This window comes from Neptunomonas sp. (assembly GCF_041601355.1).
Classification (GTDB): Bacteria; Pseudomonadota; Gammaproteobacteria; order Pseudomonadales; family Balneatricaceae; genus Neptunomonas.
In genome coordinates this window covers 1-57,671 of sequence record NZ_JBFIIH010000006.1, presented here as the reverse complement: position 1 = coordinate 57,671, position 57,671 = coordinate 1, and the positions used below count along the sequence as shown (strand labels likewise).

Annotated in this window: 57 protein-coding genes (1 of these 57 running past the window's edge); 34 read left to right on the top strand and 23 right to left on the bottom strand. The window is 47.1% G+C overall.

Translation table 11 applies throughout. The features are described 5' to 3' along the window. A protein-coding gene (locus tag ABY436_RS02060; protein ID WP_372737367.1) for an MFS transporter crosses the window boundary here: on the bottom strand, window positions 1–149 show its 5' end (the start). The gene continues 1,054 nt to the left of window position 1, outside the view; the window shows 149 of its 1,203 coding nt (coding positions 1–149); it begins with the start codon at window positions 147–149; its stop codon lies off the left edge, out of view. 173 nt (window positions 150–322) lie between these two features. Between ABY436_RS02060 and ABY436_RS02055 the strand changes: the two genes are divergently transcribed. From ABY436_RS02055 to serA, 3 genes are all read left to right on the top strand, one after another. Then, window positions 323–1,219, top strand: a complete 897-nt coding sequence (locus tag ABY436_RS02055) for a LysR family transcriptional regulator (RefSeq protein WP_372737366.1) — start codon at window positions 323–325, stop codon at window positions 1,217–1,219. Window positions 1,220–1,259: 40 nt separating this feature from the next. Further along, window positions 1,260–1,541 carry a pyrimidine/purine nucleoside phosphorylase gene (locus ABY436_RS02050; protein WP_372737365.1) on the top strand — a complete coding sequence of 94 codons (282 nt, stop codon included), beginning with the start codon at window positions 1,260–1,262 and terminating at the stop codon, window positions 1,539–1,541. 201 nt (window positions 1,542–1,742) lie between these two features. After that, a complete protein-coding gene (serA, locus tag ABY436_RS02045; RefSeq protein WP_372737364.1) occupies window positions 1,743–2,975 on the top strand; it encodes a phosphoglycerate dehydrogenase in 1,233 nt (410 codons plus the stop codon). A 47-nt stretch (window positions 2,976–3,022) separates the two neighbouring features. Here serA and ABY436_RS02040 read toward each other — a convergent pair whose 3' ends face one another. After that, window positions 3,023–3,973: an alpha/beta hydrolase gene (locus tag ABY436_RS02040; protein WP_372737363.1), complete on the bottom strand. Its 951-nt coding sequence runs from the start codon at window positions 3,971–3,973 to the stop codon at window positions 3,023–3,025. Between the two features lie 99 nt (window positions 3,974–4,072). On the opposite strand from ABY436_RS02040, the gene ABY436_RS02035 reads away from it, so the two are divergent. From ABY436_RS02035 to ABY436_RS02025, 3 genes are all read left to right on the top strand, one after another. After that, on the top strand, window positions 4,073–7,267 hold the full coding sequence (locus ABY436_RS02035; protein ID WP_372737362.1) for a mechanosensitive ion channel domain-containing protein: 3,195 nt from the start codon (window positions 4,073–4,075) through the stop codon (window positions 7,265–7,267). A gap of 86 nt (window positions 7,268–7,353) precedes the next feature. Further along, on the top strand, window positions 7,354–7,770 hold the full coding sequence (locus tag ABY436_RS02030; RefSeq protein ID WP_372737361.1) for an acyl-CoA thioesterase: 417 nt from the start codon (window positions 7,354–7,356) through the stop codon (window positions 7,768–7,770). Between the two features lie 172 nt (window positions 7,771–7,942). Continuing rightward, window positions 7,943–10,123, top strand: a complete 2,181-nt coding sequence (locus tag ABY436_RS02025; RefSeq protein ID WP_372737360.1) for a malate synthase G — start codon at window positions 7,943–7,945, stop codon at window positions 10,121–10,123. A gap of 207 nt (window positions 10,124–10,330) precedes the next feature. On the opposite strand, the gene ABY436_RS02020 is transcribed toward ABY436_RS02025, so the two are convergent. The 3 genes from ABY436_RS02020 to ABY436_RS02010 form a co-directional block, all read right to left on the bottom strand. Further along, complete coding sequence (locus ABY436_RS02020) at window positions 10,331–11,296, bottom strand: magnesium transporter CorA family protein (protein ID WP_372737359.1); 966 nt, start codon at window positions 11,294–11,296, stop codon at window positions 10,331–10,333. A 31-nt stretch (window positions 11,297–11,327) separates the two neighbouring features. Next, window positions 11,328–12,359: a succinylglutamate desuccinylase/aspartoacylase family protein gene (locus ABY436_RS02015; RefSeq protein WP_372737358.1), complete on the bottom strand. Its 1,032-nt coding sequence runs from the start codon at window positions 12,357–12,359 to the stop codon at window positions 11,328–11,330. A 203-nt stretch (window positions 12,360–12,562) separates the two neighbouring features. Next, window positions 12,563–13,138 carry an RNA polymerase sigma factor gene (locus ABY436_RS02010; RefSeq protein ID WP_372737357.1) on the bottom strand — a complete coding sequence of 192 codons (576 nt, stop codon included), beginning with the start codon at window positions 13,136–13,138 and terminating at the stop codon, window positions 12,563–12,565. A 117-nt stretch (window positions 13,139–13,255) separates the two neighbouring features. Here ABY436_RS02010 and ABY436_RS02005 point away from each other — a divergent pair, with 117 nt between their 5' ends. Continuing rightward, window positions 13,256–14,110 carry a LysR family transcriptional regulator gene (locus tag ABY436_RS02005; RefSeq protein ID WP_372737356.1) on the top strand — a complete coding sequence of 285 codons (855 nt, stop codon included), beginning with the start codon at window positions 13,256–13,258 and terminating at the stop codon, window positions 14,108–14,110. 87 nt (window positions 14,111–14,197) lie between these two features. Here the strand turns inward: ABY436_RS02005 and ABY436_RS02000 are convergent, their stop codons facing one another. Together ABY436_RS02000 and ABY436_RS01995 are read right to left on the bottom strand one after the other, a co-directional pair. Then, entirely contained in the window at window positions 14,198–15,346 is a 1,149-nt protein-coding gene (locus tag ABY436_RS02000; RefSeq protein ID WP_372737355.1) for a DUF481 domain-containing protein, read from the bottom strand. A 184-nt stretch (window positions 15,347–15,530) separates the two neighbouring features. Further along, window positions 15,531–16,145: a hypothetical protein gene (locus tag ABY436_RS01995; protein WP_372737354.1), complete on the bottom strand. Its 615-nt coding sequence runs from the start codon at window positions 16,143–16,145 to the stop codon at window positions 15,531–15,533. 52 nt (window positions 16,146–16,197) lie between these two features. On the opposite strand from ABY436_RS01995, the gene ABY436_RS01990 reads away from it, so the two are divergent. The 6 genes from ABY436_RS01990 (at window position 16,198) to ABY436_RS01965 (ending at window position 21,992) form a co-directional block, all read left to right on the top strand. Then, the gene (locus ABY436_RS01990) at window positions 16,198–17,085 is read left to right on the top strand and encodes a DMT family transporter (protein ID WP_372737353.1); all 888 of its coding nucleotides are present in this window, start codon (window positions 16,198–16,200) and stop codon (window positions 17,083–17,085) included. Window positions 17,086–17,201: 116 nt separating this feature from the next. Beyond that, window positions 17,202–17,465, top strand: a complete 264-nt coding sequence (locus tag ABY436_RS01985) for a DUF2970 domain-containing protein (RefSeq protein ID WP_372737352.1) — start codon at window positions 17,202–17,204, stop codon at window positions 17,463–17,465. A gap of 318 nt (window positions 17,466–17,783) precedes the next feature. Beyond that, window positions 17,784–18,908, top strand: coding sequence for a cytochrome c oxidase subunit II (coxB, locus tag ABY436_RS01980; protein ID WP_372737351.1), 1,125 nt, complete (start codon window positions 17,784–17,786; stop codon window positions 18,906–18,908). A gap of 7 nt (window positions 18,909–18,915) precedes the next feature. Then, window positions 18,916–20,499: a cytochrome c oxidase subunit I gene (gene ctaD / locus ABY436_RS01975; RefSeq protein ID WP_372737350.1), complete on the top strand. Its 1,584-nt coding sequence runs from the start codon at window positions 18,916–18,918 to the stop codon at window positions 20,497–20,499. A 12-nt stretch (window positions 20,500–20,511) separates the two neighbouring features. Then, window positions 20,512–21,114, top strand: coding sequence for a cytochrome c oxidase assembly protein (locus ABY436_RS01970; RefSeq protein ID WP_372737349.1), 603 nt, complete (start codon window positions 20,512–20,514; stop codon window positions 21,112–21,114). Further along, window positions 21,111–21,992, top strand: a complete 882-nt coding sequence (locus ABY436_RS01965) for a cytochrome c oxidase subunit 3 (protein ID WP_372737348.1) — start codon at window positions 21,111–21,113, stop codon at window positions 21,990–21,992. The genes ABY436_RS01970 and ABY436_RS01965 overlap by 4 nt, the downstream gene beginning before the upstream one ends. 30 nt (window positions 21,993–22,022) lie before the next feature. Here ABY436_RS01965 and ABY436_RS01960 read toward each other — a convergent pair whose 3' ends face one another. Further along, complete coding sequence (locus ABY436_RS01960; protein ID WP_372737347.1) at window positions 22,023–22,229, bottom strand: DUF2909 domain-containing protein; 207 nt, start codon at window positions 22,227–22,229, stop codon at window positions 22,023–22,025. On the opposite strand from ABY436_RS01960, the gene ABY436_RS01955 reads away from it, so the two are divergent. From ABY436_RS01955 to ABY436_RS01935, 5 genes are all read left to right on the top strand, one after another. Further along, the gene (locus tag ABY436_RS01955; RefSeq protein ID WP_372737346.1) at window positions 22,230–22,970 is read left to right on the top strand and encodes an SURF1 family protein; all 741 of its coding nucleotides are present in this window, start codon (window positions 22,230–22,232) and stop codon (window positions 22,968–22,970) included. Beyond that, window positions 22,967–23,455 carry a hypothetical protein gene (locus ABY436_RS01950; protein WP_372737345.1) on the top strand — a complete coding sequence of 163 codons (489 nt, stop codon included), beginning with the start codon at window positions 22,967–22,969 and terminating at the stop codon, window positions 23,453–23,455. The genes ABY436_RS01955 and ABY436_RS01950 overlap by 4 nt, the downstream gene beginning before the upstream one ends. A gap of 21 nt (window positions 23,456–23,476) precedes the next feature. After that, the gene (locus ABY436_RS01945) at window positions 23,477–24,595 is read left to right on the top strand and encodes a heme A synthase (protein WP_372737344.1); all 1,119 of its coding nucleotides are present in this window, start codon (window positions 23,477–23,479) and stop codon (window positions 24,593–24,595) included. Next, a complete protein-coding gene (gene cyoE, locus ABY436_RS01940; RefSeq protein ID WP_372737343.1) occupies window positions 24,582–25,526 on the top strand; it encodes a heme o synthase in 945 nt (314 codons plus the stop codon). The genes ABY436_RS01945 and cyoE overlap by 14 nt, the downstream gene beginning before the upstream one ends. A gap of 177 nt (window positions 25,527–25,703) precedes the next feature. Then, the gene (locus tag ABY436_RS01935) at window positions 25,704–26,309 is read left to right on the top strand and encodes a Yip1 family protein (protein WP_372737342.1); all 606 of its coding nucleotides are present in this window, start codon (window positions 25,704–25,706) and stop codon (window positions 26,307–26,309) included. Between the two features lie 113 nt (window positions 26,310–26,422). On the opposite strand, the gene ABY436_RS01930 is transcribed toward ABY436_RS01935, so the two are convergent. After that, window positions 26,423–27,289, bottom strand: a complete 867-nt coding sequence (locus tag ABY436_RS01930) for an aminotransferase class IV (RefSeq protein ID WP_372737341.1) — start codon at window positions 27,287–27,289, stop codon at window positions 26,423–26,425. Between the two features lie 460 nt (window positions 27,290–27,749). Between ABY436_RS01930 and ABY436_RS01925 the strand changes: the two genes are divergently transcribed. Then, window positions 27,750–28,643 carry a LysR family transcriptional regulator gene (locus tag ABY436_RS01925; RefSeq protein WP_372737340.1) on the top strand — a complete coding sequence of 298 codons (894 nt, stop codon included), beginning with the start codon at window positions 27,750–27,752 and terminating at the stop codon, window positions 28,641–28,643. A gap of 16 nt (window positions 28,644–28,659) precedes the next feature. Here the strand turns inward: ABY436_RS01925 and ABY436_RS01920 are convergent, their stop codons facing one another. Genes ABY436_RS01920 through ABY436_RS01900 form a run of 5 tightly spaced genes read right to left on the bottom strand, consistent with a single transcriptional unit; the run spans window position 28,660 to window position 32,739 of the window. Further along, a complete protein-coding gene (locus ABY436_RS01920; protein WP_372737339.1) occupies window positions 28,660–29,514 on the bottom strand; it encodes a DUF4392 domain-containing protein in 855 nt (284 codons plus the stop codon). Between the two features lie 30 nt (window positions 29,515–29,544). Then, window positions 29,545–30,483, bottom strand: coding sequence for a biotin-dependent carboxyltransferase family protein (locus ABY436_RS01915; RefSeq protein WP_372737338.1), 939 nt, complete (start codon window positions 30,481–30,483; stop codon window positions 29,545–29,547). Continuing rightward, window positions 30,480–31,157, bottom strand: a complete 678-nt coding sequence (gene pxpB / locus ABY436_RS01910; RefSeq protein ID WP_372737337.1) for a 5-oxoprolinase subunit PxpB — start codon at window positions 31,155–31,157, stop codon at window positions 30,480–30,482. The genes ABY436_RS01915 and pxpB overlap by 4 nt, the downstream gene beginning before the upstream one ends. Then, a complete protein-coding gene (locus tag ABY436_RS01905) occupies window positions 31,154–31,930 on the bottom strand; it encodes a 5-oxoprolinase subunit PxpA (protein ID WP_372737336.1) in 777 nt (258 codons plus the stop codon). The genes pxpB and ABY436_RS01905 overlap by 4 nt, the downstream gene beginning before the upstream one ends. Window positions 31,931–31,950: 20 nt before the next feature. After that, entirely contained in the window at window positions 31,951–32,739 is a 789-nt protein-coding gene (locus ABY436_RS01900) for a putative hydro-lyase (RefSeq protein WP_372737335.1), read from the bottom strand. A 253-nt stretch (window positions 32,740–32,992) separates the two neighbouring features. Here ABY436_RS01900 and ABY436_RS01895 point away from each other — a divergent pair, with 253 nt between their 5' ends. The 3 genes from ABY436_RS01895 to ABY436_RS01885 all read left to right on the top strand — a co-directional run bounded on the left by ABY436_RS01895 (window position 32,993) and on the right by ABY436_RS01885 (window position 36,155). Then, window positions 32,993–34,849, top strand: coding sequence for a cation:proton antiporter (locus ABY436_RS01895; RefSeq protein WP_372737334.1), 1,857 nt, complete (start codon window positions 32,993–32,995; stop codon window positions 34,847–34,849). Further along, on the top strand, window positions 34,846–35,691 hold the full coding sequence (locus tag ABY436_RS01890) for an NAD-dependent protein deacetylase (RefSeq protein ID WP_372737333.1): 846 nt from the start codon (window positions 34,846–34,848) through the stop codon (window positions 35,689–35,691). The genes ABY436_RS01895 and ABY436_RS01890 overlap by 4 nt, the downstream gene beginning before the upstream one ends. Before the next feature lie 254 nt (window positions 35,692–35,945). Next, complete coding sequence (locus ABY436_RS01885; protein WP_372737332.1) at window positions 35,946–36,155, top strand: cold-shock protein; 210 nt, start codon at window positions 35,946–35,948, stop codon at window positions 36,153–36,155. A 64-nt stretch (window positions 36,156–36,219) separates the two neighbouring features. Here the strand turns inward: ABY436_RS01885 and ABY436_RS01880 are convergent, their stop codons facing one another. The 7 genes from ABY436_RS01880 to tkt form a co-directional block, all read right to left on the bottom strand. Next, window positions 36,220–36,825: a YitT family protein gene (locus tag ABY436_RS01880; protein ID WP_372737331.1), complete on the bottom strand. Its 606-nt coding sequence runs from the start codon at window positions 36,823–36,825 to the stop codon at window positions 36,220–36,222. A gap of 262 nt (window positions 36,826–37,087) precedes the next feature. After that, window positions 37,088–37,510: a YidB family protein gene (locus ABY436_RS01875; protein ID WP_090723606.1), complete on the bottom strand. Its 423-nt coding sequence runs from the start codon at window positions 37,508–37,510 to the stop codon at window positions 37,088–37,090. Window positions 37,511–37,614: 104 nt separating this feature from the next. Continuing rightward, entirely contained in the window at window positions 37,615–38,232 is a 618-nt protein-coding gene (locus ABY436_RS01870) for a MarC family protein (RefSeq protein ID WP_372737330.1), read from the bottom strand. 79 nt (window positions 38,233–38,311) lie between these two features. Next, a complete protein-coding gene (gene fba, locus ABY436_RS01865; protein ID WP_372737329.1) occupies window positions 38,312–39,376 on the bottom strand; it encodes a class II fructose-bisphosphate aldolase in 1,065 nt (354 codons plus the stop codon). A gap of 70 nt (window positions 39,377–39,446) precedes the next feature. Beyond that, window positions 39,447–40,613, bottom strand: a complete 1,167-nt coding sequence (locus ABY436_RS01860; protein ID WP_372737328.1) for a phosphoglycerate kinase — start codon at window positions 40,611–40,613, stop codon at window positions 39,447–39,449. A gap of 107 nt (window positions 40,614–40,720) precedes the next feature. Then, on the bottom strand, window positions 40,721–41,749 hold the full coding sequence (locus ABY436_RS01855) for a type I glyceraldehyde-3-phosphate dehydrogenase (protein ID WP_372737327.1): 1,029 nt from the start codon (window positions 41,747–41,749) through the stop codon (window positions 40,721–40,723). Between the two features lie 61 nt (window positions 41,750–41,810). Continuing rightward, window positions 41,811–43,805 (bottom strand): transketolase, encoded by a 1,995-nt coding sequence (gene tkt / locus ABY436_RS01850; RefSeq protein ID WP_372737326.1) that lies wholly within the window; start codon window positions 43,803–43,805, stop codon window positions 41,811–41,813. Window positions 43,806–44,160: 355 nt separating this feature from the next. Here tkt and metK point away from each other — a divergent pair, with 355 nt between their 5' ends. From metK to ABY436_RS01800, 10 genes are all read left to right on the top strand, one after another. Then, window positions 44,161–45,351, top strand: coding sequence for a methionine adenosyltransferase (metK, locus tag ABY436_RS01845; RefSeq protein WP_372737325.1), 1,191 nt, complete (start codon window positions 44,161–44,163; stop codon window positions 45,349–45,351). Between the two features lie 199 nt (window positions 45,352–45,550). Next, complete coding sequence (locus tag ABY436_RS01840) at window positions 45,551–47,671, top strand: EAL domain-containing protein (RefSeq protein WP_372737324.1); 2,121 nt, start codon at window positions 45,551–45,553, stop codon at window positions 47,669–47,671. A gap of 58 nt (window positions 47,672–47,729) precedes the next feature. Continuing rightward, entirely contained in the window at window positions 47,730–48,458 is a 729-nt protein-coding gene (locus tag ABY436_RS01835; protein WP_372737323.1) for a 16S rRNA (uracil(1498)-N(3))-methyltransferase, read from the top strand. A gap of 61 nt (window positions 48,459–48,519) precedes the next feature. Beyond that, window positions 48,520–49,473: a glutathione synthase gene (gene gshB, locus ABY436_RS01830; protein WP_372737322.1), complete on the top strand. Its 954-nt coding sequence runs from the start codon at window positions 48,520–48,522 to the stop codon at window positions 49,471–49,473. Continuing rightward, window positions 49,473–50,432, top strand: a complete 960-nt coding sequence (locus ABY436_RS01825; RefSeq protein ID WP_372737321.1) for a TonB family protein — start codon at window positions 49,473–49,475, stop codon at window positions 50,430–50,432. The genes gshB and ABY436_RS01825 overlap by 1 nt, the downstream gene beginning before the upstream one ends. A gap of 39 nt (window positions 50,433–50,471) precedes the next feature. Then, complete coding sequence (locus ABY436_RS01820) at window positions 50,472–51,038, top strand: YqgE/AlgH family protein (protein WP_372737320.1); 567 nt, start codon at window positions 50,472–50,474, stop codon at window positions 51,036–51,038. A gap of 12 nt (window positions 51,039–51,050) precedes the next feature. Then, window positions 51,051–51,533, top strand: coding sequence for a Holliday junction resolvase RuvX (gene ruvX, locus ABY436_RS01815; RefSeq protein ID WP_372737319.1), 483 nt, complete (start codon window positions 51,051–51,053; stop codon window positions 51,531–51,533). Next, complete coding sequence (gene pyrR / locus ABY436_RS01810; RefSeq protein ID WP_372737318.1) at window positions 51,508–52,017, top strand: bifunctional pyr operon transcriptional regulator/uracil phosphoribosyltransferase PyrR; 510 nt, start codon at window positions 51,508–51,510, stop codon at window positions 52,015–52,017. The genes ruvX and pyrR overlap by 26 nt, the downstream gene beginning before the upstream one ends. Window positions 52,018–52,035: 18 nt before the next feature. Beyond that, window positions 52,036–53,037 (top strand): aspartate carbamoyltransferase catalytic subunit, encoded by a 1,002-nt coding sequence (locus ABY436_RS01805; protein WP_372737317.1) that lies wholly within the window; start codon window positions 52,036–52,038, stop codon window positions 53,035–53,037. Between the two features lies 1 nt (window position 53,038). Further along, entirely contained in the window at window positions 53,039–54,310 is a 1,272-nt protein-coding gene (locus tag ABY436_RS01800; protein WP_372737316.1) for a dihydroorotase, read from the top strand. Window positions 54,311–54,393: 83 nt separating this feature from the next. Here ABY436_RS01800 and ABY436_RS01795 read toward each other — a convergent pair whose 3' ends face one another. Both ABY436_RS01795 and ABY436_RS01790 read right to left on the bottom strand, forming a co-directional pair. After that, entirely contained in the window at window positions 54,394–55,560 is a 1,167-nt protein-coding gene (locus ABY436_RS01795; protein ID WP_372737315.1) for a PilT/PilU family type 4a pilus ATPase, read from the bottom strand. Between the two features lie 58 nt (window positions 55,561–55,618). Beyond that, the gene (locus tag ABY436_RS01790) at window positions 55,619–56,653 is read right to left on the bottom strand and encodes a type IV pilus twitching motility protein PilT (protein WP_372737314.1); all 1,035 of its coding nucleotides are present in this window, start codon (window positions 56,651–56,653) and stop codon (window positions 55,619–55,621) included. A gap of 97 nt (window positions 56,654–56,750) precedes the next feature. On the opposite strand from ABY436_RS01790, the gene ABY436_RS01785 reads away from it, so the two are divergent. Both ABY436_RS01785 and ABY436_RS01780 read left to right on the top strand, forming a co-directional pair. Beyond that, window positions 56,751–57,452, top strand: coding sequence for a YggS family pyridoxal phosphate-dependent enzyme (locus ABY436_RS01785; protein WP_372737313.1), 702 nt, complete (start codon window positions 56,751–56,753; stop codon window positions 57,450–57,452). A gap of 57 nt (window positions 57,453–57,509) precedes the next feature. After that, window positions 57,510–57,671 (top strand): pyrroline-5-carboxylate reductase family protein (locus ABY436_RS01780; RefSeq protein ID WP_372737372.1); only part of this gene is annotated, 162 nt, incomplete at its 3' end.

Below are 57,671 nucleotides of genomic sequence, written 5' to 3'. Positions count from 1 at the left end.
CAACCGGCTTGTAACTCAGTAATCTGAAACGTCTGTACGAACGTAGGCAGCAGTGGCTGCGTCAAATACACATTGGCAAATATCATAAAGGAGCCCAGACAAAGTGCTAATGTGGCTCTCCAGAAAGGCGCTGTTCCATCATCTATCATTATGTTTTCCTACGCAGAACATTTATTTAAAAAGTAGATGTTTATGCCACCATCACACGCCAGCCAACACACTAGCAATCCGCCAATAATCAGTAAAATATATAATAATTATCGTTGCCATCAATAATATTGATATATAGAGTTGGGATTACCATTTGTTATGAAGCATCGATATGAATAGCAAACAACTGCGCTATTTCCATGAAGTCGCCCGCCTGCAAAGTTTCTCCAAGGCGGCAGAAACACTGCATATCGCCCAACCAGCGATCAGCATGTCTATTCAGAAGTTAGAGCGGCAACTGGATATCCGGTTATTCCACCGAAATGACCGAAAAATCCGTCTGACTGATGAAGGACAGCGGTTGTTCCGGCACGCCGGAATAATCCTGAAAAATATGGACGACGCAGAATTAGAGATGCGTGAACTGAAAGGCCTGACGCAAGGCTCAGTACGTATTGGCATTCCCAGTATGCTCGGTTCCTATTATTTTCCACCGATCCTGATGGCCTTTAAGCATCTCCATCCGGAATTAAACCTGGAGGTTATTGAAGGCGGTACCTGGCAACTCCAGCAGATGGTCGAACGCGGCGAGCTGGATCTGGGGGTCATTGTTTCTGAATTTGTACCTGAAACATTACACACGGAACTGTTTCTACAAGAGCAAATGCTGGTCACGGTGAGTAAAGATCATCGTTTTGCGACGCAGCAATCTGTCACTTACCAGGACTTCTTCTCTGAAGAGCTGGTCATGTTTCAAGAAGGTTACTTTCATCGTAAGATTGTTGACCGTATTGCCGTACACACTGGCGCAAAGCCAAATATTGGTTTTGAAACCAACCTGATCCCCCTCATCAAATCTATTGTAAAGCAGGGGTTTGGCATCTCTACGCTATTAGGCATGGTGATCGAAGATGATGATGACCTGATCGCCCTTCCTTTTAGCCAGCCCGTCTGGCTGGATCTGTCCATCGCCTGGAATAAAGATCGCTACCTGTCGCAGGCAAACCAGGCATTTGTGCGTTTTATGTTAGATCATCGCAGTAGCCAAAAAGCCAAACAAACTTTATGATGCTGCGCTCAGTCAATTGGAGAGCACCGGAGAGAGCCTTATGCTGAACGTAAATGAATATTTCGATGGGAAAGTAAAATCGATCGGCTTTGAAAACAGTGAAGGTCAGGTAACGACCGGAGTTATGGCTCCGGGTGAATATGAATTCGGCACTAGCCAGAAAGAGTTGATGAAAGTGATCAGCGGTGAACTGATGGTGAAATTGCCTGGTTCTGTTGATTTTAACAGCTACCCTGCCGGCACTGAATTTAATGTTGATGCCAATCAGAAGTTTCAGCTAAAAGTGGAGCAGGCCAGCGCATATCTTTGCTTCTATAGCTAAACGAGCACTACTCTGCTGCACAGGTGTTCTTCATCAGACCATTACCTGTGCAGCAAACTGACTCATCTTATCCTGAATATTTTTCCGTAAATTCACTCTTATGGCACAATCCCTTTCATCTATCTCTGTGATAATATAGCCGCCTTTCACGCAGTCGAGATAATCGACATTTTTTCTGACCACTACAAAGAGTTGCAGAAGATGAGCAAAGTTACGTCCCTGGATAAGAGCAAAATCAAAATTCTGTTGTTGGAAGGCGTTCACCAGTCCGCTATCGACACGCTTAATTCTCAAGGCTACACCAACATTGAATTTCACACCGGCTCCTTACCGGAAGAGGAATTACTGGAGCGTGTGACTGACGCTCATTTCATTGGCCTGCGCTCTCGCACACAGCTCACTGAAAAAGTGTTTGCAGCGGCACAAAAACTCGTTGCCGTAGGATGCTTTTGTATCGGTACTAACCAGGTCGATCTGGCAGCGGCAACCCGCCAGGGCGTGGCTGTATTTAACGCACCTTATTCAAATACCCGCTCGGTAGCAGAATTAGTACTGGCTGAAGCGATTATCCTGCTTCGCGGTGTTGCAGAAAAAAGCGCTAAAGCGCACCGTGGCATTTGGCAGAAATCAGCGAATAACTCTTACGAGATTCGTGGCAAAAAACTAGGCATCGTCGGTTACGGCAGTATTGGTTCACAGTTAAGTGTGCTGGCCGAAGGCTTGGGTATGGACGTTTATTTTCATGATGTGATTAATAAACTCACCTTGGGAAATGCTAAACAGACTGCCGATCTGAACGAACTACTGCGCACTTGCGATATCATCTCACTGCATGTACCGGAAACCGCGTCGACCAAAGATATGATGGGCGCAGCACAGTTTGAACAGATGAAAGATGGTGCCATCTTCATCAATGCAGCACGCGGCACTGTTGTCGTGATCGACGACTTGTGTGATGCATTAAGAGCAGGCAAATTACACGGGGCGGCTATTGATGTATTCCCTGTTGAGCCACGTTCTAATAATGATGAGTTCATCTCTCCATTACGCGAATTTGATAATGTTATCCTGACACCACACGTGGGTGGTTCAACCATGGAAGCACAGGAAAACATCGGCTATGAAGTCGCCGAAAAACTGGTTAAGTACAGTGATAATGGTTCTTCTATTACGTCGGTTAACTTCCCGGAAGTAGCATTACCAGAACACCCGGATGTTCATCGCTTACTGCATGTCCACGAAAATATTCCCGGCGTGTTATCCAACATCAACAACATTCTGTCAGAGAACAATATCAACATCTCCGGGCAATACCTGCAAACCAATGACAAAGTGGGTTATGTGGTAATTGATGTGGATGCAGACTGCTCTGTAATCGCTTTGCAGAAAATGCTAGAAGTCAAAGGCACAATTCGCTGCCGCCGCTTGTTCTGATAACCGGCTGATAACATGGAAAAGGCAGCCTCACAACGCTGCCTTTTTTATTTCACATTGGCTAACACTTCACTGATTTTATCAAACACCTGTTGTCGCCAGGGTAGACCTTCATTCGCCAAATGATGACGTCCGGCCTCGATCAACTCTATTCTTAACGGCGGAAAAAGCCGGCCTAATACTGATAGATTATGCTGCCAGTCGACAGTATCATCCGCCGTTCCCTGAATTACCGTCATATCTATCTGCTGTGGTTGTCCCGCCTCTATCAATTCAACCCACTCCAACATAGCCCCAATCCAGTTGACAGTTACCCACTGCTTTTGCAGCGGATCTTGTGAGCGAATAAAACGCACGAAGGCGTCATCATGTGAATTAGTACCGTGAAACCGTCTCACCCTGCTCAGGAAAAAACGCAACAATGAATACTTAAACCGGATAAGTGAGTATTGCGCAGGACGAATCAGAGGAGCAAGCAATATGCGCTGAGTGATCGGATCTGCCGATAGCCGTTGACTCACTAATTTCTGGTGCGCCAGAATAATAGCCCCGCCGGTACTTTGTCCGAGCGCTACGCACGGACCTTTCAGCTGCGTGGATTTTAGAATAATATCCAATTGCGCTGCGTATGTTGAGAAGCTATCAATCGAGTAACTCGAGCCTGACGACAACCCATGACCCGGCAAGTCATAACAAAGGACATCCCAGCCCTGCTCCAGTAAACATCCCATCAGTCGACTATACAAACCCACATGATCCATATAACCATGGACCAAAACCACAGTGCCCAGGCTCGTCGTTTGCTGCGTATAATATTGCACTGCCAAATCATACTTTTCACACTTAACCAACCCAACCCTCAATTGATATTGGCTTTGCAAGGGCGCAAGATTGTAAAGCATAAGATAAGCATGCCATGCAGTATCGGGATGAAGCAGACCTGACTTTTGGAAAGTTGTCAGTGATTGACGAAGCAACACAGGATTAAAGCCTTGCATGAGCTACCTTTGCATATGACACCATGTTAAAAATGGTTAAATACATGTAACTCTTGTTTATAATCGATCATCAATCAGTAATCAATTATCTGGGGCTGTATGACAACTATTATTAGTCGCTGCTTATTCCTCTTGACTCTTTGCCTTAGCTCAATCGTATTCGCCTCTAATCAGGAGTCCGTCAGTCTTTATCAACAACGCCTGGATCAACTACCTGCCGATGAAAACAATCCGGCTATCCAGCAGCAAAAAGACACCTTTCTGCAGATTCTTTCCGCCTACAAAGAAGCCGTCTCATTTGAGGAAAAAGCATCACAATTAAAGACTAAACTGGAACAGCAACCTGACGCTATTCAACGCCTCAGCGACGATCTCAAGCAACAGGCTGACGCTATCGATCTGATAGACCTGCAGCAAAAAACAGTGTCTGAACTGGAACAATTACTGACGCTTAAAAAAGCGGCCTTCCTGGAATCAGAGCAAGCCAGAAGATTACTCCAGCAACAGATTAACCAGAGTGATCAAAAACTTATCTCATTACGTGAGCAGCTCGTTCAACTCAAACAATCATCAGCAGCAAGAGATAAGCAAAATAACAGCCCCTTGAGTGATGCCCAGTTTTCTCTGAGAACGGCCAAGAACCAGGCTCTCGAACTCGAAGTGCTGAGTCTGCCAGGGCAGAACGATCTTAACCGCCTTCGCCTCGACAAAATTAACCGCGATCTCAAGAACAACCAAACGTATATCGATACGCTGCAAGATATATTACAAAAGAAACGTCGCGCTGAAACTGAAAAAACAATAGATACCTTAGGTATTGATAATATCAATACAACACAACATCCGCTTATTAGCGCACAGGTGATTGAAAATCAATCGCTCAGCGACACATTAAGAAGCACGCTAGCCACCAATGAGACCGCTCTGGGACAAAGACGCATACTAGACTCTCAATTGACGATTGTGACGCAAAGTTATACTGCGGCTCAACAACAGCTGGAATTAAGCACTCAGTCGTTAGGCGTTGAACTTCGCAAATATACGCGCCGTTTAACTCAACCGACATCAACCGAAACCACTCGTGAAAACATCAACAAGCTGCGCCTGCTTAATCTTGAAGTATCACGTTCATTATATAACCTTGAGAATGATAGCGAGCCACCAGCAGCGTCGTTAACTGACGAAGAAAACACCCTGTTGCAACAACTATTGGCCGACAAACAAAAACTACTATACAGCATCAGAGAAGCCAGCAACCTGGGTATTAATGAACTGTCACAACTGCTTTCTACTCAGGAGCAAATTAACGAACAGACTCGCCTGGGACGTGAACTCATCGCTCAGCACTTGCTATGGATTCCCAGTATCCTGCCTATTTCTACTGACTGGTTCTTAGAAATTGCACAAGGCCTTAACCCTCTTATCGAGCTGATCACCCCCTCCCGAACGATTTCTCTCTGGCAGCCCATTAACCATTGGATACCCAAAGCAGCCTTGTTGTTACTGCTGTATTTTTTAGCTTTCGTCGTAGACCGGCATTACAAGAAGAATGCTGATGTATGGGTTCAGCACGTCGGTAATGTTATTCATGATCGTTTCAGTCACACTTTCAATCTATTCTGGATGCCGTTACTGATCACGCTTCCCATCCCAGCCGCTATTGTCATTTTCACTCGCTATATCCTCAACAGCGAGGCATGGAATATCGAGTCTTTGCATCTTATTGGCTACTCTGTTGCCGCGTTAACCTGGGCTTATCTGACCTTAGAAAAATGGGGTAGAAAACCCAATGGACTCTTACAGGGACACTTTTCCGTCCCGGTAAAATTATGTCGTAAACTTCATAAGCTTATACACCCGCTTTACTGGCTGGGACTGCCCTTAGTTGTTTTGTTAATGCTGATTGATAATTCAGCCTCAAATGAACTGCGCTCAGGCATTGGACGGCTCGTTTTCCTTTCACTAACAGCTTTGGTGACGCTTTTCTGGATGGCCTTATGGAAAGTTTCTCCACACATTGATCAGACCATTAACAGTAAACATTGGTGGCAACACTCACAGTTATGGTTAGTCAGTTTGGTCGGTACTCATATCATCATTATGTTTGCTGCTTTGCTGGGGTATGTTTACACCGGCTCCATGATTATGCTGACCCTGCTGATACTGACCAGTATATTTTACGTAACCTTCCTCTTTTTCAAGTTAGGTAATCGATGGTTGCTTATTGAAGAAAGACGTTTAGCCTTTGATCGGGCCAAAATCCGCCGTAATGAGGTTATCGAAGCACGAGAAAAAAATGAAGATATCCCTCCGTTGGAAGAAAACTACATCAATCTTCAAACGATCTCTGATCAGGCGCGAATTTTACTAAAAACAACGACCATTATTGTTTTTGTTTCTCTGCTTTGGATATTTCTGAAAAATGCGCTTCCAACGCTCGACATTCTCGATAACGTGATACTCTGGAATCACAATATCACCACAGACACGGGTATTGTTTCAGAATCGATAACACTGAAAAACATTCTCTTCAGTGGTACCCTGATTACGCTATGTATATTAGCCGCCTACAATCTACCCGGGCTATTAGAGCTACTGGTATTGCGTCACCTGGTACTCACTCCCGGTACGACCTATGCGGTTACCACCATCACAAAATATATACTGATTGTCGTCAGCATATTAGCAGGAACCTCGCAGCTAGGGCTGGAATGGTCAAAACTACAATGGCTGATTGCGGCCATGGGTGTCGGTCTTGGTTTTGGTTTACAGGAAATTGTTGCCAACTTTGTTTCCGGTCTGATAATTCTGTTCGAAAAACCTATTCGCATTGGCGACACCATCACTATTGGTGGTTTTTCCGGTTCTGTAACACGTATCCAGATCCGGGCAACGACGATTACTGACTGGGACCGCAAAGAGATCATCATTCCTAACAAGAGCTTTGTCACCGACCAGTTAATCAACTGGTCGCTGACCGACCCCATCACCCGCCTGGTTATCAAAATCGGCGTTGCCTACGGATCGGACACCCGTCTCGCGCATGAGCTGTTGCTGAAAATCGCATCTGAGCATCCACAGGTGTTGAAAGATCCTGCGCCTAGCGCCTACTTCATGGCCTTTGGTGCCAGCTCGCTGGATTTAGAACTAAGGCTATTCGTCAGTACCATGGCAGACCGTTTACCTGTCGCCCATGAAATTAATCAAACGATTGATGATTGCTTCAAAGCACATAATATCGAAATCGCCTTCCCGCAACTGGATGTTCATTTACACCGCAGCCAAAAACCCTGATTGCTGAGTGCTTCACAAGATAAGTGAATTCACTTATCTTGTGACGCTAAAAAAGCATGACACCTAAATCAAATGAGCGGAGGGTAATGATGAGTACAGTTGCTGAGAAACTAATTTATAGCTGCGAAATACCGGTTCGTTGGGGAGATATGGACGCCTATGGCCACGTCAACAATGCCATGTATATGCGCTACCTTGAAGAAGCCCGGGTTCAGCTACTGGCTAAAATGGGTGCAAAAATGGATGGCGATGGTATTGATCCCGTTGTCATTAACGTTGGCTGCACCTTTATGCGCCCGATTGTTTATCCGGATACAGTACGTATTGATTGCTTTGTCAGCGAACCCGGCCGCTCAAGCTTCATGACCCTGTATAAAATATACAGCGAATCAGATCCGTCTCAAGCGGTAAGTGAAGGCTATGCAAAAGTTGTCTGGATGGATCATCACAGCGGAAAATCCGTACCACTGCCTGCTGATATCCGTCAGCACATAGAGAGCTGACCCTTCGGCCAAATAGCCTCATACTTTAGGCGTGCCAGGGGCGACAAAGCAGCCATGTTTGATGTATTTTTGCATTGCACCATTCTTGTCTGAATTATGTGCATATTTTTATAACGACCGGTCATGGTTGCCTCGCACCGAGCCGGGCCATATACAATGAGGCATTACTACTATGAGTCAAAGGGTACAGACTGGCGGCCTGCAGGTTGCTAAAGATCTTTATAATTTTATTACTAACGAAGCGCTTCCCGGCACGAACATCAGCACTGAACAGTTCTGGTCAGCCATGGATGCGGTCATTCACGACCTCGCCCCACGCAACCGTGAATTGCTGGCAAAACGCGATGCTTTCCAGACACAGATTGATCAGTGGCACATCAGCCATAAAGGTCAGCTTTTTAACTTTTCGGAGTATAAAGATTTTCTCAAATCGATCGGCTACCTGATCCCCGAAGGCGCTGACTTCTGTGCTGAGACGAGTAATGTCGATCCTGAAATGGCAACCATGGCAGGACCACAACTGGTGGTACCCGTGATGAATGCACGCTTCGCTCTTAATGCTGCGAATGCCCGCTGGGGCAGCCTCTACGACGGGCTCTACGGGACTGATGCCATCTCTGAAGAAGGGGGCGCTGAAGCAGGTAACAGTTACAATCCGGCACGCGGTGCTAAAACTATCGCTTTTGCCCGCAACTTTCTTGATGAAGCCGCTCCACTGGCCAACGGATCACACAAAGATTCTGCCGGGTATAGCATCCAGAATGGCCAACTTGTTGTGGTATTGCGCGACGGTTCAGAAACATCGCTGGCACAACCAGAAAAATTAATCGGTTATCTGGGTAATGCGGCGGCTCCTGACAGCGTACTGCTGAAAAATAACGGCCTTCACTTTGAAGTACAGATCGACCGAAGCAGCCTGATAGGTAAAGATGATGCTGCTGGCATCAAAGACATCATCATGGAATCTGCACTGACAGCCATTATGGACTGTGAAGACTCTGTTGCTGCTGTTGATGCTGAAGATAAAGTCGTTATCTACCGTAACTGGCTCGGCCTTATGAAGGGTGATCTAACGGAAGAAGTCACCAAGGGCGGCAAGACATTTACCCGCGTCATGAATGCTGATCGCGAGTATACGGCTGTTGCAGGCGGAACGGTGTCACTCAAAGGTCGCAGTCTGATGTTTGTGCGTAATGTTGGTCATCTGATGACTAACAGCGCCATTATCGACAAAGAAGGCCATGAGGTACCTGAAGGTATCATGGATGCCATGGTGACATCGCTGATCTCAGTTCACGATGTAAAAGGTCTTGGTAAATTCAGCAATACCACTACAGGTTCCATGTATATCGTAAAACCAAAAATGCATGGCCCTGAAGAAGTTGCCTTCTCCAATGAACTGTTTGGCCGGGTAGAAGATGCACTGGGGCTAACCCGCTATACGCTGAAAATGGGCATCATGGATGAAGAACGTCGCACCACGGTTAACTTGAAAGAGTGTATCCGTGCAGCTAAAGAGCGCGTTGTCTTTATCAACACAGGCTTTCTTGACCGCACCGGAGATGAGATCCATACATCAATGGAAGCGGGACCGATGGTACGCAAAGGCGATATGAAGTCGGCCAAATGGATCGGAGCATATGAAGATTGGAACGTTGATACCGGCCTTCTGTGCGGTTTAAGCGGCCGTGCCCAGATAGGCAAAGGAATGTGGGCAATTCCGGATCAGATGGCTAACATGCTGCAGGCTAAAATAGGTCACCCAATGTCTGGTGCCAACACCGCATGGGTTCCGTCTCCAACAGCCGCAACCCTGCACGCAATGCACTATCACAAAGTCGATGTATTCGCGCGCCAGGAAGAACTGAAAAGCCGTCCGCGTGCCAATCTGGATGACATACTGACCATTCCCGTTGAGGCAAACCCAAACTGGTCTGCAGAAGAGATTCAGCAAGAGCTGGATAACAACGCACAAGGTTTGCTTGGTTATGTCGTTCGCTGGGTTGACCAAGGCGTAGGGTGCTCAAAAGTGCCCGACATTAACAATGTTGGCCTGATGGAAGACCGTGCGACACTGCGTATTTCCAGCCAGCATATTGCTAACTGGTTGCATCACGGCATCTGCTCTCAAAAACAGGTGATGGAAACGCTGAAACGCATGGCTGCCATTGTTGATGGGCAAAATGCCAGCGATCCTACTTATCATGCGATGGCGACTGACTTTGATAATAGCATTGCCTTTGCTGCCGCTTGTGAGTTGGTGTTCGAAGGATGCGCGCAACCAAGCGGATATACTGAGCCGGTTTTACATCGCCGCCGCTTAGAGGTCAAAGCTAAATTGACAGCTAACTAGAAGATAATTAGCAATCGCCATTTCCGGACCCTGTATTCCAAAGGTGTCATACAAAGCGATTCTCATAGGAGAATCGCTTTTTTATAACCCATAACCCAATATTGTCAGCGCCGAAGCAACCACATTCCCGCCTGCCCATCGTCCCTTACACCAGCCTGTGAGCAAAGCTGATATGTTGCAGAATCAAACTAAAAAAAGATTTTCCCCTCAGAACCATTTCTTCTTTTTAAAGAAATACACCAGGGAAACGGCAGTGCATGCCATGATTCCAAGCAACAGATAATATCCGTACTTAAAGTGCAACTCCGGCATTACATCAAAATTCATACCATAGAGGCCCGCGAGGAAACTCAGCGGCACAAAAACCGCTGTGACTACGGTTAACACTCTCATGGTATTGTTCAGTTGATGAGAGGTAATCGACAAGTAACCATCAATCAAGTCACCACAGATATCATAGTGCATGCTGGATAAGCTAAAAAGCCGCTCAAAACGCTCATTCAGACCATTAATAATATGGAAGCTGTTAGCATCGATCTGCATCAGAGTGCCGTCATCCTTTTCCAGCACGCGTGTAATACGCTGATGATAATTAAAGGTACGTATTAACTTGAGAATACGGGACTTGTAAGCGGTTAACGCCACCAGCGTCTGATCACTACCCGCGCTCAACAATTCATCTTCCAGCTCACCAAGAACAGAGTCAAACTGCAGCACTTCATCCAGATAGATCCCTGAAGAAAAATGCATCGCGGTACAAGCCAGGTTCAGAGGTGATTGCAGCAATTGTGCGAATGACTTGCCCTGTTTAACCAGAGCCAGCCCTTGGGAATGCCCCCGACTAACGGTAATCAAACAACGCTCACTGATAAAAAATGATATCTGCTGGTGATCAAACAATAAATTGCCCTTCGCCTCTTTGACCCCCCGGTAGAGAATATAGATCTGCTTTTCGAAATATTCTATCTTGGGAGGATGGCGCAACCGCAAGGTATCAGAAATAGCTAGAGGATGGCACTGTAGTTGACGCAGTGCCTTCTCTAACAGCTGATCGTCATCGGACTGTATTTCAATCCAACTGATAACATCCGGATCGTTTGTTTCAGCCGGGATGACCTCTAAGCCACCTTCAATACAAGTCGCTGGATCAGAGGACAACCACACTTTAATCATGCGTACTCCTGTAGATAAATATTCCTCCACCTCACCCCTGAGAGGGGTCATCGGTATGATTTGTCTGAAACGACTCAACCTGTTCAGCGACATCCAGAGCACTATCATTGTTATTAAAACAGGCAATATGGAACACAGCATCGCCTTCGTACACCATCGGCAGCTCTAAACGCCCGATAATGACGCCTTCCAGTGTCGAATAAATCGGATGTTGAGCACCGCTGTACGGATCATATGTATAGCCCAACAATGTCCCTTTTTTCACATGTGCGCCCAGGGCCGTTTTCATATTTATCATGCCGCTTTCAGGAGCCCGTACCCAATAACTTTTGCGCGCAACAAAAGGCTCAGGTGCGGTAGAGCGACTTTTTGAAGGCGGTAACATCTTCAGGGCACGCATCACGTTTAAGACACCCGTAACACCCGCCCTGATAGCAATTTCATCGTACCTAAGCGCTTCACCCGCTTCATAAAGGAGAACAGGCATCCCCAGCGCACTGGTTTCAGCGCGTAATGACCCATCACGAACAGAAGAGTTAATTAACACAGGAACACCAAAACTACGTGCCAATTCGCGTGTTTCAGGATCGTCAAGATCTGCTCGAATCTGCGGTAAATTTGTACGATTCACCGCCCCGGTGTGCAGGTCGATACCATGGGTACACTTTGTGACTATCTCCTCCATAAAGAGGTTTGCCAGGCGCGCGGCCAACGAACCGCCCTCAGAGCCGGGAAATGAGCGATTAAGATCACGTCGATCAGGCAGGTAACGACTATGCTGTATCAGCCCATAAGCATTCACAACCGGAATAGCGACCAGCGTGCCTGATAGTTTCGCCAGAGACTTCAACGCCAGAACACGGCGGATAATCTCTATACCGTTCAGCTCGTCACCATGAATCGCCGCACTTAAAAACAATACCGGGCCTTGTTTGCGTCCATGAATAACATGTAACGGCATATCCATCGAAGTATGACTACTCAGCTTTGGCAATGGAACATTGATCACCGCCCGGCTGCCAGGCGCGACTTCCGTATTACTGATCGTAAAAGATTCTCTCATATCACACCTTTTTCCACTTCTAATGAGCCCTGACCCATATGATGTTCAACCATCTGTATGGCAGACAACACCCTTGAAGAATCAGTACTTCTGTGAATTTTTGCTGTATCAATTCTTTAGCCAGCAGCCGCTATTGTAAACATATTAAAATGGCGCAATACCAGCCAGCATAAGTGACTATTAATATCATGCCTATGCGTCGCTTACACTATAATCTCTGCGCTGGACGCAAACTGTTTTTCAAACAGCTCTATGGCTCTGTACAGCCTCATTTTTGCAGCACTCAAACTAATGCCGAGTGTCTGACTAATGCCTGCTAAGGATAACTCTAAATCAAACCTCAGCATTAAAATATCACGTGCATATTCGGGAAGTCCGTTCAGAATTTTACGAACGTCATCATTGTGCGCACTGTCCTCTGGCGGTGTATACAACACCTCTTCCTGATCAATCAACACCGTCATGTCATCTGTTAATTGGTAACGCTCTCGCTTTGCAAAAAAGCGATTACATTGATTATCCGCTATCGTAAATAGCCAGGTTTTAAAGCTTGACTCTCCTCTGAATGCACTTATATAACGATAACTACGGGAAAGTGCTTCTTGAACTACATCTTCAGCATCGGCGATATTATTCAATCGGCATAAACAACGATGAAACAATACAGCCCTATATCGATCTATCAATTCATCAAACAACCTTGGCGCATTTCTGTCCTGCTGCTGAATCAAGTCAATAAGCTCATTATCTGCCAGTGTTTGAATTTCAGATAAATTCATTTCCTAAATCCTTTTTATCTCTGCTATTGCAGCGAAGACAGAAATTTAGTTAACTTCACTCAACAAATCTAACTATGTTTTTTTGTTGATTTATAAAAAAATATTTATGAGAAGTTTATGGATCTTGAATTACTCAGAACATTTCTGGAAGTAGCTCGTACACGACACTTCGGGCACGCGGCACAATCTCTGCACTTAACTCAAGCGGCGGTCAGCGCACGAATCAAACTGTTGGAATCGAATCTTGGCGTACAACTTTTCGACCGTCTTAAACGAGATATAAAGCTAACCCCGGAAGGAAATCGTCTACTGCGCCATGCCGACCTTTTACTATCAGGCTGGCGTAAAGCACGCCAGGATGTTTCTGCTGGCGGAGCTAATCAGCAACTCTCTATTGGAGGAAGCCTCAGGCTCTGGGATGTGATGCTGCAACCCTGGTTACACACGTTACGTACTTCCTTGCCTGACATTGCCCTGATTGCAGAGTCTCATACACCCGAAGTACTCACTCGCCGCCTTTTGGATGGCGTTCTTGATATTGCTTTTATGCTTGAACCGGCACATCTGGATGTGCTGCAAATTCAGCAAGTCACTGTTCTTGAGCTAGACCTGATTTCCAGCAACCCGCACGCCTCACTTGAAGATGCCTTTGATAACAACTACCTGATGGTTGATTGGGGGCTTGCTCACGCACTCACGCACAAACGCCTGTTTCCTGATATTGCAGAACCCAATACACGCCTGGGTACGGCAACAATGGCGATTTCATATTTAAAATCCTTAGGAGGCAGTGCCTACCTGCCTAAGCAAGCTATTGAGCAGGAGTTGTTAAATGGCACATTGTGTTGCATCCCTGATGCTCCCACCATCAAGCACCCCGCCTATGCCGTTTTTCCTGTTCGCAGCGCTCGTTCAGACCTGCTTAAACAAGTCATCCAACTGTTTAACAACCAGACATACCTGAAGCCTTAACTTAAGCCTTACCTACCGACACAGACAATCAGACATAAAAAAGGCCCCTGCAATGCAGAGGCCTAATAAGGGGAAAATCAGAACTGCTTATTTCAAGCGGTAAGTCAGACCCATAGATAAGTTTTTATCCACCTCATCATTTGCTTCATAGTCTTCCAAGCTGACTGTAACGTCAAACTTCAGCGAGTTAGAGATATAGTAATAGAAAGATGATGACAACTCATTGTTAGTCACGTCTTCTGCATTTTCATAATCGATATGAGTCAGTACCCAAGAGTTTTCCCAGTCTACACGGTCACTGAGCTCATGCGTTAAAGTCATGTTGTTTGTGACAGTAAAACTATTATCATCATCATCCAAGACAGCAGTTAAGAGTGCTTCGTTGGAGAACTGAGTCGCATTGCTCAACGGACGATGATATTCAGCACCCAATTCAAGCAATGGATTACCATCAGAACCATCATAGTCTTTTAATACAGCACCGACACCGGCACGCACTAACCAGCCGTGCTTACGCGTAGAAAGACGCTCGTTTACCAGAACATCATATGACTTGATAGCACCTGCCGCGCCGATACCACCACCCAAGGCAGTTTCAATGTCCTGGATCCAGTTGATTTCATAATCTTCTGCGCCGTACTTAGAGCGATACTCATCTTCGCGAGCGATAATATTCGCAACAGCCTGATAGGCTGCTAAAGATGGTGTTTGTGTTAGAATGTTACGTTCGGTTAAGGCTTCAACCATACGGATAGCCCGTGCCATTGGCGTAACGTTAACGACACGCCCATAACCAAGACCCAGTGTTGCGGTAATCCGAGGATCATCCGCCCCTTTCTGCAGGCCTACATCACCCTTACCATACCAGAATGCGCCATTACTGTTTGGTTCGAAATAGTTATCCAATTCGACAGCACCGTATGCCTGATAATTAGAAACGCTTTTATCAGCAGCATTGCCGCCACGTGATTTGGTAGTATCACCCTCAAAGCTAAATGTAGTATTTCTGTCAGGTGTAGAAAGTACTTTTTCGAAATCTAAACTCAGATCCAGATCATAACTGGACTGATCCTGATTACCGCTTTTCGCGTCAAAGTTTGCGTTAATGTATGCATCTTCGTATGCAGAACTAGCTTCTTCATAGTCAAACAAAGTAACATTTTCTGCCATAGCCATTGAAGCACTGCTGCCTGCAACCACTGTAGCAATAACAAGGGCTAACTTATTGGATTTCATCTATCGACTCTCCTTTTCGGTCCTAAGACACTAATATTAGACACCTCACTTATATCCTATTAAGCAGGGCCTTTAAAAGCTTAGATACATCAATCTAGCCTAAAGTCACATATTTGTGGAGAAAATTTGAACTATTTTTAAAATAAAGTGTAAGACTCGATTATGTCGCACGTAAGCTCAGGATTTAAGCGTCAATCAATTTGTGTATCCTCTGCTGTACTATGCCTATCAAGGCATTTGGACATTGCCGATAATCAAAATAAGGTGTGCAAATGATATTACCGCTGATCCACACCCGCTGCTCGGCATCTAACGGTTGAAACTCTTTTTTAGGTTGAGACTCTTTTATAGGTTGAAGCTCTTTTATAGGTTGAGACTCTTTTATTAGTTGAGATTCTTTTAAAGGTTGAAACTCTTTTATTCGTTGAGACTCCTCCATATCAAGCCCCAGATGTGCCCAGCTGGCCTTACCTGCAACCAGATGTATAGTCGCACTCTCAACTAACTTACCTGAAAAACAGATAGCTTCCCTTTGGTGTAGTAAAGCGTGGTCACGATAGGCACGCCAATCGCCATCAGGCGATGCCAATTTAGCAAAAATAGTGAGTATTTTTCGCCAATGGTTACCATTGAGTGAAATCAATTCTGCCGCTGAGAACACGCCGCCGCGATGCATAGCAGAAGAAAGCACGGGGCGATTTGCAATATACAGCACTATCTGGGCTGTTGTGCTTCCCAGACAATCATTAAGATGATCGGCAGAACCTGCTGACTGGTTCTGACTGGTATCGGTACTCATACTCAGCTACTCTCCTTCGTTCTTTTGATACTACTGACGACAGGTTCATGTTGTGCAACAAACACTCCAGAAAAAAGGCATGATGCTTGCCTCCATCGGTGTCCTTATTCTTAGCTTTGACGCCATGCTTATTCGTTTGTCCGGCGTATCATCATGGGATGTTGTTTTCTGGAGAGGTTGGTTAATTTGTCTGGTGTTCACGACCCTGACTCTCTTGAAACGCCAACGAATCCAATGGCCAAATAATCGGGCACATTGGCTTTTAGCGGCACTTATTGCTGCATTATATGGCATCAATACGCTTTTATTTGTCTTTTCGATCAGCAATACCAGCACGGCCAATACCGTTGTAATTCTTGCCAGCTCGCCATTATTTGCAGCCATTTTTTCACGCTTATTCCTGCACGAACCCATTAAGCACAGGGTATTACTGGCTATCATCGCCAGCTTTATTGGTGTCATCACCATTTTTGCGGGCTCCTTTAACAGTGGTGGCTGGCTAGGGGACATAGCCGCTCTGTGTCTTGCCTTGTTTATGGGCATAGTCCTGACGCTGTTACGTCGTTATTCCGGGTTACCCTTACTACCCATCATAGCGCTGTCCGGTGCAGTTGCAGGCTTAATGGCAATACCTCTGGCCTCTCCCATGAGCTTGCCTGCTAACAGCTACCTGTGGTTAGCCATTATGGGATTAGTTCAGATGCCACTGGCTACCTGGCTACTGATGCTGGCTCCGCGGTTTATTCCCTCAGCTGAAGTCAGCTTATTTCTGTTAATCGAAACAATCCTCGGACCCGTCTGGGTTTGGCTGGCGGTAGGAGAAGAAACACCAGCGCGAACATTGCTGGGCGGTACAATTATTCTGAGTGCCATTTTTGCCAATACCATGGCAGCACTCTATGAACAAAAACAAAAACAAAAATGTAAAAGTGCCAACTAACCTAGTCTTCAAATAAATCTTCAGACAGGCCTTCAGGTAAGACTGGCAATCCTTGATATTTAGCGATAGCCTGATACCCATCAGTGTGATGATTAATCTGATCTCTGGAGCCTATTATGTTCGCATTTATCTCAAAGCGCTTTTCGCTACTGATTCAACATGACTCAAAGCACTTTTCACAAGAGAGCCCTTCTCTATGGAAAATGATTTTAAGTGTCCTGGCTGCAATTTTTGGTGTTCAATCTGAGCAGAATCGCCAACGCGATTTCAGCAAAGGTAGTGTATGGAGATTCGCTATCCTTGGCCTGATTGCACTGATAGTTTTTATCATAGCCGTGATTTTACTGACTCGCTGGGCACTCTCGCTCGCGGGTGCATAATGTTATTTAACAGCACAATGATCTCTTTTAGATGCATGGTTAGCACAAATATAACCAAATAAATTTTTTATCCATTTATTATATTGACTTACATCAACACCTGACTGCTATACTGAGCCACACAAACGGACGGATAATAACAAAAGCTAGGACGGAATTCGGGTCATATAAACCTGATCGATCCCCGTCACTACCGACGTTGCAGCAGTAACAATGTTAAAGGCTAAAACGATATAAATCTGACCGCCTGAATGTTGTTTAACAACGCCCCTAGTAGACAGTTTTCGAGCAGGGTAACACCCGGAAGGGGAACCTGTAATGAAAGTAAGTAGACTGATATTGTTACTTATATCCATAAGTAGCATCCCATCTGCACGTGCAGAATGGGCCCTCAATATGCCCCGCGGCGTGACTGAAATCAGCCATTCAGTCTTTGATCTGCACATGATCATTTTCTGGATATGTGTCGCGATCGGTATTGTTGTATTTGGTGTGATGTTTTGGTCTATATTCCACCATCGCCAATCGAAGGGAGCACAAGCCCACCACTTCCACGAAAACACTTTCGTTGAGATCATCTGGACACTGGTTCCATTTGCTATCCTCATCGCCATGGCCATTCCAGCTACCGCAACACTGGTAAAAATGTATGACCCATCTGATGCTGACATTGATATTCAGGTTACCGGTTATCAATGGAAATGGCGTTACCAGTACCTCGGCGAAGATATTGATTTTTTCTCCAACACCACTACACCAAAAGAACAGATCAACAACGAATCCGAAAAAGGCGAGAATTACCTACTAGAAGTTGATAATCCATTGGTTATCCCTGCCGGAAAAAAAGTTCGTTTCCTGATCACCTCAGTCGATGTTATTCATAGCTGGTGGGTTCCCGCTTTCGCCGTCAAAAAAGATGCTATCCCTGGCTTTATCAATGAATCCTGGACCAATGTACCTGAGCCTGGCATTTACCGCGGCCAGTGCACAGAACTCTGCGGCACATACCATGGATTTATGCCGATCGTCGTCGATGTCAGACCTCAGGCAGAATATGAACTGTGGCTTGCTGAAATGAAACAAGCCAAAGCTGACGAGATCGCTGCAGCTACGCAAAGCATCAGCATGGAAGAGCTAATGGTCAAAGGCGAAGCCGTTTACAAAACCGCATGCGCTGCCTGCCATCAGGAAAACGGAGAAGGTATCCCTAATGTATTCCCGGGACTTAAAAATAGCCCGGTTGCAACCGGCGATATTAATGAACATATCAATATCGTGCTGAACGGTAAGCCTGGCTCTGCCATGCAGGCATTCCGTGAGCAACTCAGCGCCGTCGACCTTGCAGCTGTCATCACGTATGAACGTAATGCCTGGGGTAACGATAGCGGCGACATGGTGGAACCTGCCGCCATCGACAAACTAAAAATGGCTGCAAAGCAATAGGAGGCTGATGATGAATACCATGGCAAAGGTTGAGCATACAGAACATCACGGCCCCGCAGCCGGTTTAACCCGCTGGCTTTACACGACCAATCACAAAGATATCGGCACCCTCTATTTGTGGTTCAGCTTTGCGATGTTCCTGACCGGGGGGTGTATGGCGCTGATGATAAGAGCAGAACTCTTCCAGCCCGGTTTACAGTTGATACAGCCTGAATTCTTCAACCAAATGACCACCATGCACGGGCTCATCATGGTATTTGGTGCCGTCATGCCCGCCTTTGTCGGCTTAGCGAACTGGATGTTACCGATGATGGTCGGCGCACCGGATATGGCGCTGCCTCGCATGAACAACTGGAGTTTCTGGATTCTGCCTTTCGCGTTTGCCATGATGCTAAGCACACTCTTTATGGAAGGCGGCGCACCTAACTTTGGCTGGACATTTTATGCCCCCTTGTCCACTACTTATGCTCCTCCGAGTGTTACCTACTTCATTTTTGCCGTACATATGATGGGGATCAGCTCGATAATGGGTGCCATCAACATTATCGCAACTATCCTTAATATGCGCGCCCCCGGCATGACGATGATGAAACTACCACTGTTCGTCTGGACCTGGTTAATCACCGCTTTCCTGCTGATCGCGGTGATGCCGGTGCTGGCAGGTGTCGTCACTATGATGCTAATGGATATCCACTTTGGCACCAGCTTCTTCAATGCTGCCGGCGGGGGTGACCCGGTATTATTCCAGCATGTTTTCTGGTTCTTTGGCCATCCGGAAGTGTACATAATGATCTTACCGGCCTTTGGCATTGTGAGTGAGATCATTCCTACCTTTGCGCGCAAACGGCTGTTTGGATACAGCTCCATGGTCTATGCCACCTCATCGATCGCGTTTCTCTCGTTTATCGTTTGGTCCCATCATATGTTTACGGTCGGCCTACCGTTAATGGGTGAGCTGTTCTTTATGTACGCCACCATGCTGATCGCGGTTCCTACCGGTGTAAAAGTGTTCAACTGGGTCGCTACTATGTTTCGTGGCTCCATGACCTTTGAAACACCCATGTTATTTGCTATCGCTTTTGTCGTGCTGTTCACTATAGGCGGATTTTCCGGCCTGATGCTGGCGATTGCTCCTGCGGACTTCCAATATCACGACACCTACTTTGTGGTCGCTCATTTTCATTACGTTTTAGTACCTGGTGCCGTATTTGCCATCATGGCAGGTGTCTATTACTGGCTGCCCAAATGGACGGGGCACTACTATCCGGAAGCGATGGGAAAGGCACATTTCTGGTGTAGCTTTATCGGTGTGAACCTGACATTTTTTCCAATGCACTTCATCGGTTTAGCCGGGATGCCACGCCGCATACCTGATTACGCATTGCAGTTTGCAGACTTCAACATGGTCGCCTCCATCGGTGCTTTTATCTTTGGCTTTTCGCAACTCATTTTTCTGGTACTGATTATTAAAACTATCCGTGGAGGCAGTCCCGCCACATCCGAAGTATGGGATGAGCCCGCGGGTCTAGAGTGGACGGTTGCATCGCCTGCTCCCTATCACACCTTCACGACACCCCCTGACGTTAAGTAGTAGGTAGCTGCCATGAAGCCGGTGAAATCAGCTCAGCAAAAAAACCGATCCATCGTACGCACGCTGATATTGAGTAGCGTGCTGATGTTTGGCTTCGGTTTTGCTTTAGTGCCGCTTTATGATGTCTTCTGTCGTATCACCGGGCTAAACGGCAAGGTAGTGAACACCGGACCGAATGCACCGACAGGCAGTGACAAGAGCAGAACCGTTCGCATCCAGATGATTGCCGTCAACAATGACTCGATGCCGTGGGAGTTCCGGGCTCTATCGCCTATGGTGACTGTCTATCCGGGAGAAAGTAAGCAGGCAGCTTATCTGGCACACAATCCTACTGCTGTAAAAATGGTCGCGCAGGCCATTCCATCAGTATCTCCGTCAGAGGCGGCCCAGTACCTGCATAAAGTCAATTGCTTTTGCTTTGATCGACAGCCACTGGAGAGTCTCGAAAGCAGAGAAATGCCCTTGGTATTTGTCATCGATCCGGATTTGCCCGACTACATCAGCACAATTACTTTGTCCTATACGCTCTTCGATATCACCTCGACACAAACCGCTGAAAGCGATCTCTTATCTAAATCAGCTCAACCCAATAGCACAGGGAGGAACACATTATGAGTCATGAGACTTACTATGTACCCGCGCAAAGCCGCTGGCCGATTTTGGCCTCTATTGCCCTATTCCTGTTAGCTTATGGTGCAGGCAATCTGATCAATGGGCTCAAAACCCAAACCGGGGGAACCGGGCTGGTGTTACTCTTGTCCGGTACCTTTATGATGAGCCTGATACTCATCGGCTGGTTCCGCCACGTGATTAATGAAAGCATGGACGGCAAATACAGCCCTCAGGCAGACCTGTCCTTTCGATGGGGAATGAGCTGGTTTATCTTTTCAGAAGTAATGTTCTTTATCGCGTTCTTCGGTGCACTTTTTTATGTACGTACACTGGCGGTTCCGTGGCTGGGTGGCGAAGGTGACAAAGGCGTTAGTAATATGCTCTGGCAAGGCTTCGAAGCACAATGGCCGTTGCTCACGACACCTGATATGGAAAAATTCCCAGGCGCTAGTGCGGTAATCAACCCCTGGCACCTGCCGCTGATTAATACCGCTATTCTTATTTCCTCCAGCTTCACTATTACATTGGCGCATCACGCTCTGAAAGCCGGTCGCCGCTCGGCTACCATTCTCTGGCATGGCCTGACAATTCTATTAGGTATCATCTTTTTATCTTTTCAGATTGCTGAATATGTAGAGGCTTATCAGGAGCTGGGCTTAACACTGCACTCAGGCATTTACGGTGCGACCTTCTTCATGTTGACGGGCTTTCACGGGGTGCATGTCACATTAGGCACACTGATGCTGATTATCATCTGGCTACGTGTTCTGAAAGGTCACTTTACACCTGATAACCACTTTGGATACGAGGCAGTTGCCTGGTACTGGCACTTTGTAGATGTCGTTTGGGTAGGCTTATTCTTATTCGTGTACGTATTTTAAGACGCAGCCACTAACGCTCAGGAAATCTACCTAAAGCCAAGGAGCATGTGAGACTAACTGGCCACTGAAAAAACCATAGACGACTAAGGCTAACAAAAGCACGCAAAACAGCACACGCAGATACAAGGAATAGACAATACGACGGGATGAGCCACCATCCCTGATAAGAAAAAAAAGGCCGCAAAAAAGACTAACGACGGCTCCAAGAAACATTAGTAGAAGCAGGATCTTGATCATATGAGTAACCTCCAATGCGGATATATGCATAGTAAAGACCGGCAGCGTAATCTATTCAAGTGGATTCTCGCTCTGCAGGCTTTGCTTATCTGCTCGTTACTCGTGTTTTTAGGCAACTGGCAACTGCACAGAGCTGCTGAAAAAGAGCAGCTTTTACTACAATTTACACAAGGAGAGCTTAAGCAAAACAGCAGCGCTGCTCCGATTCACTTATTTGACAAAATCGAGCTCAGTGGGCAGCTCTTAACAGATCACTATTTCTTTTTAGATAATCGTACATGGCAAGGACAGGTTGGCTATGAAGTCATCGCCGCATTAAAGACGAATCAAGCCCATGTTGAATTAATCAGTCTGGGATGGTTGGCAGCACCGCGCGACAGAAACCTATTACCTTCCCTGACACTCCCCGGTAGCCTGCTTAATGTCATCGCTTATGCCGATAAGCCTTCTAAATCCCTGCTACTCGGCGACGATACCTGGACGCAGAGCTGGCCAAAACGTATTCAACAGCTTGATGTTAGCAAAATCTCCAGCGCGCTCAACACACCTGTTTCTGAGTGGCTGTATCGTCCGGTGAGTCAGGTCATACCCGAGCTTACTCTCACATGGAAGCCCGTTGTCATGCCACCGCAACGCCATACTGGCTATGCCGTTCAATGGTATGGACTGGCGACTGCCTGGTTAATTTGTAGCGCCTTTTTAGCGCGAAAAATGTTTATCAATAAGGAGAGCAGTGTATGAACCGCTTAAATTTCTGGCTCATTTGGTTGTTTGGCGCCGGCCCGATGCTACTGGCCGTGTTTCTGTATTTTAGTGGCTACTCGCCAGCAAGCAGTAGCCAACGCGGTGAATTACTACCTCCGGGGTCTACATTAAGCGATTGGGGGTTAATCGACCCCAGCGGCAAAAAGCGCGACGCCAATGGCCAATGGCAATTACTACTGACGAGTAAAGCGCCTTGTATTGAGCGTTGTGCCTATTGGCAAAAACAACTACCACAAATCAATCAGGCACTGGGTAAAGACAGAGACCGGGTTATCTGGGCACTGGTGGCAAATAACCCGCAAGATGATCAGCCCGGTAGCGATCAATTATCACACCTGGAGAATAGTATTTGGCTGGCAGACCCCAATGGTAACTTAGTTTTACAGTACTCGCTGGATCAAACGCCCAAAGATCTATTAAAAGATCTGAAACGCTTACTGAAAGTTTCACGGATAGGCTAATGAAGAGACGGAGCAATCATCATGCAGCGTAGTTTATGGGTTCTCGCCAACTCAGCTTTACTGCTCGCGCTTGTAGTCGTATTGCTCGGTGGCTGGACGCGCCTTAATTACGCAGGATTAGGCTGTCCTGACTGGCCGGGCTGCTATGGCACACTGGTTCTGCCAAGCGCGCCCGAAAGTTTACAGCAACTACAAAGCGCTTTTCCAGACCAACCCATTGATACCTACAAAGGATGGCTGGAAATGACTCACCGCTACGCGGCTGGGACACTGGGTTTATTAATACTCGGGATCGCTATAATCAGTTATAGAATCCGTAAAACTGAGCTATCTCTGGGCTACTTACCAACGCTATTACTCATTTTGGTAACTATACAGGCACTGTTCGGCATGTGGACAGTTACGTTAAAACTGCTGCCACCCATTGTTACCCTGCATTTACTTGGTGGGCTGCTCACTCTGACTTTACTCTTTATGTTGCAAGCAAGGCTGAGAGGAAACGCAATCGGCGCGCTACCAACGGTTGCTCAAAAAGCCCAATGTAGCAACGACATCACTCCTTCAGGCAATACTCCTGCCAACAGGACGCCTGCAAATAAGACTTTTGCATCAACTGGCGCAAGTACTGGGCAAGGCATCCGTTTTAAGGTTTTCATCGGCATTATTCTTCTTTTTTTCCAGTTAGCACTCGGTGGCTGGACCAGTGCAAACTATGCTGGCTGGGCATGCTCTGATTGGATCGTCTGTCACCAGGATAGGAATATCACGCTGGATTTTGCACGTGGATTTGAACTAACAACCGATCTTGAAGCCAACTATGAAGGTGGCTTATTGCCATTAGAAGCCCGTGCCGCCATTCAAATGACACACCGCGTCATGGCCTTGTTGCTGATCGGCTATCTGTTGTGGCTGTCCTGGAATCTACAAAAACTGTCAAGTGCATTCAAACGCCCACTTCAACTGGTACTGCTTTTAGCGATTACACAGGCCGGCCTGGGAGCTGCCAACGTTATCTGGGCGGTACCCTTATCATTAGCGACTGCACATCATGCGGGAGCCGTATGTTTATTACTTGCGATGTTATGGCTATACCAGCGCAGCACTCGATTCTCCAAAGGGGGCACATATGCAGCACTCTAATATCAAACACTCCACGATACAGCAATCTGATCATATTACTCCATCACCCAGTATTGCAGCAGCGTCGCATTGGCGAGACTACTTAGGTCTGTGCAAGTTAAAAGTCGTCGCCGTGATGCTATTAACAGTACTGGTCGGCATGTGTCTGGCCGTCCCTGAGTTACCCGCCTTCAGTACTCTTTTCTGGGGGTTAAGCGGTATAGGTCTGGCTTCCTGTTCTGCGGCGGCCGTCAATCATGTTGTCGATAGCCATATTGATGAAAAAATGGCCCGAACACGCCATCGACCGCTACCTCAGGGGAAAGTCACCCACCAGCAAGCCCTGTTATTCGCTGCCGTTATCGGGGTAACAGGCATCACAACTCTGGTTATATTCATCAATCCTCTCACCGCCTGGCTGACACTGGCATCACTTATCGGCTATGCCTTTGTCTATTCCATGTGGCTGAAACGTGCGACACCGCAGAATATTGTGATTGGTGGCGTCGCAGGGGCGGCCCCTCCTTTATTAGGCTGGGTCGCTGTCACCGGTTCACTGGACGCCAATAGTCTTCTGCTGATGCTGATCATATTTGCCTGGACCCCTCCACACTTCTGGGCATTGTGTATTGCACGAAAAGCAGACTACCAAAAAGCCGGTATCCCTATGCTTCCGGTTACCCATGGCGAAGCATTTACCAAGCTACAGATTATCCTCTATACCCTACTGATGGTCGCCACCACTGCTTTCCCCTATCTGACTCAAATGAGCGGCGAGCTTTACTTAATAGGCGTAGTAGCTCTGAATTTAAGATTCATGCAGTGGGCATGGAAAGTGTACAACAGCGACGACAAACAAGTGGCGATGGGCATGTTCAGATACAGTATTACCTACATCATGATGCTGTTTGTTGTGCTGCTCATTGATCATTACTATGCATTTTTTTCATGAGGGGGAAAGGCACCAAACAGAACATTACAGATCTAATATTTTTAAGCAAAGAGTAAAAAAGTTTAATTTGAAAAAACGCAGTAAATAATAGAAAGCAACTCATATAAAGTAACTGATATAAAGTAACTGATCGGCGTGTCAACCAGACGGGCGATAACGCCATAAGGGAGAAAATGCATGTTTGTTCAACATATGATGGGGATCCTCTACCACCCTAAAACAGAGTGGAAAATGATAAAAGACGAACACTATTCAGTAATGCATGTGTTCTTGGCGCAAATCAGTATATTGGCGGCCATACCGGCAGTGTCACTGTTTATCGGCACCACCCAGATCGGCTGGAGCATTACCGGTGGTGAGTTCATCAAGTTACAGACATCCAGCGCGCTAATGGCAGCCGTTGCTTTCTATTTTGCCATGTGGGTTGCTGTTGGTTTAATAGCCTACGCAATACGCTGGATGGAAAAAACCTATGGCGGTGAAGCGTCGTATGAGGATTGCTTGCTGCTCACTACTTTTACGGCAACACCGATGTTTCTTTCGGGCTTGGCTGGCCTTTATCCTATGCTGTGGTTAAACGTCATGGTGGTATTAGCCGCACTTACTTATAGTATTTACCTTCTCTACACTGGCGTACCTATCGTCATGCAGATCCCTGAAGACCGCGCTTTCCTATTCGCGTCATCAGTACTGACTGTAGGGCTATGTGTGCTCGTTGGCTTAATGGTGACTACGGTGATTCTCTGGAGCACGGTGATACCGCTTAATTATATTTCCGGGTAAGCACTTCATCCTAAAACTACAGTAAGCAAGAAAGCACAGTTGATTGAAAACCTGTAGAAAAAAAAGCCCCGATACTTAATCAGTAGCGGGGCTTTTCTATGCGTCAAACATACTTAACTATGAGTGAATTTAGCATCTGTATAAATACGAAAAGCCGCTTCCCACACAGGACCCACTTTTCCATCACCTACCGGCTTACCTTCAATCTGTACAATGGGTGCGATCTCTTTAGAAGAACTGCTGATCCAAACCTCATCCGCGTTATACACTTCATCCATGCTGACGATACGCTCTTCTACCTTGATTGAACCGTCAGCCTTGAGACTATCTATGATAATACGACGCGTGATACCCGGCAGAATCTGGTTATCCTGAATGGGTGTAATAACCACACCGTCTTTAACGATATAGGCATTCACTGAACTACCTTCTGTCAGTTCATTCTTAGCGTTATACAGCAAGCACTCACTATTACCCGACGCATGGCCTTGCTGAAAGTGCATAACATTTCCCAGCAGTGCTGTGGATTTAATATGACATCTTTTCCAACGCAAATCTTCAGATGTCGTTACAGTGTAGGCATGTACCTTTTCACGATCAACTGGCTCAGGATCTTTAATACCGAAGGTGAAACAAAAAATAGTCGGTTCTACATTTTCCGGGTAGGCATGAAAACGTTTAACATCGGTACCACGCGATACATGAACATACACGCCCAGATTATTAGTTGCGCCCTGGTTACGTGCAATCAGATCGTCTAACAGAACTTTCCATTCATCAGCAGACTTTTTGCATTTGATTTCAATTGCTGCCAATCCATTAATCATACGTTCAATATGAGGCATTAAACCGACTGATTTCCCAGAATAGTAGGGAATCACTTCATAGATACCGTCACCAAACAGAAAGCCACGATCCAGAGGTGAAATACGAGCTTCTGCCAATGGAAGATACTCACCGTTTAAGTATGCGATACTCATAATTATTTACCTCTTAATATGTGCGTAATATATACGTAATATGTGCGTAATATGTGCGTGATGTGCTTGCGGACTGACGATAAATTGATTTTCTGCAGCAAGCTGCCAAGTCTTTCGATTATTCGCTGAAGTCGCTATGAAAAGCAAGACAGCCTGAATGTTTATAAAACTGAAGAATATTTATATTACAGAAAGTGAATTATATGCAAGCAATAGAATAATTAAACAAAAAACATCTGCTTATTAAATAAAAACCAGATTATTTGTTAATTATTATATTGATATCAGAATATTCAACTAGTGAAATTTCACCATAAAGTATACCTTTAATAACCTAATCGTCACAGCACAATTAACACCTACTTAATAAAACCGACATAAAACGCGTCACGCTATTAAACAACAGACACTGACAATATACTCTAATACTTACCTTCTTTTCCGGTTACGCGGTAAATCTATGCGCCTACGCAATCTAGCAACATTTATTACAGTAGCCCGCCTGGGCAGTTTCCATGCTGCTGCCCAGCAACTGCATGCCAGCCAACCCGCCATTTCAGCACGCATCATTGCGCTGGAAGAAGAGCTTGGCGTTAAACTATTTAGCCGTGACAAGAGCGGCACGCGAATTACTGCCTGGGGAAACCAATTACTACCTTATGCAGAAAAACTCCTGGCTATCAGTCAGGAAATGAAAGCGCAGGTCAGTCAGGATAAACCGCAAAAAGGATCGTTACGCATTGGTATTGCCGATACGTTAGCACATTTATGGTTGTCATCTTTACTCAAACACTGGCAGGAAGAATACCCATTGATCTCATTTGAGTTGACCAGCGATGTCACTCCAACACTCATTCGCCAATTGCAGAATCATCAAATTGATCTGGCACTGATGGTTGCTGAACAGAGTATTCCGCCGAATCTGGTAATCGATCCGTTATGCAGCTACCCGCAATGCTGGGTCGTCATACCCAGCCATCAACTTGCCAACCAGCCGGTATGCAGCATTGAAGAACTAGCGGCGTCGCCTATCCTGAGCTTCCCAAGAGACAGCCGCCCCTGGCATTTTTTACAGCAGTACTTCAGCTCATTGAATGAGCCGCCGGTTATCCACACCTGCAGCTCAGTGGCCAATCTACTAACATTAGTGCGCCAGGGTGTCGGGATTGCTTTATTGCCTAAACCTTTAGTTGAGGAATCATTAAAAAGCCAAGAGCTGGTGACATTGCAAACGCAAGCAGAGCCTCCTGAGCTGGCTTTTTGTTATAGCTGGCGATTAGATGACGACCGCGTTCTGCCCAGATTGCTGGCAGATAGCAGTCGCGCCATTATGCAGTTTTCAGCAGCAGGGTGACCGGATCAAAACCCTTTTAAGCCATACCGATTATCTGGCGAAGCTGCAGTAATACAGCTTCACCCTCACTCGGATCAAGCCCATCTTCAGTCAACTCATTCTGGCGGGTAACACCATCAACACTGCCCAGATTTGAAAGGTATTCAAGAATTTCACGTGGCTTAACACTGGCAAGAAGATCGATATCATTGAGTACACTCAGCATCGCCAGGATACCATACGCTCCCCAGTTAGAAACGTCAGCAATCAGTAACTCATCAACCCGCGTTGTCGCCGAGACAATGTCCAGATCTTTAAGAGCTTCGGTAATGTTACCCATACCAATTTCATTACCACCATCACCAATGCCGATCGTCGGACATTTGGCGTTATTGATAAAGGTATCGAAACAGGCAGTACGCGCACTGATACTCTCGCCGCGCATATTGTAATAACCGCCATCAGCCGCTTGCCCGGGACGCTCAATAGACAGCACAGCATCCGGCTGAAAATGATACAGCGCTTTAAACGCTTCCAGCGCGCGCTCCTGATGCTCGCCTACGCGAATCTCATGCACTCGGTAGTTTTGCATTAACGCCTGAGACACCGGAGGCCCGCAAACAATAACCGGGGTTGCACCCAGTGTTTCCAGCGCATCATAAAGCGCAATAGCACCCACCGGCCCATCCGTTTCAAATGTATCGATCACAGGGAAACCTGTGCCTATCAATACGTGCCCTTTGCACTTGTTCAGGATACGAGCGGCACGCAGGTAATAACCCGTTTGCAGTGCTGACTGTACGGTTTTCATTCCGCGTAAATTACGCGCCACCAGCGCATCTTCAATTTGCAAACTCAGCGTAGCGTCATCCGCTCTGTTTTGATTGTTCACTATTCTTTCTCCGAAAATAAGGGGGCAGGTTCAGGCGATACGTTGTAGTGCGGTGGTAATAAATCGCCGCTCAGCCAAACAATTAATGTTATGCGCCTGTTCGAGGCTAATCTCTTCAAAGCTGAGTTTAGAGCCGGGCATCCGTTGTGATAATTTTGCGGTGTCACGAGCAATAACTGAGCCGATTTTTGGATAACCCCCAATAGTCTGGCGATCATTCAGCAACACGATGGGCTGCCCATCTGCAGGGATCTGAATAGCGCCATGACAGATACCTTCAGAAAGAATACCATCAAGCATTGATTGAATTCGCTGCCCTTCCAGACGAAATCCCATGCGGTCAGCACGGTCTGTTAAGGTATATTCACTGGAAAAAAACAAACGTTGTTGAACGGGATCAAAGCTATGCTGCTGATAGCCGAGAATCACTCGTAGCGTCGCACCCTGCAGGTAATCAGGTTGTTCAGACTCAGGCAGCGCCCAAAGAGTATCCGTATGATGGCTCTTGCACGCAAGAATATCGCCTTGCTGCAATTTCTGACCGTTCAGCCCACCGATCGCTTCGCGAGTAACCGTAGCTGTGCTGGAAAAGGTTTTTTCCATCTGAAATCCACCTGCCACAGCCAGATAAGCACGCGTACCCGCCGTCGTAAAACCCAACTCGATTTTATCACCGGCTTTGATCTTGTGACCTTGCCAGCGTTGCGCTTCCTGTCCATTTATTTTGAACGGCATATGCGCGCCCGTCACGACCAGAATAGTATCGACTTGCGCTTCAAGCACTAAGCCTCCAATGCTGATTTCCAGTGCAGTCGCGTTCAGGTCATTTTCACAGAGGCGATTGGCCCATTTAAACGCATCAGCGTCCAATGGTCCTCCGTTGGTGAGTCCTATACGATGATGACCGTAACGTCCACCATCTTGTATTAAGGTTAGCAAACCCGGCTGCTTTACTAAGAAACCACTCATAGCTCACCTCCCAATGCTAAAAACTCACTACGATCTATGGCTGAAAAGCGTACGCTGTCACCCACCTTCACCGGCATCGACGGACTGGCCTTTGGATTAAACATCGGTGTCGGGCATAAACCAATCAGATTCCAACCACCCGGGGATACCGACGGATACACGGCAGTCTGACGATCAGCTATCGCTACTGCACCACGCGGAACTTTCAATCGGGGAGTGCTTAAGCGAGGCGCAGCAATGCGTGGATCCACCTCTCCCAGAAAAGCAAAACCTGGTGCAAAGCCTATAGCATAAACGCGGTACTCCATCTCGCAATGGATTTTAATAACCTCGTCAACACTCAACTGCGCACGTCGTGCTAAATCCTCTAAGTCCGGGCCTGACTCACTACTGTAATACACAGGTAAAGCAATGACCGAGCCTTCCTGTTGTGTCGCATCACCGAGCTGTTGCAGCGTTTCACGAATATGGCGACGCACAGCGAAATGATCGGTTTTATATTGGTCGTAAATCACCATGAGTGACGCATACGACGGCACCATATCAATTAAGGTATCAGCCATCACCGCTTCCAGTCGGGCTGCTGCCAGCTGAACCTGAGCGGATACCAATGGATCAGCCACTTCACCAAAATAGATGATGATGGCGTTTTCGCCTGCAATTTCGACTTTCATTTTGCATTATTCCCCAGGTTAGTGCTCCCTGAGCCAGTACTCCCGGAAATGAGTTGACGAATCTCCTCGATAGCCTGCACACCCGTCATGTTATCGCCATGTACACACAAGGTATCCGCATGCAAATTCAGTGTATGCCCACTTACACTGGTAACCGTACCGGTAGTTGCCAGTTGAACCACCTGAGCCAACATCTTCTCTTTATTATGAACTGCACCTTCAAGTGTGCGTGATAGCAACTTACCATCGTCGGCATAGCAACGATCGGCAAAGGCTTCAAACCACAGATTCAAACCAAATTTGGCCGCTTCAGCTCTGTGTTTTACTGCATCAGGGGTGCCCTGCAGCATTAAAAATATCGGGCGATGATAGCTGGCAACGGCTTGCATAATACTGCCGCGAACTGCTTCATCAGCCATCATATCATTGTAGAGTGCACCGTGCGGTTTCACATACTCAAGCGATAACCCCATGGATGCCGACATACCATCCAGCGCAGCAATCTGGTAAAGAACCAAGGCTTGTATTTCAGCATCACTGGCTTTCAGGGAGCGTCGCCCAAACCCTACCAGATCAGGATACCCCGGATGTGCACCCACAGTAACACCGTATTTTTTTGCCAACGCTAATGTTTTTTGCATCACCAGAGCGTCACCCGCATGGAAACCACAGGCGATATTTGCCTGATCAATATGCGGCATTACCGCATGATCCATCCCCATATTCCAGGAACCAAAACTTTCACCCAAATCGCTATTAAGTTTTAACGTCATATTATCTCTCCTGGTTACGCTTACATGATAGCCAGATGGCTGTTGGGGATATCCGTCACCAACATGTGACCAGGGCTATGCGTGATACAGAAAGGCGGACGTGCTTGTTCAATAGCCACCTGCGGTGTGACACCACATGCCCAGAATACCGGCACTTCGCCCTCTTTAATGGTAACAGCATCACCGAAATCAGGCTGGTTAATATTACTGATACCGATATCTTCCGGGTTACCGAAATGCAGGGGTGCGCCATGCACAGAAGGAAATCGTGTACAGATCTGGATAGCGCGTATTGCATCTTTCGGTTTCATCGGGCGCATACTGACAACAGTAGTACCGCTAAAACGCCCGGCAGGACGACAAGCAATATTGGTGCGATACATCGGCACATTGACACCTTCGGTGATATTGCGCACCTCAAGCCCATCGGCAATCAACGCTTCTTCAAAGGAAAAAGAACAACCCAACAGGAAGGTGACAAGATCATCACGCCAGAATGGGCGAACATCCGTTACTTCCTGAGTCAGCATTCCGTTTTCATAAATACGGTAACGCGGGATATCGCAACGGATATCAAGATCCTTACCCAAATCCGGCAACAGGAAATCGCCGGGGTTAGCCGACATACCGATAACAGGACAAGGCTTTGGATTCAGCTGGCAAAACTGCAAAAACTCATTCGCCCACTCCTTTGGCATAATCGCCAGATTGCCTTGCACAAAGCCTTTTGAATAACCTGATGTATTACCTGCAAATTCACCGCTACGAATTAACTGGCGAAGATCGTAAGGGGAGATATTAACGTCCATAGCGTGCCTCAAGTTTGTGTACTATTTAAACAATTGATCCATCATCATAGCTTGCTCTGTTAAGTGGTCTATTGTCTAATGAAAAATAATTACTACAGCTGATAAATTTATTTTATCAAAAAAACCCGATATCCACAGACATCCAACACAACAACTGATTAGTATACAGAGCATCAGCACTGTGATGACTGGCTTTTCACTACGAAGCAAGTAAAGTAGCAAACTCATGGCTTAACTGACAACGGATCTATCAATGCTACTTTCAGATACCTCTTTACTGGCACTTATTGCGTTGAGCAGCATCGCCTGCCAATGGCTGGCATGGCGGTTGAAGTTACCCGCAATCCTGTTTCTGTTATTAACGGGTATTTTACTTGGCCCCGTTAGCAACACACTCGATCCGGACGCTCTCTTTGGCGACTTACTGTTCCCTTTCGTGTCGTTATCCATCGCAATTATTCTATTTGAAGGTAGCCTGACACTGCACTTTGATCAGGTTCGCGATGTCAGCAAAGTCGTTCGGCGGCTCGTTACCTGGGGAGCGCTCATCACATGGGCGCTAATCGCTCTTGCTTCCTACTGGGTCATTGGACTATCCGCTGAACTGGCCGCGCTCTTTGGCGCATTAGTGGTGGTCACAGGCCCTACAGTGGTGGTTCCCATGTTACGTACATTACGTGCGACCAGCCGCATATCAAATGTGCTTCGCTGGGAAGGGATCATAATTGACCCCATCGGCGCGTTGATGGCAGTACTGGTTTTCGAGTGGATAATATCCAGACAACAAGCCAGCGGATTAATCTCACATACGCTACTGCTATTCGGCGAAATTATTCTGGTTGGTGCAGGCTTAGGCGCACTGGCAGCATTTCTATTAGCTTATGTTATCCGCCATCACTGGTTACCTGAATATCTGCATGCGTTTGGCTCTCTCGCATTAGTGTTAGCAACATTTACTCTGTCTAACCATCTGGCACATGAGTCAGGGTTATTAGCGGTTACTGTCATGGGTATCTGGCTTGCCAATGCCAAAGGCATACATATCGATGAGATACTAACCTTTAAAGAAAACCTGACCATCCTGCTGATTTCCGGCTTATTTATTCTGCTGGCAGCACGTCTCAATCTGGAAAGTCTGATCTCATTAGGCTTGCCGGCTTTGGCCCTGCTCGCCATCATTCAGTTTGTAGTTCGTCCCATATCAGTCGGTTTATGCAGCATCGGCAGCGACCTTAGCTGGCAAGAGAAAGGACTGATCGCCTGGGTCGGCCCACGTGGCATTGTGGCAGCAGCAGTATCTGTGTTCTTTGCACTGCGTTTAGAAGAAAGTGGCTACGCAAATGCTGATGTTCTCACCACTCTGACCTTTTCTGTGATTATCGGCACCGTTGTCTTCCAAAGTGCTACGGCAGGCTTTGTGGCACAGAAGCTGGGCGTCACCGAACCTGAATCAAAAGGACTGGTCATCATTGGCGCTAATAAGGTCGCCCGTGCCATAGCTGAGGCACTGAAACAGCAAGATATCCCGACTTTATTAATCGACCCCAGCTGGGAAAATATCAGCGAAGCCCGGATGTCCGGTTTTACAACATTGCATGGCAACCCGCTATCAACAAGCGTCTCAGAAAAGCTCGAACTAGGGGGCTACGGGCAACTTCTGGCGGCAACCCCACAACATGAAATTAATACTCTGACCTGCCTGCACTTTCGCAGCGAGTTTGAAACACGCTTTATCTATACCATCAAAACAGATAAAAGCACCTCACTGGCATCCAGAAAAGCGGTCGCCAGTGAGCATCAAGGGAATATTCTGGGGCAGGATAGTTTTTCATTTAAAGAAATATACAGCCTGCTAACACAGGGGGCCCGTATAAAAGCGACCAAATTAAGCAGCGACTACCCATTGCCACGCTGGGAAGCCGAACACAGCACTTCACGATCCTTACTCATGGCGATTACCCCGGATGGTCGACTGCGTTTCTTTTCCCCCAACAGCACACTGGTGGCTAAAGAAGGCTGGACACTCCTGTCAATCGATACTCTAGCGCATGTCGTGAAAGAGGAGAGCCATCAAGCGCTGCTTACTTCTGAAAACAGAGCGTCGATATGAGCACTATTTTATGCAGCGCTCCCTCATCCTGCTCTGATGCGGCAGAAGCCCTTCAGGGCTTTATCGATACACATCCACGTTTAGTCGTATTAACAGGTGCAGGCATCAGCACTGATTCTGGGATTCCCGATTACCGGGATCGCCACGCACAATGGAAACGCAAACAACCGGTGCAACATCACGATTTCATGCAGAGCCTGGAAACACGCCAACGTTTCTGGGCCCGAAGTTTAATTGGCTGGCCAATGATGCGCGACGCCAAACCTAATACAGCACACCTGAAGCTCGCTGAAATGGAGCGTGCAGGCCATATCCCGCTTCTGATTACACAAAACGTTGATGGTTTACATCAACAAGCCGGGCATCAGAATATTATCGACCTGCATGGCCGTTCTGACCGTGTTCTATGCACAGAATGTACAGCGCAATACAGCCGGGATCAGGTCCATTTCTGGATGCTGGAGGAGAATGAGGACTTTAAGCATTTCCAGGCAACGGCCGCACCGGATGGAGATGCAGACCTGGAGAATATAGATTTCTCTCTATTTAACGTCAGCACCTGCCCGATATGCAATGGCACACTCAAGCCCGATGTGGTTTTTTTTGGGGATAATGTACCTCGCGAACAGGTTGAACGCTCGCTTAGCCAGCTTCAGCAAGCCGATGCATTGCTTGTCATCGGCTCGTCATTAATGGTCTATTCCGGCTTTCGTTTTTGCAAACGTGCGCATGAGTGGGGCATACCCATTAGCGCACTGACTCTGGGGAAAACACGCGCTGATCAACTGCTAACGCTAAAAATAGATGCATCGATTAAAAACACGCTGGAACAGATAAAGTAAATCATCGAAACTCACATTTGACATTATCAACGCCATACTATAACAAACACTCTCCTTTATAAGACTGATTGATATACAAGATTCGCCCGAATAGCCCATTTCAATATTTACATCGTCGTCATGGAAGCGCTAGAATTTAGATAAGTCAGGATTAAAAGATTGGGGCTGCCTGTCCTAGTTAATACTCTGATTTACTGTTATCTCAGTTGTGTAACTGAGAGATATTCCGAAATTTAAAAAAGAGTACTTATACCGTGTCAGATACACAAACCGGAACCGTCAAGTGGTTCAACGATGAAAAAGGCTTTGGGTTCATTGAGCGCGAAAGCGGCTCGGATCTATTTGTTCATTTCCGTTCAATTATCGGTGAAGGCCGTCGCACCCTAACCGAAGGGCAGGCTGTCAGCTTCGTAGAAGTCCAGGGGCAGAAAGGCCCTCAGGCAGATCAGGTAACGCCGCTGTAAGGTGAATTTTTTGTCTGCCAAAAATAGAAAGCAGGCTGATATGAGCCTGCTTTTTTTTGCTGTTTTATGCGCTGGCGGCCTTCATCTCAGCTGTTTTGGCCCATTCCGGTGGCTTGTGGTAGCGACCCACAACCGAGCTCATGACGGCAAAGGCAATAAAAGAAAACGAAACCTGCTGAAACTCAAATAAGGTTAATGCGACAACAATAATCAACACATCCCCAAGCATGGTTGTTTTTCCGGGATGGATCGCAAAGCGACGCTCCAAATACATCGCCAGTATATTTAACCCACCCAGTGATGCGTTATGACGAAAAAGAATGATGAGTCCGAAACCAATCAACATCCCCCCCAACACGGCAGCGAACAGCGGTTCAACCTCGATGTGCAGATATCGATGCATTAGTTCCGTTAATAAAGATAATAAAGAAATACTGCAAAAGGTTCGAAAAGCAAAACTCCACCCCATATAGCGTAACGCTAAAAAGTAGAATGGCAGATTAAGAATAAAGAATAGTTGCCCGAATGATAAATCGCTAAAACTTTGCAATATCATCCCAATTCCAGCCGTTCCACTGATCAACAACCGGGCTGAGTTAAGTATATGTATCCCTAATGCAACCAGGAGACATCCCTCAAGAATAGATAACCAACGATGCGTTGTATGCATAATACACCCCTAACATCGGCTCCGGCTTTTGACCAGAGACCTGAAAAGAACAACCTGATAATTTCTTGTGGAAAACACAGGCGCGGTGCCAGTAACGGCTATAGGATCTATGCAGAAGCTATGCCAGTTAAAGGACGCGTATTATGAGTAAAATTAAGAAAAAGTGCACCATTTAAAACCAAACCTGATATTTCACGTTTGAAAACGACAAAAAATGATGCACTTTTTAAACACAGAGCTACTTTACTATCGTCAATCCAGATCAGCGGAAAAACTTAGACGCCAGACCTGCCAAACCACTAACCCCGCCAACGGCTTCCAACAAACCACCGGCTGAGCTGTTATTATCAATCAATTCCGGAATCATATCTGACAACGCACTGCTTGCCTGTTGTTCTTCCAGACCCAGTGAAGCTGAAAACTCCTGCACTTCCGACTGCCCCAGCATAGCAAGCACCTGATCCACTGATAAGCTGCTGTTTTCGCCATCACCCAACCATGATTGAGCCAACGAAGCTAATCCACCACCACTGAATTTTGAAATCAGATCACTCAGATCAATCTGGCCATCTGCGCCGCCTAATAGCGACCCCAGAGCGCTCGACACCTGCTCAGAATTGATCCCACCGGCTGATGATCCCAGCTTGCTCAAAAACAGATCGGTTGCCACTTTTAGTAAATCCATCGGTTTAGTCCCTTTTGTTTTGATATAGGAGATGTGCGTATCTAAAATGTTCAGATATCTTACATAATCACCAACACGCTACGCCCTTCAACATGAATCGCATGTTAATTCTGATAAGCACCCGCCGACTGCATAAAGCCATGCACACCGGTTAATACAATCTGCGAAGCCATTGCCGCCAGAATCAAACCGGTCACTTTACTTAAAACATTCAACCCTGTTTTTCCCAGAATTCTCTCCATCCAGGCAGAAAGATGCAGGCACACCAGCAAACTGAATAATGCCAATACCAAACCGATCAAACCGTAGGCCATATCTAATCCGTGCAATTCCGCGCCATACACCAAAATAGTACCGATGGTGGCCGGGCCTACAATTGTGGGAATCGCCAAGGGAACAACCGACACATCATCACGCTGCTCAGAAGGCACCTCAGCATTCGCTCTGACACCGTCTCTTACCAGACTAATGGCAGAAAGAAACAGCAGAATACCTGCACCGATACGAAATGAATCCAGCGTTATACCCAATAAAGCAAATAGAGGAGAGCCGAAAAAGAAAAGCACCAGACTGATACACAAAGCTGCAAATACCGCACGATTGGCCGTCGAACGTCTTACGGCCAACGAGTCTGTTCGCGTCAGAGCCAAAAACATGGATACCACAAAAAAGGGAGCGAACAGAAAAGCAAATTTAACCCAGGTAGAAAGAATCAGAGTCATAGTAGAGCCATCTCAAAAGGGGTGATCATCATCAACAAAAAAGCCGCCTCAAAAGACGGCTTTTTTCAGACGCATCGCTTTAAACGATTTTTGCATCCAGCTTACCAGCCGCATAGGCCTCAGCCATATTTTCCAGCGAAATCGCATTGATTTTAGATGCCTGACCCGCCGCACCAAATGCTTCATAACGAGCAATACAGATACCGCTCATCGCATCGATAGTTTTCTGCAGGTATTTACGAGGATCAAATTCGGCTGGATTTTCAGCGAGGAAACGACGAATCGCACCGGTAGATGCCAAACGCAAATCCGTATCAATATTGATTTTCCGTACGCCGTGTTTAATACCTTCGACAATCTGTTCAACCGGAACGCCATAAGTTTCCGGGATCTCTCCACCAAACTGATTAATCACTGCCAACCACTCCTGAGGTACTGAAGAGGAGCCGTGCATAACCAAGTGGGTACCAGGGATACGCTGATGAATCGCTTTAATACGATCAATCGCCAGAATATCGTCCGTCGGTGGACGCGTAAATTTGTAAGCACCGTGAGATGTACCACAAGCGATAGCGAGTGCATCCACATTAGTTTTACGCACAAAATCAGCCGCTTCGTCAGGATCAGTCAACATCTGATCGTGTGATAAAGTGCCTTCAGCGCCGACGCCGTCTTCTTCACCAGCCTGCCCGGTTTCCAAAGACCCCAAGCAACCCAGTTCACCTTCCACAGACACACCACAGGCGTGAGCCATCTCAACAGTGCGACGTGTTACATCAACATTATACTCATAGCTGGATGGGGTTTTCCCATCAGTCATCAACGAGCCATCCATCATAACAGAGGAAAAGCCCATCGCAATGGAGCGTTGACAAATAGCAGGAGAGGTACCGTGATCCTGGTGCATACACACCGGGATGTGAGGGAACTCAGCGATAGCAGCCAGAATCATGTGACGCAGGAAATTAGAACCTGCATATTTACGCGCGCCCGCAGAAGCCTGCACAATCACCGGAGAGTTGGTTTTGTCAGCCGCTTCCATAATGGCACGCATCTGTTCCAGGTTGTTTACGTTATACGCTGGGATGCCGTAGCCATTTTCGGCAGCGTGGTCCAACAGCTGACGCATTGATATTAAAGCCATTGTGTTTCACCTATTACTTTAAATTATTTTCAGCTTAGCTATATAAAACATACAAAATAAGCAAAGCGCCTTACTGCCTGGCACGTGCTTCTAACATAGCGACGGCTGGCAGCACCTTACCTTCAACAAACTCGAGGAAAGCACCACCACCAGTTGAGATATAGGATACTTTATCAGCAATCTCATATTTATCCACAGCCGCCAGCGTATCACCGCCGCCGGCGATAGAGAATCCGGCGCTTTCAGCAATCGCTAGTGATAATGTTTTAGTACCAGCACCAAACTGATCGAACTCAAACACGCCCACCGGACCATTCCAAATAATCGTGCCAGCACCTTTCAACACGCTGGCCAGCGCGGCGGCAGAGACAGGGCCGATATCCAAAATCATCTCGTCATCGGCTACATCGTCAACGGATTTGACCGTCGCTGTCGCCGTCTCAGAAAATTCAGTAGCCACGACAACATCGACAGGCAATGGGATGTTTACTTTTTTCATCAATGCCTGAGCTACCGGTATCAGGTCATGTTCACACAATGACTTACCTACAGGCTTACCTGCGGCTGCCAGGAAAGTGTTGGCAATACCACCACCCACAATTAACTGATCGACCTTATCAGAAAGCGAATTCAGCACTTCCAGCTTTGTCGATACTTTAGAACCACCGACAATAGCGACCAAAGGAGCCGCGGGCTGCTTAAGGGCCTTACCTAAAGCAGCCAGTTCATTCGCCAACAACGGACCTGCGCAAGCAACATCAGCGAAGCGTGCCACACCATGTGTCGACGCCTGCGCCCGATGCGCCGTGCCAAAAGCATCCATGACATAGATATCACATAATGCCGCCATTTTTTGTGACAAGGCTTCGTTATCTTTTTTCTCACCCAGATTAAACCGGACGTTCTCCAGCAACACCAGCTCGCCGGCAGCCACTTCAAAACCACCCTCCAGCCAGTCTTTAATTAACGGTACAGGGCGTGACAATAATGTGCTCAGATGCGCAGCAACCGGCGCCAACGAAAATTCTTCTGCATACTCGCCTTCAGTCGGACGTCCCAGATGAGACATCACCATTACTTTAGCGCCGGCTTTCAATGCCAACTCAATGGTTGGCAATGCCGCACGGATTCGGGCATCAGAGGTTACTTGTCCATCCTTAACAGGAACATTGAGATCTTCACGGATCAGTATGCGCTTTCCGCTCAGATCCAGATCTGTCATCTTCAATACACTCATGGGCGTGTCCTATTCAGTAGTAATAGTGGCTATTCATCTTAAGAATTGAGGCCCTTGCACAGGTCTCAATAGTAATTAAGCACTTTAGACTTAATGTTATACCTTTATTACGAATCGGCTTCAGGCTGATTTAACCAGTCCCGGGAGATGTCCAGCATGCGATTCGCAAAACCCCACTCGTTATCAAACCAGCAGAGCAATTTAATCAGTGTGCCGCCGCTCACACGGGTTTGTGTGCCATCAACAATGGATGAACGTGGGTCGCGGTTAAAGTCGACCGATGCATGTGGCTCTTCGGTATAGCCTAACAAGCCTTTCAAACCTTGAGCCGCTGCATTTTTGAATATCTGATTAACCTCTTCGGCGCTGGTTTGCTTCGAGACATTAATACTCATATCCATCACAGACACATTGATCGTCGGCACGCGCAGGTGCAAACACTCAAAGCGTCCGGCTAATGCAGGCAGCAAACGATCAATACCGCGACTTAAACCGGTATCTACCGGAATAATCGATTGCATCGCGCTTCTTGTCAGACGCAAGTCAGTCTGATGATAACTATCAATCACCGGCTGATCATTCATCGCTGAATGGATCGTCGTCGTCACACCAGAGACGATACCCAGTTCGCGATTCAGCAACTCCAACACGGGAATCACACAGTTAGTCGTGCAGGATGCTGCTGACACTACTGTCATACCCGCCGTCAGTAGCTGATGATTCAGCCCATAGACAATTGTTGCATCAACATCCGCCATGGCCGGTTGAGAGAAAAGTAATTTTTTTGCCCCCGATTTCAGGTGCTTTTCAGCTGTTTCCCTATCACTAAACGATCCTGAGCACTCTATAACCAGATCAATGCCCATCTTTTCCCAGGGAAGCAAAGAGGGATCTGCCTGATTAATTACCTGAATACGATCATCACCAATCAGCAGACATTCACCATCGTGCTCAACCGGAATCGGGAAACGACCATGCGTCGTATCATAGCGGGTCAGATACGTGACCGTTTCAATATCAGACAGCTCATTTAATGCAACCACCTGCAACTGCTGCTGCAATCCATTTTCATAGATTGCCCGCAACACGCATTGACCAATCCGACCATAGCCATTAATCGCAATTCGAAAGCTCATCTAACTCGCTTTACACTCAAATAAAGAACGAAGCCGGACACATGTCCGGCTTAGAATCGATTTACAGTACCGATTTAACCGTTGCTACAACATTATCAACAGTAAAGCCGAAATGTTTAAACAGGTCACCCGCCGGCGCAGACTCACCAAAGGTGGTCATACCAACAATGGAGCCATTCAAACCAACATACTTGTACCAGAAGTCAGCCTGTAGCGCCTCAACAGCGACGCGCGCCGTGACTGCCGCCGGCAGAACGGCTTCACGATAGGCAGCATCCTGACGATCAAACACGCCAGTTTCCGGCATAGAGACGACACGTACCTTCTTGCCTTGTGCAGCCAAAACTTCAGCAGCATCCATCGCTAATCCCACTTCAGAACCCGTGGCAATCAAGATAGCATCAGGCTTGCCATCCGTATCACGCAGGATGTAACCACCGCGTGAAATGTTGGCAATCTGTTCGGGAGTACGCTCTTGGTGTGGCAGGTTCTGACGCGAGAACACCATCGCTGTCGGGCCATCTGTACGCTCTAGCGCCGCTTTCCAGGCTACCGCTGATTCAACCGCGTCTCCTGGACGCCAGCAGCTCATATTAGGTGTATGACGCAGGTTAGAGACCTGTTCAACAGGCTGGTGAGTCGGGCCATCTTCACCCAGACCGATCGAATCATGTGTGTATACATGGATAACGCGCTGCTTCATCAGTGCAGCCATACGCAATGCATTACGTGCATATTCCATGAATACCAGGAAGGTCGCACCGTATGGAATAAAACCACCGTGCAACGCCAGACCATTCATCATTGCAGACATACCGAATTCACGCACGCCGTAATAAAGGTAGTTACCAGAAGCATCATCTTTACTTATGCCTTTGGCGCCCGACCAGATTGTCAGGTTAGAACCAGCCAGGTCAGCAGATCCACCTAAAAGCTCCGGCAAAAGTGGGCCATAAGCATTCAGTGCATTTTGTGAAGCCTTACGTGAGGCGATGGTTTCACCTTTAGCGGCGATTTCTGCAATCCAAGCATCTGCTTTTTCAGAAAAATCGGCTGGCAAGTCGCCAGAAATACGGCGCAATAAATCGTCAGCTAATTCAGGGAAAGCGCTGCGGTAAGCAGCGAAGCGCGAGTTCCAGTCATTTTCTGCACGACAACCGGCATCTTTGGCATTCCAGTCTGCATACAGGTCTTCCGGAACGTCAAACGCGGCATAAGGCCAGTTCAGACGTTTACGCGTCAGCGCAATTTCATCCTCACCTAATGGTGCACCGTGGCAGTCTTCTTTACCTTCTTTATTCGGCGAACCAAAACCAATAGTGGTTTTACAGCAGATCAGCGTTGGGCGGTCAGTGGTTTCTTTAGCGCTGACAATCGCATCACGAATCTGATCTGCATTATGCCCATCGACACCCGGAATGACCTGCCACCCGTAAGCTTCAAAGCGCTTGACGTTATCGTCGGTGTACCAGCCTTCAACTTCACCGTCGATAGAAATACCGTTGTCATCCCAGAAAGCGATTAACTTACCCAGACCTAACGTACCGGCAAGCGAGCAAGCTTCATGAGAAATACCTTCCATCATGCAACCATCACCGAGGAAAACATAGGTGTTATGATCAATGATTTCGTGACCGTCGCGGTTAAACTGTTCAGCCAGGATTTTCTCAGCGGTCGCAAAACCTACAGCATTTGATATGCCCTGCCCTAACGGGCCGGTAGTAGTTTCTACTCCGGGGCAGTAACCGTATTCCGGATGCCCTGCCGTTTTAGAATGCAATTGACGGAAGTTTTTAATATCGTCAATTGAGACATCGTAACCGGTCAGGTGCAACAGAGAGTAAATCAGCATTGACCCATGGCCGTTAGATAATACGAAACGATCACGATCAAACCATTGCGGGTTAGATGGATTGTGCTGCATGAAATCGTTCCAGAGCACTTCTGCAATATCTGCCATGCCCATTGGTGCACCAGGGTGGCCCGACTTTGCTTTTTGAACAGCATCCATACTTAATGCGCGAATAGCGTTGGCCAGTTCTCTGCGAGAGGACATTCAATCAACTCCTGGGATTTTCCCAATTTAGTGAAGCGAAGTATAAAAACAGGCCGCAATTTTCGCGCAGATACGTCTTCGCTTCAACGCTAAAACCTGATTTCGACGAAAACTGAAGGAATTTCATGTTAATTCATGAAATTTTCATGCAAAACCGACGCTAAAATCATGCATTACCGGTTCAAGACAGCTAAAATACGCCCTGCTTTTACAATCACAGATGTACAGAGACTCTATTACACCTTCTCTGCCTCTCGTGATTCTACTAAGAACAACGCTGCTAAAGTAGCTCAACCAAAAAAAGTGCTCGCAGACAGTTCTGTTTAATAGCTTTAATTGAGGATACAAACACGCGATGAGCGAATATAGCCTATTTACTTCCGAATCCGTGTCTGAAGGTCACCCAGACAAAATAGCTGACCAGATTTCAGACGCCGTTCTTGACGCCATTATCAGTGAAGATAAATATGCGCGTGTTGCCTGCGAAACCATGGTTAAAACGGGTGTCGCAATTGTTTCCGGCGAAATAACTACCTCAGCATGGGTAGATCTTGAAGATATCGTGCGTAATGTTATCTGTGATATCGGCTACACATCATCTGATGTCGGTTATGATGGTGCGACATGCGGTGTTATCAACATTATCGGTAAGCAAGCACATGAAATTGCTCAGGGCGTCGATCGCGCTAAACCTGAAGACCAGGGAGCGGGCGACCAGGGCCTGATGTTTGGTTACGCATCGAATGAAACCGACGTACTAATGCCCGCGCCGATTACTTATTCTCATCGTTTAGTCGAGCGTCAGGCAGAAGTCCGCAAATCCGGCTTATTGCCATGGTTACGTCCGGATGCAAAATCACAGGTCACCTTCCGTTATGCCGACGGAAAGCCATCAGGCATCGACGCCATCGTTCTGTCGACGCAACACAACCCTGATGTATCGCAAGCCGATTTGCGCGAAGCGGTAATGGAATTGATCATCAAGCATGTGTTACCGGCAGAATGGCTCACCAAAGAAACTAAATTTCATATCAACCCTACGGGCTCATTCGTTACCGGAGGGCCAGTAGGAGACTGTGGTCTGACTGGCCGTAAGATCATCGTAGATACCTACGGCGGTATGGCGCGTCACGGTGGTGGGGCATTTTCGGGTAAAGACCCATCTAAAGTTGACCGTTCTGCTGCCTACGCGGGTCGTTATGTTGCCAAAAACCTGGTCGCCGCCGGACTTGTTGATCGTTGTGAAATTCAGGTTTCTTACGCCATCGGTGTTGCTGAACCGACTTCAGTATCGATCAACACATTCGGTACAGGCAAAATATCTGATGAGAAAATCATTGCACTGATCAATCGTCATTTTGATTTGCGCCCACACGCGATTACTCGCATGCTGGATCTGCTGCACCCTATGTACCGTGCGACAGCAGCTTATGGACACTTTGGCCGTAGCCCTGTTGAGATGACAGTGAATGACGATACCTTTACGGCTTTCACATGGGAACGCACCGATAAAATTGAAGCATTAAAAGCGGACGCCGGGATCTAAACATTCTGCACTTTTTCTAAAAGGCACTTTTTGTGCCTTTTTTTATCACTTTCTTATGCTTTTCTTATATTTTAATTATAGAACAAGCCTTTAAAACTGGCGTTTTATACATTTCTGACCAAGACTCTTTTAGTTAACGAAACACATAACTTCTTACCTGTAGAAAAATAATAAGCAAACATGGGTGTCCGGAGAGTCAATGCACTTTAAAAATATCAGCATCCGCTGGAAACTGTTTATTCTGGTTTCTCTGGTGATGCTAAGCATTACAGCGATCTATCTGATCTCTTTAAAATTTGCACATGATGATCTGATCGAATCGCAAAAAACTATCATTAAAAGCGTTGTTGATAGCGCCGCGAGTCAATTAAAACCGATTTTATCCTCCGACAACCACACCCTCTCCGATGAAGAAAAAATCAGTCACATCAGGCAACTGGTGCAGACACTGCGTTATGGCGAGAATAACTACCTGTTTGCATATGATTTGGCGGGCATGAACATAGCGCACCCGGTTTTATCCAGCATTGACGGCCAGGATACCCGCCACCTGAAAGATCAAAACAACAACGACATAATGCAACCGATACGCCAGGGTATTATTCAACAAGGTGAATTGTACTGGACCTATTATTGGCCCAAAAAAGAAGGGGCTGAACCCTCAGAAAAGCTCAGCTACGCGAAGCTCATCCCAGGCACAGATCTGATCATAGGTTCGGGTATTCACCTGGAAGAGATACAACAGCTGTACGTCACTCACAGCATCACCTTTACCTTACTGGCTACTTTTTTTGGCTTACTCACTTACCTGATAGCCAGCCGTATTGCCAACAGTATCACAGCACCCACAGCACGACTGGTCACGCAAATTGAACAACTGACATCAGGACATCTGACCGAAGAGATCACGGATGCCGAGCGGCAAGATGAGATCGGCAGCATTGCAAAAGCACTGGTGCATTTTCGCCAACAAACCATTGAAAACAAAAACCTTAAGCAAACCAGCCTGCAGGAAAAACATCTGGCCAAATACGACCCTGTAACCCAACTACTCTCCCGGAAAGCCCTGGAAAATGAGCTAAACCTTATTCTGGCAAGCCTTCCATCAGGTGAGCGAAGTGCCGTATTAGCGATCAAACTACCTTTACTACGCGACATACTGTCACGCTGGGGTTCCGATTACTGCAACCTGATACTTATCGATATCTGTGACCGTATTAAAAAAACACTCGGGGTGAACGACCTGCTGGCACGCTATAGTGATGATACTATCATGCTGATACGTCCTGAACTCTCAGATACCCGTGAGATCAATATTCTCATCAACGCCATTCAGACCGCCATCATGCAACCTGCTCAAATTGAGGGCCAGCAGTTATCATTTCAATCCCGCGTGGGTGTCAGTATCGCACCTGTTGACGGCACTCAGGAGCTACAGCTATTCGGCCATGCAGAGGAAGCCCTAAGCGAGGCACGGCGCCTCGAGCTGGATTATATGTTCTTCGACCAGTTGAAAACCTTTGCTCTGGATGAACGCCTGATATTGTGGAAAGATATTCAGCAAGCCTTAGAGGAGGACCAGTTTTACCTTGTCTTTCAGCCACTGCATGACTTACATACCAATAAAATCATCTCGGCTGAAGTACTTTTACGCTGGGAGCATCCGGAACGCGGCTTTATATCTCCGGCCACTTTCGTGGTATTTGCCGAACAAAGCGGACTCGTTACCCGACTGGATAACTGGGTCTTAAAAGCCGCCGCAAAACAGATCAATGAATGGAGAGAAGCCAACATCGAAGTTCCACAGCTAGCCGTCAACCTCTCCGGATTGACCTTCATGCGCAGTGATTTAAACCAGTTGATACAAGAAGCCACGGCTGAATATGGCTTCCCCTTAACGGCGCTGGAGCTGGAACTGACAGAAGGCGTTCTGATTGCTTCGATAGAAACATTACAGGAAAAAATCCAGACGATTCAGGAGATGGGCATTAGTATCTCCATTGATGATTTTGGCACGGGTTACTCCTCTTTAAGCAGGATAAGAAACCTGCAGATCAATAAAATCAAAATTGATCGTTCATTTATTCAAGACCTGGAAAATAATCAAAGTGATAAAAAGATCATAGAAGCTATTATTCTCATGGCACAAGGACTTGACGTTAAGGTGGTTGCCGAAGGTGTCGAAACGCCGGAGCAGCTGAATATCTTACGTGCCATGAACTGTGATATTGCGCAGGGATTTTTACTCAGCAAGCCGCTGAAGAAAGAAAAACTGATACAGTTACTGGAAAATCAAAATCTTATTATTGAAGTAGACTGAATCACGCTAAAAGAATGGCATAATATGCCCTTTTATTGTCGATCTGAGTATGAGTGGCATGCGTATACCTCGATTTTATGAACCTTCTGATTTATCCATCGGCGAAACACACACATTAAGCGAAGCAGCAACACAGCATGTGTCCCGCGTATTACGCATGAAGGCCGGCGATCAAATAACTCTCTTTAACGGACAAGGGAGCGAGTTCTTATGCACACTTGCCAGAGTCGATAAAAGACATGTTGATGTGGATGTCATCACTCAAATACCACTTTCCAGATCCAGCTCCTTAAGAATACATATCGGCCAAGCCATCTCACGCGGCGAGAGAATGGATTACGCCATCCAGAAAGCGACTGAGCTGGGGATGTCATGCATGACACCGCTGTTTACCGAACGCTGTGAAGTCCGTTTAAATAATGAACGGCGCGATAAACGTACTCAACATTGGCAGCAAATTGCGATCAGCGCGTGTGAACAATCGCTGAGAAATGAACTTCCGCGTATCGAACCCATCCAACCTTTGCACGAATGGCTTAACGATGTTGAAGCAGACCTGAAACTGGTACTGCATCATCATACAGAACAGCCACTGGGAGATTTTCCCCGACCGGGTTCTATCGCTTTACTGATTGGCCCTGAAGGAGGGCTCAGCGAAACAGAAGTAAGCGCAGCACTGGAAGCCGGTTTTCAACCCGTTGCATTGGGGCCCCGGGTCATGCGTACCGAAACAGCGCCGGTTGCCGCCCAAGCCGTACTACAATATTTATGGGGCGATCTAAGCTAGCCCCGATAAGCCTAAATTTAGAGTAAACTCATCGATCAAGCTCACCTGAGGATAGCAGAGAATGTCATTGAAAATCGGTATTGTGATGGACCCTATTGATGGGATTAACTACAAAAAAGATAGCTCTCTCGCCATGCTTTGGGCCGCTCAGCAGAAAGGCTGGGAGCTTTGGTACATGGAACAGAAGCATCTGTTTTTGAGTGAAGGCAAAGCCCGCGCAAAAATGGCTCCCCTCAGCGTGGCCATGGATCCGGACGCATTTTTCACACGCGGTGAATACCAGATTGAAGATCTTTCATCTCTGGATGTCATTTTAATGCGCAAAGATCCTCCGTTTGATAAAGAGTTCCTCTACAGCACACAGCTTCTGGCCATGGCGGAAACAGAAGGAACCTTAATTGTTAACCGCACACAAAGCTTACGCGATTTTAACGAAAAGCTTTTCGCTACTCATTTCCCGCAATGCTGTCCTCCACTCATAGTAACGCAAGATGAAGCATTGCTACGTGCATTCCATGCGGAGCATAAAGACGTTATTTTCAAGCCACTTGATGGTATGGGTGGAGCGTCAATCTTCAGAATCAAAGAAGATGGTATCAATCTGGGTGTCATTATCGAAACGCTGACAGAACACGGCCAGCAAACCATCATGGCGCAAAAGTATCTGCCAGAAATTATTAATGGCGATAAACGCATTCTGATGATCGATGGCGAAGCCGTTCCTTACGCGCTGGCACGCGTACCTATGGCAGGAGAAACGCGAGGCAACCTGGCGGCAGGCGGACGTGGAGAAGGCCGGGAATTAACAGATCGTGACCGCTGGATCTGCGAACAAGTAAGTGCCACACTTAAAGAAAAGGGGCTGTTATTTGTCGGCTTAGATGTTATTGGTGACTACCTGACCGAAATCAACGTCACCAGCCCCACCTGCATCCGTGAACTGGATAATCAATTTGGGCTGGATATCGGCATGCAATTAATGAACGCCATTGAAGAGAAGCGGAATAACACCTAGTGTCTGGAGCTACCCTGAACAGATCAGCACCCCCGACTGTCAGCGCAACCGATCGGTTGGGCTTTACGCTGTTTATGGCGGTTGCTCTGCATGCTGTATTTATTCTGGGTAGCTCTTTCGTCAGTTCACCCTCCGCACCACCAGTACAAACACTCGAAATTACGCTGGCGCAATACGCGGTTGAAAAGCCCCCTGAAAAAACCGACTTCCTGGCGCAAGCAAACCAACTTGCCAGTGGTACGGTTGAAGAAAAACGCCTGCCATCAACAACAGAGCGCTCTGCGTTTCAGGATGACAAGATCCGCAACCAATCAGCGCCCCCCGTTCAGCCGGCCAACAAGCCAGAACCCACACCGATTGCAAACAAGGCTCAAAAGCAACCGGTGGCCGATAAAGGCGCGGCCAGCCAAACAGATATCGCAAAAAGAGCAGTCGTTACGACGACAGCCGAAAAAAAGGAAAAGGTTTCAACCAAGCCACGTAAAACCGAATCGGCCCCCTCTCAGCCAAAAGCTGGCCACTCCACATCTTTACTGGCAAAAAGTCTGGAGATAGCCAACCTCCAGGCTCAAATTAAAATGCAACAAGAGCAGTTTGCCCAGCGACCAAAAACCCGCAGGTTAACCTCAGTTTCTACGACGATGCACGAAGATGCCATCTATCTCGATAATTGGAGACGACGCATAGAGATGGTTGGCAACATGAATTACCCGGAAGAAGCGCGGCGACAGAAAATTTATGGCACATTACGTGTGTTAGTTGCCATCTACCCGGATGGTGGCCTGAAAAGTGTCGAAATAACTCAATCATCCGGAAATAAAACACTCGATGATGCCGCCATCAGGATTGTAAAGCTCGCTTCACCTTTTCAACCCTTCAGCGTTGAAATGAGAAAAAGCACCGATGTTTTGGAGATCATTCGTAGCTGGAAGTTTGAGAAAAACACACATCTGTACTAAACCTTAGTAGTCCGTTTTTCTTTTATATGTGGTTATCTCATGCTTAATACTCAGACCTGTCTGCGCGATCACTTTTTAATCTCCATGCCTCATCTTGAGGACGAGACGTTTGCGCAAACTATTATTTATATCTGTGACCATAGTGAATACGGCGCTATGGGTTTGATGCTAAACCGGCCACTTAATTTCCATCTCGATAAGATGCTCAATCATCTTGATCTGCCTACCAGCCATATTGCCCGATCTATCCCGGTATATTCCGGAGGGCCGGTACAAAATGACAGAGGCTTCGTACTGCACAAATCGTATTTAGGTAATCCCTGGCTTTCAACTCACGCGGTTACCGATGAACTGTTTCTGACGACTTCATTTGATATTCTTGAAGCCCTCGCCCTAAGCGAATCCACGGAAGCCCTAATCACTCTCGGTTACACCGGATGGGGACCAGGTCAACTCGAACAGGAAATAACTGACAATGTCTGGTTAAGCTGCCCGGCAAATTCAGATATAATGTTTCACAAACCCGCCGAAGAGAGACTACAGGCAGCAGCTGCCACCTTGGGGGTTAATCTTAATTTATTAACAACCCATACCGGGCGCGCCTGAATCCAGACAACTATGACAGCATCCAGCCAGCAAGTGCTCGCCTTCGACTTTGGCACCCGTCGTATCGGGATAGCCACAGGCCAATCAATCACCTTCACCACATTAGCACTCCCCCCCCTGCCAGCAAAAGACGGCACTCCGGACTGGGGCATGCTGGATAAGACAATCAAGGAATGGCAACCCGATACACTTGTCGTGGGTATTCCTCTGAATATGGATGGCACGATCAGCGAGATGTCCCGACGAGCCCGGCGTTTTGCAAACCGTATTCAGGATCGCTACCAACGACCCTGCTACCTGATGGACGAACGCTTATCGACAGCAGAAGCGAAAGAGATTCACTTCGCACAAGGTGGCGGTACTAATTTCCGTAAAGAATCGGTCGATGGTATCGCAGCACAAATTATTCTGGAAAGCTGGTTTAGTAGCACGCAACGCATTCCAAGCCACACACGACTGGAGGATATTTATGGTAACGGGAACACTGAGTGTTGAGTCTCTGCTCGACAACATGGTTTCAGAGCTCAAAACACTTTTAATTCACCGCCAGATAGATGACCCTCTTATTATAGGCATCCGTACAGGCGGCATCTGGATTGCCGAACGCTTACATACGGCTCTGGCACTGGAAAGTCCTATCGGCACGCTGGATATCTCTTTTTACCGCGATGACTTTTCTCAAATTGGCCTTCACCCCAAAGTTCAGGCATCTCAGATCCCTTGCGCCACTGAAGGGCGTGATATCGTTCTTGTCGATGACGTTATTATGAGCGGGCGTACTATTCGCGCAGCACTCAACGAACTGTTCGATTACGGACGTCCTTCCTCGGTGACACTCGTGACGCTATTGGACCTTCAACGCCGGGAGTTGCCTATTCAGGCTGACGTATATGGCAGCGCTATGTCATTAAGCCCTAATCAGCAAGTCAAACTAAGCGGCCCTGATCCGCTGGAATTAGAGATCAGTCAAAAAGACTAACCCAAGCTGGAGCACAACATGTTTGAAATTCAAGACCCTAACAGCATTCAGCTAAACAGCGAAGGCCAGCTTAAGCACTTTATTACCACCGAAGGGTTGTCAAAAGCACTACTGACAGAAATTATTGAAACAGCAGACTCATTCGCTGATATGAGCGCTCAACAAGTTAAAAAAGTACCGCTGCTACGCGGCAAAACTGTTGTGAATCTGTTTTTCGAATCAAGCACACGCACACTCAGCACCTTTGAGCTGGCAGCCAAGCGCTTATCCGCCGATGTGCTTAACCTGAATATCAGCACATCGTCGACGTCAAAAGGCGAGACGCTGAAAGACACCTTACAAACACTGGAAGCGATGCACTCCGATATGTTTGTGGTGCGTCATTCAGACAGCGGAGCAGCGCACTTTATCGCTGAGCATGTCACACCCAATGTCGCTGTTATTAACGCCGGTGATGGCCGCCATGCACACCCGACACAAGCCATGTTAGATATGCTCACCATCAAGCGTCATAAGGGAGACTTCTCTCCGTTGATTGTCGCGATAGTAGGCGACATTCTTCACTCACGGGTGGCTCGCTCACAAATTCACGCCCTGCGCACCTTAGGCGCCGCTGAAATACGTGTTATCGCCCCCACCACCCTGCTACCGAAAAACATTGAAGCGCTTGGCGTTAAAGTCTTTACCAACATGCAAGCGGGCCTTAAAGATGCCGATGTAGTCATCATGCTGCGTTTGCAAAAAGAACGTATGCAGAGCGCCTTATTACCGAGCGAATCCGAATTCTACAAGCTCTTTGGCCTGACTAACGACAAACTGCAACATGCCAAACCTGATGCGGTCGTCATGCATCCCGGACCTATTAACCGGGGAGTGGAAATTGAATCCGCCGTTGCTGATGGCCCAAAATCATTGATTCTTGATCAAGTGACTAACGGCATCGCTGTCAGAATGGCCGTTATGTCGATGTCAATGTCTGGACAAATGACTGAGAAAAACCTGAAGTCGGAGGCGCAGTAGCATGCTTGTAATACAAAATGGACGTGTTGTTGACCCAAAAAACCAACTGGATCAGATCTGTGACCTGTACATTAAGAATGGCAAGGTAGCCGCCATCGGCCAAGCACCCGAAGGCCAAAGCATTAGCCAATCCATTGATGCATCAGGTAAAGTCGTAATCCCCGGGCTTATCGACTTATGTGCGCATGTCAGAGAACCCGGCTACACTCAAAAAGCCACCATCGCCAGTGAAACAGCCGCCGCCGTGGCGGGTGGCATTACCACCCTGGTAACTCCCCCCACCACTAAGCCAGTGGTTGATAATCCGGCTGTAGCGGAGTTGATAATCGATCGGGCCGAAGCAACAGGCCTGGCCCATGTACTTCCGATGGGAGCCCTGACACAAGGCTTACAGGGCGAGCAGCTATCCCCGATGCATGCCCTCAGCAGTTCAGGATGCGTAGCCTTCAGTAACGCACGGCACGCCATCCCAAGCGCGCTGGTACTATTACGCTGCCTTGAATATGCAGCGACTCATGACTTTCTGGTTATTTTTCAGCCTCAGGATCATGAGCTTGCGGCCAAAGGATGCATGCATGACGATACAACCTGTACCCGCCTTGGGCTGGCCGGCATTCCCGAGACAGCCGAAACAGTTGAAGTAGCCCGCTGCCTGCTGCTGGTAGAGCAAACGGGTGTACGTGCGCACTTTGGTCAGCTATCTGCTGAACGCTCAGTACGAATGGTAACAGACGCTCGTAAACTCGGCCTTAGAGTCACTGCAGATGTTTCTATACACCACCTGCTGCTGACCGATGTGAATGTAAACGGCTTTAATAGCCTGTTCCACGTGATCCCGCCACTAAGAAGCCAGCTCGACCGTGCCGGCTTGCTACATGGGCTGGTAACCGATGGTATTCAGGCCATCTGTTCAGATCATCAACCTCACGACCCTGCTGCCAAGCAAGCGCCCTTTGCAGCCACAGAACCCGGAATATCCGGTCTGGAAACTCTACTGCCTTTAGGACTGATGCTGGTAAAACAACAGCTACTCTCTCTGCCTGAGCTGATCGAAAAACTCACCTCGGCCCCTGCCAGTATCCTGCAAATAAATAAGGGATCTTTAGGCATCGGCAGCGATGCCGACATCTGTATTTTTGATCCTGAAACGCAATGGCAGCTCACCGACGAGAACTGTATTTCGGCCGGCAAAAACTCACCTTTTATGGGAGTCCCGCTGCAAGGCAAAGTGATTCACACGCTGATTAACGGAAAAACTGTCTTTCAGGCATAACCAAGACATATTCAAAACAATAAAAAACCGTACTTTTATCTGCCAGATAGAAAAAAGTACGGTTTTTTTATTTCTATCGGACTTCACATCTTTCCGATTTCCATCTCGCCCGACAGATTCATAAAATCCTCTTCTTCCTGCAGGAATAAAGAGTCCTTACTTTCATGAGCACTCAGATCCGGATTTGTATCTGAACTGAGTTTTATCATCAGACGAAGATCGTTGGCAGAATCTGCATGCGCCAGCGCTGTATCATAATTAATAGCACCTTCTTTATAGAGCTCAAATAGCGCCTGATCAAATGTCTGCATGCCAAGGTTAGTCGACTTTTTCATCACCTCCTTGATCTCATGAATATCTCCTTTACGGATCAAGTCCTGAATCAATGGTGTACAAATCATCACCTCAATCGCGGCACGACGGCCTTTGCCGTCCTTGGTAGGTAGCAGTTGCTGGGCAACAATCGCCTTCAGGTTCAGTGAAAGCTCCATCCAGAGCTGATCATGATGCTCTGGCGGAAAAAAGCTAACCACTCTGTCCAATGCCTGGTTGGCATTATTGGCATGCAATGTTGCCATACACAGGTGACCCGTTTCAGCAAAAGCGAGACCGTATTTCATGAGTTCCTGTGTACGAATCTCCCCCATAAGAATAACGTCAGGGGCTTGCCTGAGCGTATTTCTTAGCGCCACTTCAAATGAGTCGGTATCTATTCCGACCTCACGCTGGGTTACGATGCTTTCTTTGTGCTCATGAATATACTCGATCGGATCTTCTATGGTGATAATATGCCCACGACTATGTCGGTTGCGATAATCGATCATGGATGCCAATGAGGTTGACTTACCGGTTGACGTTCCCCCGACAAAGAGAATCAAGCCGCGCTTAGACATGGAAAGATCTTTCATGACAGGCGGAAGATTAAGCTCCTCGAATCCCGGAATCGTGGCATTAATGCGTCGCAACACCATCCCCGGAGAGTTACGCTGAAAGTAAGCACTAACACGAAAGCGCCCCAGTCCGGGCGCACTGATGGCAAAATTACATTCATGCGTACTTTCATATTCAGATATCTGCTTATCCGTCATCGTCGAATAAACTAACGAACGCGCCTGAGATGGCTTAAGCGGATCTTTCGTCAAAGGTTTCAGCGTTCCATCCACCTTAATACTAGGTCTGGCACCTGCCGATACAAATAGGTCTGACGCCCCACGCTCAATCATCACCTTAAGAAGCTGAGTAAACTCCACGCTGTAAATCTCCTTTTAAACCAAACCATAGCCAGTAAACAAACCTTAAACCGCGGTATCAGAAACCTTGCGGGTTTTTAGCTTTTCCACGCGCTGTTTCTCTTGATATCAGACCCTTCTGAACAAGTTCTGTCAGGGACTGATCTAATGTTTTCATACCGTGCGAGGCACCTGTCTGAATCGCCGAATACATCTGCGCCACTTTATCTTCGCGGATCAGGTTTCGAATGGCAGGCGTACCCATCATAATTTCATGTGCAGCGACACGTCCGCCATTTACTTTTTTCAGTAATGTCTGAGATATAACGCCCTGCAAAGATTCAGACAGCATCGAACGAACCATATCTTTTTCAGCCGCAGGAAACACATCAATAATACGGTCAATCGTCTTAGCCGCAGAGGTCGTATGCAAGGTACCAAATACCAGATGACCTGTTTCTGCCGCCGTCAACGCCAAACGAATAGTTTCCAGATCTCTCATCTCACCGACAAGAATTACATCCGGATCTTCACGCAATGCTGAACGTAATGCGTTTGCAAAACTCTGCGTATCGCGATGAACTTCACGCTGGTTAACCAGACACTTTTTACTTTCGTGAACAAACTCTATCGGATCTTCAATAGTTAAAATATGATCTGAACGCACTTCATTCACATAATCGACCATAGCCGCCAGCGTGGTACTCTTACCCGAACCTGTCGGCCCTGTGACTAATACCAGACCTCTGGCCTGTAGCGACAAATCCTGAAAAACCTTGCCCATACCCAGATCGTCCATCGTCAGCACTTTGCTCGGAATAGTACGAAAAACAGCGGCTGCACCACGGTTCTGGTTAAAAGCGTTGACACGAAAACGCGCGAGACCCGGCACTTCAAACGAAAAATCCGCTTCAAATTTATCTTCGAAATCTTTGCGTATTTTATCATTCATAATGTCATAGATAAGTGTTTGCACCTGCTTCTGCTCCAGCGCTGGCAGCTTGATACGCCGGACATCACCATCGACACGAATCACGGGCGGCATACCTGCTGTGATATGCAGGTCGGAAGCACCCTGCTGAACGGTAAAAGAAAGAAGTTCTGTAATATCCATAATGTCCTACTCAGGGCTTACTAAAATTAACCAGTTACTTCAAAATAGACACTCGCCTCACATTTGAAGAACTATCATAAAGAGCTGTTAATATCATATGATCAGCATAGCAGAGAACTTGAAAAATGTTGGCCAGCTGATAAATCAGGCTGCTCAACTCGCAAACCGTCAGCCGGAAGAGATTACCTTACTGGCCGTCAGCAAAACGCGCGCTGCTGACGAATTACGCATCCTCTATCAAGAAGGGCAAAGGCACTTTGGTGAAAATTATTTGCAGGAATCGCTTGAGAAGATAGCCGCACTGGCAGATCTGCAGATCGACTGGCATTTTATTGGCCCGATTCAATCCAATAAAACCCGCGCCATTGCCGAAAATTTTGATTGGGTACACAGCGTTGATCGTCTTAAAATCGCACAACGGCTAGCGGAACAAAGACCCCGGACACTGCCTCCCCTGAACATCTGCTTACAAATAAATATCAGCCGCGAAACCAGCAAATCCGGATGCTTACCCAGCGAGGCTGAAGGCCTGCTGAAGCAGATAGCAAGGCTGCCACATATAACGATACGCGGGCTGATGGCGATACCCGAGGCCACTGACGATGTTACCAAACAGCGAACAGCGCTAAAGGAGATGCACTCCTTGTTCAAGCGCTTACAGAAACAACACCCTACGATGGATACACTCTCTATGGGTATGTCGGGTGATATGCAGATTGCTATTCAGGAAGGTGCTACTATGGTGCGCATCGGTACAGCTCTGTTTGGCCCCCGCCCTGTTGTGAAGCGCAGCCCATAACAGCCGCTTTGACAGACAACTCTATCACCCTGAATTATTGACTAGCAGGTACCCATTTTGAATCAACATCCTACACTTGCCTTTATCGGTGCCGGAAATATGGCCCGGGCCATCATTGGCGGTTTAATCAGCAACGGTTTTCCTGCTGCGAATATTCGCGCCAGCTCACCGACTATAGATCGACTGGCGGATTTAAAATCACAGGGATTATTTGTCACT

What these genes read in the sequence shown, in the direction of transcription:
- ABY436_RS02055 (WP_372737366.1), top strand. Translation starts at nt 323, where the DNA reads ATGAATAGCAAACAACTGCGCTATTTCCATGAAGTCGCCCGCCTGCAA.
- ABY436_RS02050 (WP_372737365.1), top strand. Translation starts at nt 1,260, where the DNA reads ATGCTGAACGTAAATGAATATTTCGATGGGAAAGTAAAATCGATCGGC.
- serA (WP_372737364.1), top strand. Translation starts at nt 1,743, where the DNA reads ATGAGCAAAGTTACGTCCCTGGATAAGAGCAAAATCAAAATTCTGTTG.
- ABY436_RS02040 (WP_372737363.1), bottom strand. Translation starts at nt 3,973, where the DNA reads ATGCAAGGCTTTAATCCTGTGTTGCTTCGTCAATCACTGACAACTTTC.
- ABY436_RS02035 (WP_372737362.1), top strand. Translation starts at nt 4,073, where the DNA reads ATGACAACTATTATTAGTCGCTGCTTATTCCTCTTGACTCTTTGCCTT.
- ABY436_RS02030 (WP_372737361.1), top strand. Translation starts at nt 7,354, where the DNA reads ATGATGAGTACAGTTGCTGAGAAACTAATTTATAGCTGCGAAATACCG.
- ABY436_RS02025 (WP_372737360.1), top strand. Translation starts at nt 7,943, where the DNA reads ATGAGTCAAAGGGTACAGACTGGCGGCCTGCAGGTTGCTAAAGATCTT.
- ABY436_RS02020 (WP_372737359.1), bottom strand. Translation starts at nt 11,296, where the DNA reads ATGATTAAAGTGTGGTTGTCCTCTGATCCAGCGACTTGTATTGAAGGT.
- ABY436_RS02015 (WP_372737358.1), bottom strand. Translation starts at nt 12,359, where the DNA reads ATGAGAGAATCTTTTACGATCAGTAATACGGAAGTCGCGCCTGGCAGC.
- ABY436_RS02010 (WP_372737357.1), bottom strand. Translation starts at nt 13,138, where the DNA reads ATGAATTTATCTGAAATTCAAACACTGGCAGATAATGAGCTTATTGAC.
- ABY436_RS02005 (WP_372737356.1), top strand. Translation starts at nt 13,256, where the DNA reads ATGGATCTTGAATTACTCAGAACATTTCTGGAAGTAGCTCGTACACGA.
- ABY436_RS02000 (WP_372737355.1), bottom strand. Translation starts at nt 15,346, where the DNA reads ATGAAATCCAATAAGTTAGCCCTTGTTATTGCTACAGTGGTTGCAGGC.
- ABY436_RS01995 (WP_372737354.1), bottom strand. Translation starts at nt 16,145, where the DNA reads ATGAGTACCGATACCAGTCAGAACCAGTCAGCAGGTTCTGCCGATCAT.
- ABY436_RS01985 (WP_372737352.1), top strand. Translation starts at nt 17,202, where the DNA reads ATGTTCGCATTTATCTCAAAGCGCTTTTCGCTACTGATTCAACATGAC.
- coxB (WP_372737351.1), top strand. Translation starts at nt 17,784, where the DNA reads ATGAAAGTAAGTAGACTGATATTGTTACTTATATCCATAAGTAGCATC.
- ctaD (WP_372737350.1), top strand. Translation starts at nt 18,916, where the DNA reads ATGATGAATACCATGGCAAAGGTTGAGCATACAGAACATCACGGCCCC.
- ABY436_RS01970 (WP_372737349.1), top strand. Translation starts at nt 20,512, where the DNA reads ATGAAGCCGGTGAAATCAGCTCAGCAAAAAAACCGATCCATCGTACGC.
- ABY436_RS01965 (WP_372737348.1), top strand. Translation starts at nt 21,111, where the DNA reads ATGAGTCATGAGACTTACTATGTACCCGCGCAAAGCCGCTGGCCGATT.
- ABY436_RS01960 (WP_372737347.1), bottom strand. Translation starts at nt 22,229, where the DNA reads ATGATCAAGATCCTGCTTCTACTAATGTTTCTTGGAGCCGTCGTTAGT.
- ABY436_RS01955 (WP_372737346.1), top strand. Translation starts at nt 22,230, where the DNA reads ATGAGTAACCTCCAATGCGGATATATGCATAGTAAAGACCGGCAGCGT.
- ABY436_RS01950 (WP_372737345.1), top strand. Translation starts at nt 22,967, where the DNA reads ATGAACCGCTTAAATTTCTGGCTCATTTGGTTGTTTGGCGCCGGCCCG.
- ABY436_RS01945 (WP_372737344.1), top strand. Translation starts at nt 23,477, where the DNA reads ATGCAGCGTAGTTTATGGGTTCTCGCCAACTCAGCTTTACTGCTCGCG.
- cyoE (WP_372737343.1), top strand. Translation starts at nt 24,582, where the DNA reads ATGCAGCACTCTAATATCAAACACTCCACGATACAGCAATCTGATCAT.
- ABY436_RS01935 (WP_372737342.1), top strand. Translation starts at nt 25,704, where the DNA reads ATGTTTGTTCAACATATGATGGGGATCCTCTACCACCCTAAAACAGAG.
- ABY436_RS01930 (WP_372737341.1), bottom strand. Translation starts at nt 27,289, where the DNA reads ATGAGTATCGCATACTTAAACGGTGAGTATCTTCCATTGGCAGAAGCT.
- ABY436_RS01925 (WP_372737340.1), top strand. Translation starts at nt 27,750, where the DNA reads ATGCGCCTACGCAATCTAGCAACATTTATTACAGTAGCCCGCCTGGGC.
- ABY436_RS01915 (WP_372737338.1), bottom strand. Translation starts at nt 30,483, where the DNA reads ATGAGTGGTTTCTTAGTAAAGCAGCCGGGTTTGCTAACCTTAATACAA.
- pxpB (WP_372737337.1), bottom strand. Translation starts at nt 31,157, where the DNA reads ATGAAAGTCGAAATTGCAGGCGAAAACGCCATCATCATCTATTTTGGT.
- ABY436_RS01905 (WP_372737336.1), bottom strand. Translation starts at nt 31,930, where the DNA reads ATGACGTTAAAACTTAATAGCGATTTGGGTGAAAGTTTTGGTTCCTGG.
- ABY436_RS01900 (WP_372737335.1), bottom strand. Translation starts at nt 32,739, where the DNA reads ATGGACGTTAATATCTCCCCTTACGATCTTCGCCAGTTAATTCGTAGC.
- ABY436_RS01895 (WP_372737334.1), top strand. Translation starts at nt 32,993, where the DNA reads ATGCTACTTTCAGATACCTCTTTACTGGCACTTATTGCGTTGAGCAGC.
- ABY436_RS01890 (WP_372737333.1), top strand. Translation starts at nt 34,846, where the DNA reads ATGAGCACTATTTTATGCAGCGCTCCCTCATCCTGCTCTGATGCGGCA.
- ABY436_RS01880 (WP_372737331.1), bottom strand. Translation starts at nt 36,825, where the DNA reads ATGCATACAACGCATCGTTGGTTATCTATTCTTGAGGGATGTCTCCTG.
- ABY436_RS01875 (WP_090723606.1), bottom strand. Translation starts at nt 37,510, where the DNA reads ATGGATTTACTAAAAGTGGCAACCGATCTGTTTTTGAGCAAGCTGGGA.
- ABY436_RS01870 (WP_372737330.1), bottom strand. Translation starts at nt 38,232, where the DNA reads ATGACTCTGATTCTTTCTACCTGGGTTAAATTTGCTTTTCTGTTCGCT.
- fba (WP_372737329.1), bottom strand. Translation starts at nt 39,376, where the DNA reads ATGGCTTTAATATCAATGCGTCAGCTGTTGGACCACGCTGCCGAAAAT.
- ABY436_RS01860 (WP_372737328.1), bottom strand. Translation starts at nt 40,613, where the DNA reads ATGAGTGTATTGAAGATGACAGATCTGGATCTGAGCGGAAAGCGCATA.
- ABY436_RS01855 (WP_372737327.1), bottom strand. Translation starts at nt 41,749, where the DNA reads ATGAGCTTTCGAATTGCGATTAATGGCTATGGTCGGATTGGTCAATGC.
- tkt (WP_372737326.1), bottom strand. Translation starts at nt 43,805, where the DNA reads ATGTCCTCTCGCAGAGAACTGGCCAACGCTATTCGCGCATTAAGTATG.
- metK (WP_372737325.1), top strand. Translation starts at nt 44,161, where the DNA reads ATGAGCGAATATAGCCTATTTACTTCCGAATCCGTGTCTGAAGGTCAC.
- ABY436_RS01840 (WP_372737324.1), top strand. Translation starts at nt 45,551, where the DNA reads ATGCACTTTAAAAATATCAGCATCCGCTGGAAACTGTTTATTCTGGTT.
- ABY436_RS01835 (WP_372737323.1), top strand. Translation starts at nt 47,730, where the DNA reads ATGCGTATACCTCGATTTTATGAACCTTCTGATTTATCCATCGGCGAA.
- gshB (WP_372737322.1), top strand. Translation starts at nt 48,520, where the DNA reads ATGTCATTGAAAATCGGTATTGTGATGGACCCTATTGATGGGATTAAC.
- ABY436_RS01820 (WP_372737320.1), top strand. Translation starts at nt 50,472, where the DNA reads ATGCTTAATACTCAGACCTGTCTGCGCGATCACTTTTTAATCTCCATG.
- ruvX (WP_372737319.1), top strand. Translation starts at nt 51,051, where the DNA reads ATGACAGCATCCAGCCAGCAAGTGCTCGCCTTCGACTTTGGCACCCGT.
- pyrR (WP_372737318.1), top strand. Translation starts at nt 51,508, where the DNA reads ATGGTAACGGGAACACTGAGTGTTGAGTCTCTGCTCGACAACATGGTT.
- ABY436_RS01805 (WP_372737317.1), top strand. Translation starts at nt 52,036, where the DNA reads ATGTTTGAAATTCAAGACCCTAACAGCATTCAGCTAAACAGCGAAGGC.
- ABY436_RS01800 (WP_372737316.1), top strand. Translation starts at nt 53,039, where the DNA reads ATGCTTGTAATACAAAATGGACGTGTTGTTGACCCAAAAAACCAACTG.
- ABY436_RS01790 (WP_372737314.1), bottom strand. Translation starts at nt 56,653, where the DNA reads ATGGATATTACAGAACTTCTTTCTTTTACCGTTCAGCAGGGTGCTTCC.
- ABY436_RS01785 (WP_372737313.1), top strand. Translation starts at nt 56,751, where the DNA reads ATGATCAGCATAGCAGAGAACTTGAAAAATGTTGGCCAGCTGATAAAT.